A 57,671-nucleotide genomic window follows, 5' to 3' on the forward strand; every position below is an offset into this window, starting at 1 on the left:
GCTGCTCTTTTTTAACTTCAGCTTAGTTATCTTATTTTATTGACGCACGCCACTTGCTCTATTATGGCTTTCAAACTATAATCTTTTCATGGTTCGGCGTCCTGATGACGTCGCTCTTTCGCGCTCGCTTTCCAGGCACTTATTCAATATAGCGAGTTCAATTAGCTTTGTCAACTATTTTCTCAAAAATATCTTTGGGACTGTTTTTAATCGCTAAAACTGCTCACAGTGCTGGGTTTAAGCAACAATAGTTTATGCACTGTGCTGATGAAGGAAGGGTAAAGCGTGAATTTTCAGTCGGTAATAGCTGTATTGCATCAGTTTTGGAGCGATCGCGGTTGTCTCATAGCCCAGCCTTATGACATGGAAAAAGGGGCTGGAACAAAAAACCCCCATACTTTTTTGAGAGCGCTGGGACCAGAACCCTGGGCTGTTGCTTACGTTGAACCTTGCCGTCGTCCTACAGATGGTCGTTACGGTGAAAACCCTAATCGCTTCCAACACTACTATCAGTACCAAGTCCTAATTAAGCCTTCGCCAGATAATATCCAAGAGATTTATCTTGATTCGTTGAGAGCTTTAGGTATTCGTCCTGAAGATCACGATATTCGGTTTGTAGAAGATAACTGGGAAGATGCGACTGTGGGAGCTTGGGGTACTGGATGGGAAGTCTGGTTGGATGGGATGGAAATTACTCAATTTACTTACTTTCAGCAATGCGGAGGTATTGATTGCAGTCCTGTGTCGATTGAGATGACTTATGGACTGGAGCGACTGACAATGTATCTCCAGCAAGTCGAAGCAATCACTAAGATTCACTGGACAGACAATATTACTTATGGTGATGTTCACCTCCAGGGAGAGATTGAACAGTGTACATATAACTTTGAAGCGTCGAATGCTGAGTTGTTGCTGACGCTGTTTAATTTGTATGAACAGGAAGCTACGCAATTAACGGAGCGCGGACTGGTGTTACCCAGCTTGGACTATGTAATTAAATGTTCGCACACGTTTAATTTGCTGGATGCTAGAGGTGTGATTTCAGTCACGGAGCGAACTCGTTATATTGCCAGGATTAGGCATTTGGCACGGAAAGTTGCTCATTTATATGTTGAGCAAAGGGAGAAGTTAGGTTTTCCGTTGCTCAAAAAGGCCGTAGGTTCAATGGTAGAGACTAGCCTTGAATATCAATAACGCTAGACTAGATTCTCTTAACTCTCTAAAAAAAGGGGTTAAGCGTAAGTTATGAAGCAAATGTATTGATTATGTGTGAGAGATGGTGAATTGGAGTGAAGTTCTAGAACCGATCGCAGCTTGGTTTCGTTCACTTGGAGTCCCCGAACCGATTGTACATTGGGGACATCCATTGATGATGGCGATCGTTGTTTTTGTAATGGGCAGCTATGTGGCGCTAGCAGGTTGGCGAGGAAGACTGATTGAGGATAAAGATGCTGCAATTAAAAGTCGAAGTGACCATCGTCAACTAGCACCTTGGCTATTTTTATTCATGGCAGCTGGTTATACGGGTGGAGTTTTGTCTTTGGTGATGCAGCATCAGCCAATTCTGGAAAGTCCTCACTTTTGGACTGGTTCGCTGGTATTACTACTATTGCTAATCAACGGTGCAATTTCTCTAAGTGGGTTTGTGGGGAATAAAATGGCGTTACGTGCAGTTCATGCCTATGTAGGCAGCATCGCACTTTGTATTCTATTTCTCCACGCTGTACTTGGGTTTAAATTGGGCGTATCCCTATGACGTAGCTGTTTGTTGCCCAATTTGATAACCGTCGTCAGATATTGATTCATCCTAGATAAGCTACAACTACAGAAACAAAGCCCGTAGAACCGGGCTTTGTTTGTATAAACTTGATGAACTATACTTCACCACAAGCATGAAAATTTTTCTTTCCTGCTCCTCTAGTTATTTTTAAGTCAGCTACGAATTTTATTCGTAAGGTGCTTCTACAAAAAATTTTATGATTCAAACGAGTGGTGTAATTATTTGTCTTGGCTACATTCTCGGATTACTGTTTACAGCAGTTCCCTGGGGTGGTGTGTGGATTTTAGTTTTAGGGTTAGTGGGAGCCATTCTGTTTAGAAGACGCTATGCTACTCCACGACAAGTTGCTGAAAAACCAGAAAATGCTGGAGGTAAAACCAAAGTAGTGTCTAACGCTTGGCAAGCTATGCCCCATCCTAGAATATGGGTAGCTGCTGGCTTGGTAGGGCTTTTGGCAACTTTGTATTTTCAATTTCGAGTGCCACAACCAGGAGTAAAAGACATTAGTCAGTTCGTCCCGCTTGGAAATAGCAGTAATCAAGAACAACTTGTAATTGTTCGCGGCCAAGTCGCTAGTACTCCCCGCTTGACTCGCAGTCAGCGAGGACAATTTTGGTTAGAAGCGACTCAGCTAGATGAGGTCAAAAACGAAAAGGGCCCAGCAAATGTGCCGAAAGGGGTGACAGGTAAGTTGTACGTAACTGTACCTTTACTTCAAATTACTGGTTTATATCCTAGTCAACAAATCGCTGTGACTGGGGTTTTGTACAAACCGAAAGCGGCGTCAAATCCTGGCGCTTTTGATTTTCAGAAGTTTCTCAAGCAAGAAGGAACATTTGCTGGTCTGATTGGACGACAGGTAAATATTCTAGATGTAGATGCAAAACGTAAATGGGGATGGTGGCAAGTTAGAGAACGAATTGTGCGATCGCAAGTTCGTTGGTTAGGTGTCCCAGAAGGGCCACTTGTAAGTGCCATGGTTTTAGGAAGCAAAGCTGTTGATTTACCTTATGATATCCGTGACTTGTTTGTACAGGCAGGATTAGCCCATGCTTTGGCAGCTTCCGGTTTTCAAACTTCTTTAATTTTGGGTGTGATATTACAGCTAACAAAGCGTTTCCAGAAGCAAACACAATTTACTTGTGGCTTGTTAGGTTTAATTATTTTCCTGAGTTTAACAGGTTTTCAGGCTGCGGTACTAAGAGCTGTAATTATGGGTTTTGCGGCATTAGTAGGTCTGGTATTAAAGAGGAAAGTAAAACAGTTAGGTTCACTGCTGCTAGCAGCGTCGCTGTTACTACTGTTTAATCCTTTATGGATTTGGGATTTAGGTTTTCAACTAAGTTTTTTAGCAACGCTAGGGTTAATCGTCACAGTACCCCCGCTAGTTGAGCGTTTGGGTTGGTTGCCGCCTGCGATCGCTTCTTTGATTGCCGTTCCTTTTGCTGCTACTATCTGGACTTTACCTGTACAACTGTTTGTCTTTGGAGTTGTGCCATCTTACAGCCTGCTACTGAATATCGTTAGCACTCCATTGATTTCTATCATTAGTATAGGTGGAATTATTAGTGCGATCGCGGCATTAATTTGGACTGATGCAGGAAGTTTTGTGGCTGGGATATTGCATTATCCTACTGATTGGCTAATCAAGTTAGTAGAATTTTTTAGCAAACTGCCAGGAAATTCTGTTGCTGTAGGTAGTATATCCACTTGGCAAATACTGACAATTTATGCACTTATTGTATTAGTTTGGCTAGTGCGTTGGTGGCAGCAGAGATGGTGGTTTGCTAGTCTAATTGCAGTTGTTTTGGTACTTATTCCAATTTGGCATTCTGCAAACACGTTATTTAGGATAACTATTCTGGCAGCAGATACAGAACCAATTTTGGTCATTCAAGACCGAGGAAAAGTAACTCTAATTAATAGTGGAGATGAGGGTACAGGACGCTTTACAATCTTACCATTTTTGCAACAGCAGGGTGTGAATCAAATCAACTGGGCGATCGCTAACAATTTCCAGAGCAATGATAACAATGCTTGGCTGGAACTACTACAACGTTTACCCATTAAAAATTTTTATTTATATTCCTCTAAACCAGAAAATTCTATTGCTATTCAGGTTATTCAACAGGAACTACAAAAGCATCAAGGGATCTACCAAGCTTTGGCAATTGGTCAAGTTGTGAATACTGGTTCAATGGTGACGCAATTAATTAATGAACAATTGCCTATCCTACAATTACAAATTTTCGATCAAAACTGGTTATTAGTAGGTAATATCAAGCCAAAAGAAGTACAACAGCTAGTTAAGAATGGAAGTTTAACTAGGCCACAAGTACTGTGGTGTTCTCCTCAGTCTTTAAAAGATTTAGTTTTAGCTCTAAAACCAAAAGTGGCGATCGCCTCTTCTGCCAATATTGATCAAAAAACTTTGTCTGAACTTAGTCAAAGCCAAACACAACTGTTTTTTACAGGACGAGATGGAGCAATCCAATGGACACCTAATGGTCAATTTGAGACGTTTATTCAAGCAACAGAAAATAGATCCTCTGTCTTATAAATAAGTATTACGGTTATTGTTGCCTGTAATATGAGGCGATCAAAGAGCGATCGCTTTATTGCTCAAAATGCTATTATGACGAGGAGGATGCGATCGCATTTCCTTAAACCCACGAGATTTGAGCATACTGAATGCATGTCAAATCTGTAAATGAATAGCTGGAGAGGTGGCAGAGCGGTTGAATGCGACGCACTCGAAATGCGTTTTGGGGCAACTCAACGGGGGTTCGAATCCCCCCCTCTCCGTTTTAAAATATTGCAGTGATTCATATAGCAGTTATATTCTCATAGACACGCATTATATTTTTTTATACAACGCTAAAATATACACCTAGAAGAACTATTTTTGGGATAAACTAATGCCATCGTGTGAGGAGTGAACGATGGCAAATCCAAGGCTAGTACAATTACTATCGTTAAGTTTTATTAGTTGCTGTTTTTGTGTAGGCATTGGTATAGGAGTTTTCATCCGCTTTGGGCAATTGCAACCATCAGACGCCGCTACCACATCTACCGAGACTGAGCCATTTCCGTTTGCTTTCCCGGAACCCACGCCACCGCCAGGGAAAGAGCATCTAGATACTATTACCATCAAAGCAGTTGGGGATATTATTCCTGGCACAAATTTTCCTAACTACAGATTGCCACGCTTAAGCAAGCAGCTGTTGCCAAAGTCGGTAAGGGCATACTTGCAAGGATCTGATATTTTATTTGGTAACTTTGAGAGTAACTTAACTAATTATCCTTACACTACTAAAGACATCAGTAGAGGGCAAGTTTTTGCCTTTCGCTCGCCACCTGTATATGCCCAGATGTTTGCAAAGGCTGGGTTTAATGTGTTCAACATGGCTAATAATCATGCAATGGACTTCGGTAAGGTGGGGTTCAAAGATACAATGAACAATCTTGAGGCTGCGGGCATCGCAACATTAGGTCATAAAAATCAAATTCTCTATACAGAAGCTAATAATATTCCAATTGCAATGATCGGGTTTTCTCCTTACAACATGTATAATTCTATTCACGATCTAGCAGCAGCTCAAACACTCGTAATACAAGCCAAAAATAACGCCAAAATTGTAGTTATATCAATGCACGCTGGAGCCGAAGGAACAGAGGCACTACACCTGAAGAATCAAACAGAGTTTTTCTATGGTGAAAACCGAGGCAATTCAATTAAGTTTGCTCGAAAAATGGTTGACGCCGGAGCAGACTTAATTCTGGGACATGGGCCTCATGTTCCGAGAGCGATGGAAATTTATAAAGGAAAGCTCATAGCATATTCTTTAGGAAACTTTTTGGGATATCGGACTTTATCTACAAATGCCCAAACGGGTGACTCGATGATTTTAGAAGTCAAACTTAATTCAGCGGGAAATTTAGTATCGAGTAAAATTATTCCTGTTCGTATGGATAAGCAGGGAATCCCTCACATCGATCAACGTTTCCAGACTGTGAAACTTGTGCGTTATTTGAATAATCAAGCTTTTCCCAATAATCCGGTGAAGATTAATAAGAAAGGAGAAATTCTTGTGCTTAATAAAAAATAGGAAATTCATCTAAAAGATAAAGCAAGAAAGGAAAAGTCGTGATACTTGCCTAAATTAAGAGCGGTGGTTAACTCGACTAATCTTTGTCATCTAGTGGCTCTTGCTGAAACTTATCCTCCTTTTGGGGTTGAGTGTCAGTAGGCAAATTTTGCTTCTCTTCCAGTGTTGGTACTACCACACCATTCGGCTCTGACTGTTTTGATTCTTCAGGTAATGGCGCTGCTGGTAGAATCACAGGATTTGACGGACTGACAGGTTGGGGCAAGGCAGAATCCTTATTCAAAGAGGGTAAGTTATTACGTGGTGATGGTGTGGGTGAAGCATTACGAGACGATCGCAATGCTCGCAATGCCCGCTCTGCTCGTAACCTATCCACTACTGAAGGCGAGGAGGATACGCTAGGCGAAGGTGTAGATTGATTAAGATTACGGCGTTGCGATTCTTCTGTAGAACTGTTAGCGCTACTGGGAGATTCGTCTTGAGAAACACGGCGATTGCGCTGACGACGCTTAGAAGTAGAGACTGGTGCAGATTCAGCTTCGGAAGTCGTATTTGTCTCTCTACCCGAAGGTGAAGATTTACTATCTTCTGTGGCAGGCTCTTGAAACGGCTGCTCAAAAATTGGCTTTGTAGTAGACTGCGGCTGAGATTTGGGGAGCATACTAGTGATGCCAAAACCTGCTGTAGCTGCAACAAAGGCTACACTTATACCTATTAACAACACCTTAGACGATCGCAGTTTCTTAGTCAGTACAGTTCTCTTCTGTGCTGATACTTGATTAACATGATTTTGGGCAGTTTTCCTAGGCAATTTTGCTGACTGCTGAACAGATAAATCGATGGTGGGTAAAGCTTGTGGTGTCATATCTCCCCGAATTTCAGGTAGCAGTTGCAGCCACTCAGCAACAGTTGCGGGACGAAAACGAGACTCAACAGCCATCCCACGCATTACAGCCTGATTGACAGCAGCACTTAAATGTGGTTGTAGTTCACGGGGGGAAGGCATTTTTTCGCGATCGCGCAGCAGTGCTGGCATGGGAACTTGTGCTGTCAACAGTGCATACAAAGTTGCTGCCAAACCATAAACATCCGTTGCGGGTGTGCGCGGTGCTTGCGAGAGATACTGCTCAAGTGGAGAATAGCCCTCAGTGACTAAACCTGTGTGAGTCTGCCTCACCCCGCCATTAAATTCTCTAGCTATGCCAAAATCAATCAGCACTACCTCCTGAGTTTCTTGGCGGAGGATGATATTATCTGGCTTAATATCCCGGTGCAGCAAACCATTGCTGTGTACTACCTGTAACGCTGCCCCAATTTGACGGATGTAATGAATTGCTTTGACTTCTGGCAAAGGTATTCCTGGCAATACAAATGCGTCTCCCAAGGTTTCGCCAGGAATGTATTCCATCACCATGTAAGGCAGCCCAGCTTCAATAAAAAAGTCGCTGACTCGGACAATATTTGGGTGGATACAAGTGGCTAATCGTCTGGCCTCATCTTGGAATTGGCGCTCGAACTTGGCAAAATCGGGATTTAGTCGCAGCCGTTCATTGATGGTTTTCATTACCACCTCATGGCCTAAGTATTGATGAGTAGCCTTAAACGTGATACCAAAGCCACCCCGCCCTATTTCCTGAATTAAGGTATATTTTCCACCTTGCAAAATTGTGCCTGCTAACATAGAAAATTTTGAGTCGTGAGTCCTTAGTGAGCAGATAAATACTGAGTCCTAAATTTTAGGAGATTTCTAAAAAAGTCTTCCCATTTTTGGAAGCAGGAGCCTCGCCCGCTACAAACTAAGCTTGTTTGCTTATCCTACGGGATGATTTAGTTGTTGAATTACTCTAAATGAGAAAAAATGAGAAAAACCTCCCCGCGATCGCAACAGCTTTGTCTTTTTCATAGGATAGCGCGGACGTGTCGAAAACCAAAGTGAGAAACAAGCTCAGGCTGTCTATACCGGCTTACGCGATTGTCAACGAGGAGACATTGCTTGGCAGGCTACCTGTTACCCTTCGTAGAGAAAGCAGATTTAGGTGAGCTATCGCTCACCTAAATAATGTAATTGGCCTTTAAGTTTTACTTTTTAACAGAGTTTAAAAGTCAAGTTTTGACATTCCTTCGACAAAGCGATCGCTTTAAAGCTATACCACTAGAAAATTTTTTCCCGGTTAAACAATCGCCAACATAGCTAAATTACCGCTAAAACCAGTAATTTCAATAATGGCGTCATTTGTGGCTGAGAATCCATTTATAGCATCATTAATAGCCAAGAATGTCTGCTGATTATCACCTCTACCTAAGCTAAATGTTGCTGCTTTGTTAGCAATAAAAGTAGTTGTGTTTAATAAGCTTTGAATTTGTGATTCAACAAGGATATTAATATTACCAAGTTTGGCAACATCGGCGGCATTCACAGCACGTGGTGTATCTTTGCCATCGTAGGTATAAGTAGCGACAGATTCAAATGTACCGTCGTTATCAGAGTAATTACTTACAGATATCAGGTTATATCTGTAAGTGATTACTGAATCTGTAATAACGTCGTTATTGTTGTCAATACTTTCGGAAATGCGATCGCCATTGGCATCGTAAGTATAGGTGGTAGTTGATGTCATGATTTTTATCTAGGATGTTATACGTGAGCATTGTATATTCATACCCAGTTAAAATAAGACTCAGTTTTTTAATCTGTAATATTACTTAAATGAATGTAAAAAAAGATTAAAATCGCTGACCTATGCCTAAATGCACTCGGCTTTCTCCTTGGTCATTAATGCCATAGTCAGCACGGATTAAGCCCAAGGGTGAATTTAAGCGCACTCCCGCTCCATAACCAAAACCATAACCTGGTTTACCCCTTACACCTGCTGGATCTCCTAGTACAGTATCACCAGAGCCTAAGTCTGAGGCATAATCGGCAAACAGCACACCCCCTACTATGGGCAAGATGGGGAAGCGGTATTCTGCGGAAGCTAACACATAACTGCGACCACTACCTACATTTCCAGCGTCATAACCGCGCACTGAGTTGGAACCACCCAAATTAAAGGTTTCATAGGGTGGTAGATTACCGATGACAGTTCCAGCTTGGACATTTAGGGCAAATACTTGTGGTTGTTTGCTATTAAATAGCTGGACTGGCACATACTGACTGTAATTGGCTTTGAGGCGATTCAGAGAAATACTACCTTGACCGACAGGAACAGATTGTTCTGTACTCAGACTTAAGACGGAACCTTGAGTTGGATTGATGGGATTATCTCGTCGGTCTTTGATGGCAGTAAAAGATACAGTAGTCAAGTCATCAACGCCAGTTCCACTTGCAGATAAAGAATTGCTCTTAGCATCAGTTGCGGTAATATTACCTAGGCGATCGCGAATACTAGTACGGGTATAGTTAAATCCTAAAGAGGTGTCCCAATCGTCAATCGGTCTTTGGAAACTAATCCCACCACCTATTTGACCTTCGCGTACTTTGTCGCCATTAGCCAGCTTGATGTCGTCATCAAAGGTTTCGGAAATTTCTCGGTGACGAAAGCCATTCACAGTGTAACCGAAGCGATCGGGGTCAGTGGAGCGATAAGGACTGGTAAATTTGGTATCAAACTGTAAGTCTCGGCTACTTACCCCAAGATTTACAGCTAAAGTATCATTAATACCATTGACATTCTGGTCTTGATAGTTAAATGTTCCTACTAATCCTAGATCAGCATTGTAACTACCACCTAAGTTAATACCACGCGCTCCAGTTTCTTTGAGATTGTACACTAAATCAACTTTTGTCGCGTCGCCTTCGAGGGCAACATTTACAGTTTCAAATAAGCCAGTACGATATAGCTGTTGCACGTCTTGCTTAACTACATTTTCTTGGAAGATTTGACCAGGCTTCAGCTTGAGTTGCTGTTGTAAAAAGTCTGGCTTAGTACGTCCCCCTACTGGATTACCTTTGCTATCAACGGTTTTACCCTCATCGTTGATAAAACGGAACTTGATATCGCTCACCAAGCCTTCAGCAACATTTAAGGTAAGAATTCCCTGACGGGTGGGTTTAATTGATAACACCTGTGCCAAGTTATAACCATTGTCGGCGTACCACTTGTTAATTTGTGCCACAGCTTGCTGGAGTCCAGCAGGACTGATAGTAGTTCCAATTTGAAACTGGAAACGTTCTTGGACTACTTTGTAGGTGAGTATCTTAGCACCAGAAAGTTGCAGCGATCGCACGATCACTGGTTGCACTTGATAAACTACACTCAACCCAGCAGGCGTACTACGGCTATTCACATTGGCATTAGTAAATAAACCTGTATCTAAAATAGCCGCTACGTCTCTTTGTAGCTGGCTTTGACTGGTTTCTCCCCCCGCCTCTGTTTTAATCACCTTACGAATTATTTGCTGTAATTCCTGACTGGCTCCCACCACTTGCACATCTGTAGCTGTAACGACTAAATCGTTGTTAGTAGTTGGGGATGCAGGTGAAACAAAAGGAGTAGGATATGAATTTTCTTTCCTTTGTTCTTTCATTCCTTTGTCTTGTGATGTTACTACTATGGAATTCTTACTAGCACTTCTTTGCACAACCACAGTATTTTGGGAAAATTGTTGTGTAACTAGACCTTCTGGAGAAGCAACCGCCTCTACTCGTGCAGGGATGTCTTCAATTACTGGCACTACTAAGTTAGATTTTTCAGTATGAGTAACAGTAGCAGGTGCAGCTATTACCTGCTGAGTGACATTACTAGCAGCTAAAGTAGCTAAAGTAAAAATTGCTGTAGAAGAAACTCGCATAATATTTAACTTAATTAACTGGGAGTTAGTGATAGAGAGGTTATGAAATGGGGACTAGCCCTTTCAATATGGGTATAAATCCCAAAAAAATTTCCCAAAATTTGGGCTTTTTACCTTTATGTCTTAGTGGTTATAAAGTTTTTTAACCACAAAGGCACTAAGACACAAAGAAAAATACAGTACACCCGAAAGGGCTAGGAATGTTGATAATATCAACTTCCAGCGGCTTTGCCGATTTGTATTTTCATTGATCCCTTTGCCCAAACTGACAGTTAATTGTGATTTTTTGTTTCGTGTCAGTAAATGCCTGACTGTGTGACTATTTATAACATCACATTTAATATTACGGTCAGCATCATTTTGATAACTACAATACTTACTGCGAGGTTCTATGAGTGATTTATCCCAGTTATCTTCAGCTTCTCATCCCCAAGCTTCAATTTCTCGTCTACGGTTGCTTGTTTTAAGCAATGGTCATGGGGAGGATATGATTGCAGTCCGCATTTTGCAGGAACTCCAGCAACAACCAAACCCACCAGATATCTTTGCTTTACCTCTGGTGGGTGAAGGACACGCTTACCAACAGTTGAATATTCCACTTATAGGTTCAGTACGCACTATGCCTTCTGGTGGCTTTGTTTATATGGATGGACGCCAATTGATGCGAGATGTGCGTGGTGGTTTGCTGCAACTGACTTTCACCCAGATTAAAGCTATGCGCCGCTGGGTGAGTTCCCAAAAGAAATTAGGTAATAAGAGAGCTATTTTAGCTGTGGGAGACATTGTACCACTGTTATTTGCAACTTTGAGTGGCGCTAAGTACGCTTTTGTCGGTACAGCGAAATCAGAATATTACGTGCGTGATGAAGTTGGATTATTACCACGACAATCAAAAGCTGCGCGTTGGGAAAACTTTTCCGGTTCAGTTTACCATCCTTGGGAACGTTGGTTGATGAGTCGCCGCCGTTGTAAAGCGGTGTTTCCCAGAGATGCGCTGACGGCAGAAACATTAAAACAATGGCCAATTCCAGCTTTTAATTTGGGTAATCCGATGATGGATGGTTTAGAACCGACGTTTCCATCCCAACAATTTTATAGTCATGATACGCAAAAAGAAAAAGTACGACCACTAGTTGTAACTCTGCTCCCAGGTTCACGCCCGCCGGAGGCATATACTAATTGGGAGAAAATTATGATTGCGGTGTCTGCATTGATGGCAGGTTTGCGCGAGAAAGATTCAGTGTTTTATGCTTCTGGTACGGTAGTATTTTTAGGTGCGATCGCACCTGGTTTAGATTGCAATATTCTCGCCCAAGATGTTAATTCTCAAGGTTGGCAATCTGACTTGCAATCACCCATTCAACTCCCCGATTCTAATACTTTAATCTTTAAGCAAAGAAACGCATATTTGTTACTGACACAAAAAGCATATAACGATTGCTTGCATTTGGGGGATTTGGCGATCGCAATGGCAGGTACAGCTACAGAACAATTCATTGGTTTAGGAAAACCTGCGATCGCTATTCCCGGTGATGGACCTCAATACAACCCTAACTTTGCTGAAGCTCAAAGTCGCCTTTTAGGAGCATCTTTAATTTTAGTCGAGCAGCCAGAAAAAGTTGCAAAGGCGGTACATTCGTTGTTTAAAGATCCCGACATCTTGCAAACTATCGCCGAAAATGGTATTCAACGCATGGGAAAGCCGGGAGCAGCACAACGTATTGCTAATTGCTTACAGGAGCTATTGGGTTAAGCTTATTCCCCATTCAAAGTACGTGAGATTTAACTTTATGTCGCCAATACTAACACCAACATAGTATTTTTTTTATGCCCAATTCCGTAACTCCTGTCTCTTGACTCCTCTATTGGCAACCAATACAAGCTAAATACATCTCTATATTACGCCACTAATCCAGAACGCAGAGCGCGAACAGCAGCTTGGGTACGGTCATCAGCACATAGTTTATTTAGAATATTGCGAACATGGGTCTTGACTGTACCAACTGTAATGTAGAGTTTCTCAGCAATTTGTCCATTGCTACATCCAGCCACAATCAACTCAAGGATTTCTAGTTCTCGTTGAGTCAGAGGGTAGGTTTCCAAAACTTGTTCATATTCAGTCGCTAGTGCTTCAATTTTGACAGTCTTAGGCTTATCAGTTGATTGGCTTTCTCCTGGAAAACCTTGCCGCATTTTCTGCAACACCACGTTAGCAATTGCAGGATCAATCCAGGAGTTACCGCCGTGAGTTGCTTGTATTGCCTCTGTTAATTTACTGATACTTGTCTCTTTCATGTAATAAGAATCTGCTCCTGCTGCGAAAGCAGCAAGTACCGCATCTTCTGTATGATCCATTGTGAGGATGAGAATCTTTGTTGTTGATTGCCCAGTTTCAGCTTGGTAGCGCTTAAACTTCCGGGTGAGTTCAATGCCATCCATGTCGGGCAAGCCAATATCTACAACCGCCACGTCTGGCTTAGCCGTTTCTAACAGTTTTAGTCCTTGAGTGGCATTTGCTGCTTCACCAATCACCCTCAATCCACTGTGAGACTGTAATGCAGCTCGTAGTCCCATTCTTGTTAAGTCATGATCTTCAATCAAAAGAATGCTAATCTCACTCATTGCTACACTCACTCTTTCGTTATTTGCATCTTTCAAAGTATTGACCTTTTGTAAGCGCTACTTCTTATTTTCCCAAACCAAAGATAGATGATATTTTCACAAGCTTGCATCCACCGATAGAAATAATAAATATACTGTTTTTTTATATTTAGATAGAGCATAAATCTAGCTGAAGGTATATGGATACTTACACAAAAACTATGAAATATTGAGACGAACGCCAAATTTCTGCCTCTTGCTCAAAATTTAGCCATCGTTTCCAATGTTTCATTAGTTATTTTCTATTATTTTGTACAAAGCTTTGAAAAAGGCTTACAACAATGGATAAGTTAGGACAGGTCGAAGCTTTAAAAAGAATTGAGCGATGCTTTCAAGCTGTTTTTGACCATAGCTCTGGATTCATCGGACTCATGAGACCGACTTACGTCCTAATTGAAATAAATCAAACGGTATTAGAATTTAGTAGACTTAGCAGCAGTGAGACAACCCGTTCTTCCTTGGCTGAAGCTGGGTGGTGGACAATTTTAAAACAGACTCAGACGCAACTACGAAGGAAGATCGCTCATCCAGCATTGAAAGAGTTTATCTGTTGCAAAGTCAATGTCTTGGAGGACTATGATACAACCGCAACGCTCAATTTTTATGTTAAATCGATCAATAATCAAAGTGAGCAAGTAATATTTTTTGTCCTTGGAAGTTGTGATATTACTGATAACAGCCTTACTGTAAGTGATATTGTCTTATTGCAGCTAAAAAATATTGGTATTAATGTCACTTATGTGACGGGAGTATCTTTGGCTAATAAAGTTGCTAGCTACATAGCTGAACTTTATTCTAGCACACTCACAAGGAATAGAGCAGACTTAAAACTATACGTCAATAATGATACAGATAGTACTCCTGGATATTACCAAGAGGTAGTTCTAATCTTCCCAATGGTAGCTAGCGATCGCCAGAAAAACACTGGCACAAGTTAGGTGATCGTTAGGAAAATTGTTAAGACACAAGGAGGTACGATTACTTCAGATTCACAAGTAGATACAGGAAACATTTTTTATTTACCTGGTTTAAGCAATCTGAGGGCTAAAATTGCTCAAGCTTATGGTGCATGATGTTTATGTGCAACTCTCACTAATGACTGAGGACGGGCGCTTACTCACTCATTTACAATTGTGTTGAAGCTTAATAAAGTATTTTATTTTACTTTATATTAGCTCTGTCTGTCTCAACAGATAAGTCATTTTCAGTTTGTTAGTTGCTAACTATTTTAGAGCCATTGGTGATAACCATGATGTAAACACAACCTCAAGTCAGGAGCGAAATCTAGTTCAAAATTACAACTTAAATGTTGCTTAATTTATATTCAAGAATTTGATCTCTCCTAACTTTATTAAGAGTAAAACAGTGCTAAAAAAGTGTAGGATCTTTAGAAAAATACCTTAGTTAATGAAAATCCAGATTTTGGATGTCCGAAATCCGAAATTCTTTAGTTGCATAATCTAAAAAGAGAAATGTTATACATCAATCTATTTTTGGCAGCGAAAATAAAAACCGATGGAACAGATCCTGAGAATTCTGGTTGTAGACGATGACGAAGTAGACCGCATGGCAGTACGTCGTGCCCTGATGAAAGCAGGTGTTGAGATGGAACTGTCTGAGGTAGGTGATGGCAATAATGCGATCGCTGCCTTAAAAAATGCTGTCTACGACTGCGTTTTCCTCGACTATCGTTTACCAGACCAGGATGGATTAACCCTAATCCAACAGCTACGTTCTTCGGAAATTAAAGTTCCTTTAGTAGTTTTAACTGGTCAAGGAGATGAACAAATTGCTGTCCAATTGATCAAAGCTGGTGCTACAGACTATCTCTCCAAGTCCAGAATATCATCAGAAACGCTGGCACAAGTTTTACGGAATGCTATTCGAGTCTATCGTGCTGAAATGCAGACAGCTTTAGCAAACCAGCATCTTAGGGAAAGTCATGAACAACTTATTCGTAAGAACCAAGAACTAGAGAGACAACGACAACAAATTCAATTGCAAAACTTGAAGCTATTGGAGGCATCACGGCTCAAATCACAGTTCTTAGCAACCATATCTCATGAATTGAGAACTCCAATGAATGCGATCATTGGTTTTTCGCAAATATTATTGCGTCCTAAGTTTGGTCAATTGACGCACCAGCAAACAGACATGGCGGAGCGTATCTTAAATAATGGCAAGCATTTGCTGATGCTGCTCAATGAAGTTCTCGACTTTTCCAAACTGGAGGCAGGACGATTAGAATTCAAACCGGAAATATTTGATGTATTAAAGGTCATAAATACGACCGTATCTGAAATGCGTTCCCTAGCTGAGGCAAAAAAGTTGTCTTTGCTAGTGCAAACAGATCTGCAAAATCCATTGCTATTTAATGACCCAGTTCGTGTTAGACAGATTTTAATTAACCTGCTCTCCAACGCGATTAAATTTACGGATTCTGGCTGTATTTGGGTTGAGCTTAAAGAACTCGCTGGAAATAGAGTAGAAATTTCTGTTCGAGATACAGGCATAGGTATAGCTCCCAGAGATTTCACACATATTTTTGAAGCATTCCGGCAAGTCGATCAAAGTATAACGCGTAAATATCCTGGTACTGGTTTGGGTTTGGCAATTATAGATTCGCTGGTGCGAATGATGAGCGGAAAAATTTTTCTCGAAAGTCAGCTGGGGGTTGGTTCAATGTTTAGAATTGAATTGCCACGTCAAGTAGCATTATCAAGAGCGGTAGATGCTCCAACTCTAAACTTGGATAGCAACGAGATTTTTTGCTCTGCCAAAAATCCTCATCAATCACCTTCTCAATTCAGTAAAGCATCAATGGGATATCCCAACCTCAAATAATAAATTAATTACAAAAAGTTAAAAAAGTGGATAAATCATGTCTGTTGTGGAAAATTTTAAAATAGACCGTATCCTCGCTGTTGATGATACTCGCGATAATCTCATTTTGGTTCAAACAATTTTAGAGAGTGAAGGGTATGAAATTGACTTAGTTTCAGATGGTATGAAAGCTTTACAGCAAGTTGAAAAATCTCCACCTGACTTGATTCTGCTAGATGTAATGATGCCGGGAATGGATGGTTATGAAGTAACACGTCGCATTCGTAATAATCCTGCTCTTGCCTATATTCCTATTTTGCTGATTACTGCCTTTCACGAATCTAGCGTTGTTGAAGGTTTGGATGCTGGTGCTGACGATTTTATTCGGAAACCATTTGATACTGATGAACTACTGGCAAGGGTGCGATCGCTACTACGCCTCAAACATAGTCTTGACGAACAACGCAAGATGGCACGCCAGCGGGAAGACTTTGTTTCCCGTCTGACTCACGATTTGCGAACTCCCCTAGTAGCCGCTGATCGCATGTTGAATTTGTTTGAGTTGGAAACCTTCTGCAAGATTTCGCCAGAAATGAAACAGGCGATCGCAGTTATGATTCGCAGTAATCAAAACTTAATGCAAATGGTAAACACCTTGCTAGAAGTCTATCGCTTCGAGGCGGGCAAAAAAACATTAAATTACGAGAGTTGCAATCTTCGGGAAATCGCTCAAGAAGTTGTTAGCGAACTCAGTCCTCTAACTAGTGAAAAAGGTTTAACTCTGAAAATAGAGACTCGTGAATTAGAGTCACTAAACAAAAATGCTGGTGTGGTTATGGGCGATCGCTTAGAACTGCGGCGGGTTTTAAACAACTTAATCGCAAATGCCATCAAATTTACAGATACAGGAGGCATAACAATCCGCATTTCTGAATCAGCTACTCCTGAGAAACCAGATTCGGTAAAAATTGAAGTAGAAGATAGCGGATATGGAATTGCGCCAGAAGACCAAGCAACAGTTTTCGAGCGATTTCGTCAAGGCAGAAATAAACGCTCCGGTAGTGGCTTAGGACTACATCTCTCGCGCCGAATTGTGGAAGCGCATGATGGAACAATCGAAGTGACTTCTGAACTAGGTAAAGGTAGTTTATTCACCGTACAAATACCTAAGCACACTTGAGTTCTTATTCTTCATAAGTATTATCTTGGTCGGATCTATTAATCCTGGCAAAGCTCAAGAGCAGAGTGAAAATCAAATTTTCCGCAAAGCACACGGCGAATTATTGCTTCTAAATCTTCAATCATGTATGGTTTGCTGATGTAGTCATTGAAACCTGCCTTGAGAATACGCTCTCGATCTTCCTTGCTAGCTAAAGCTGTAACTGCGATTACTGGAATTTTACAAGTTAAGGGTTCTTCCTTGAGATAACGCACAACATCGATACCACTGTGACCTGGTAACAAAATATCCAACAAGATCAAGTCTGGCTGATACTCTTTAGCCACCAGTACAGTCGCTAAACTGTCTGCTTGACAAATGAATCTACAGCCAAGTGACTCAAGGGCATAACTAATCAGCAGTAGACTATCGTCATGATCTTCCACTGCCAAAATCAAAGGCTGCTGAGAGCTTTGCTTCTTTTCATCACTCATGAATGAATGTGTCAGATACATCTCTTCTCCAGAAGATTATATTGCGATTCATCGTTTTTCTTCATAGAACAGATGAAGCATCCTGCGAGCGATGGGATAGCGCTCACTCAAGATTAGTTCGTGTTTCGCTTTCACCCAGTTGATAATTCTTGCCCACGTAAGACACGTTAAGGAAAGAAAACCTTAACCTGAGAGGTTTAGCAGATACTTTTTGATTATACGCAAAATTACAGAATATTTTCTTAAGAACTTCATAATAACTTTATGGATAAAAATTAAATAATTGTGACAGTGTATCTTCGTAGAAGTTAAAAATACACAGCCATGAGTATTAAAAACTAGATAATGTTAGATTCCGTACTTTTGTGTGCGTGAACAATTAGATTCCCGACTTCTTAGAGAAGTCGGGAATCTGATTTTAAACATCAGTTGGATGCCATTTCTTGCTTAATTTACGCTTTAATATATCGGTTTTTAGAAAATTTTAGTCTGAAATTGTTGCTGTTGCAAGATTTTCTGGGAACTATAGAGTTGTAAAATCCGAAAATTGTCATGCAATTCCGAACTGTTGTTTTCAAAGTTTATGACTGTACCTCATCCACTCTATCAGCCTACAAAGTTGCAAAAGTTAACCCAATGGTGTTAAGGAACCCAGAGAACACACCTTAGAATTCAAGGACTAGAAATTTTACTACAGATAACAGATGGTAATCTAGCTGCGATCGCTGGGTGGATAGTGAATAAGCAACAGGAAATTGAATTCATCAAAATTGGTGGTATTCAAAAGTATGTGTCTTTGCTCAACTTCAAGAGGTGAATTGGTCAGTCGCTTGAGTAATTCCTTGGAAAAGGACGGAAATTAAACTGAAATTACTACATCTCATAGTCTGATTAGTGATGTAACTGTAAATAACAATGATCAGATCACTATAATTTCAAGCATTTTTAAATATGAATTATCAAATACATGAACTTTAAACAAGCAATAAAAATGTCCAATATTCCAGAAGAGAGTTTAATTTTAGTAGTGGACGATACAGCTACAAATCTAGAATTTGTTTTTGAAGTATTGAGTGATGCTGGCTTTGAAGTTGCCATAGCATCTGATGGAGAAATAGCACTCAAGCAAGTTAAGTATAGACTCCCTGATTTAATTTTGTTAGATGTAATGATGCCGAGAATAAATGGATTTGAAACTTGCAAAAAGTTAAAGAAAAATCCAGAAACTTGTGATATTCCCGTAATTTTCATGACCGCCAATTCTGATACAGATAGTAAGGTAGAGGGTCTAAGTATTGGAGCAGTTGATTACATCACAAAACCATTTCATGAGAAGGAATTACTAGCTAGAATAAAAACCCATCTTCAATTACGAAATCTCACAAAAACTTTAGAAAAACGAGTAGCAGATAGAACAGCAGCACTTTCTAAAGCATTACAAGATTTACAAGAGTCTCAACTCCAGCTTGTACAGAAAGAAAAAATGTCTGCTCTTGGTCAATTAGTGGCAGGGGTTGCTCATGAAATTAATAATCCAGTTAGTTTTATTCATGGTAATCTTGGTCACGCTTCAGCATATTTCCAAGATATGATTAACCTCATTGATCTTTATCAACAGCACTATCCTGAACCTGTTCCAGAAATTCAAGAGGAAATTACAGCGATAGATCTGAAGTATGTACGTTCCGATTTACCTAACTTAATTTCTTCTATGAAAGAGGGTGTTCAGCGTATTCGCAATATTAGCACCAGTCTACGAACATTTTCTAGGGCAGATAGCGATCGCAAAGTTTCCTGCAATATTCATGATGGTATAGATAGTACAATTATGATTCTCAAACACCGCTTAAAAGCATCTGAGGATCGCCCCGATATTCAAGTAATTAGAGATTACGATAATTTACCACAAGTCAAATGTTTCAGTGGACAACTAAATCAAGTATTTATGAATTTGTTAGCTAACGCTATTGATGCTTTAGAGGAGTCTAACTCAGAACGCAACTATATTGAAATTGAGACAAACCCTAATCAACTATTGATTCAAACTATTCTCACTAAAGACAAAAATCATGTCTTGATCCGAATCAAAGATAATGGAGTAGGGATGTCAGATGATGTCCAGCAAAAAATATTTGACCATTTATTCACCACAAAGCCTGTAGGTCAAGGTACAGGGTTAGGGCTATCAATTGCTCGTCAAATTATTGTTGAGAAACATGGAGGGACTCTGGAAGTGAATTCCGCATCTGGGCAAGGCTCAGAGTTTGTAATTACTCTTCCAATTCGTTAAGTATGGCAGCACATCCTAAATTCTACAGAAAAATTAATATTAGTTAGACATGAAGCAGTTACTTGGAAGCAATTTTGGGGAATTCTAAAACTGTAGTTCAAAAACTGCATTTTCAAAATTTATTTATGAATAACTCGCTTAAACACTCAATAGACGCTCTCAATGTCTCTTTAGAACGTGATGTATTCTTGCGTACATTAATTCGAGAATTATCTGGGACTTTGCAGGACGTAGTTGGTCTAGAAGAAGCCTCTGGATTTATTAGCGTAGTTGGTGAAAGGATGGGTAGACAGCTAAACCAAGATTACAAGTCTGCCTTGGTAGTTTCCCATCTTTCCCCTCAACAAGTTGCTGATGTCTTAGTTGATTTAAAAAGACGAATTCAAGGCGACTTTTATGTTATTGAACAGAATGATGAAAAAATTGTGTTTGGTAATCGCGTCTGCCCGTTTGGCGAGAAAGTGCTTGATCGTCCTGCTATGTGTATGATGACTTCAAACGTTTTTGGGACTATAGCAGCTGACAATTTAGGATATGCCAAAGTCGAACTGCAAGAAACCATTGCAGAGGGTGCTGCTGGATGTAAAGTTGTGATTTATCTAAAACCCACAGTTGAGTCGGAGGATGCGGAAGGTCGAGAATACTTTAGGGGACTAGAAGCGGTGTAGACTCTTCAGCACTAAGCCGACTAAAGGTTATGAGCTTAGTGCAGCTAGCTGTGTAAAGTATAGTCAAACTCTGAAATTAAAAGCCACATGACTCCCGAACAATTTCTTGAACTTGCCAGAGTTTTACCAGAACCTTTACTTCTGGTAAACAGTGAGGGTCATCTGCTGGCAACCAATCAACCATTAGCGGATATGGTGGGGTTACGCCGTCAGGAATTACGGGGCAGAATGCTTGTTGAGCTTGTAACTGAGTCTTCTGACGAGATTTTAAAGTACTTGCAAGCTTGTTCAAGTAGTAGAGCAATGGTTTTGGGCTGCTTGACTTTATGTAAGAATGACGGACAAAAGTTAATATGCCGTAGTCAAGGAGCAGTTATTCAACCCTGGTCTACTAAGTCTTCAGCTCTAATTCTCCTACGCTTAGAAAATAGAGTTATAGCCAACAATAATTTTGTTCTGCTTAATAAAAAAATAGACGAACTAGCAAAAGAAGTCCAGAAACGCAAACAGGCAGAGGAAGCACTCTGGAAAGCGAATCAAGACTTAGAAATTCGTGTTGATAAGCGGACAACTGCTTTACAAAAAACACTAAATGAACTGCAACTCACCCAATCTCAACTAATTCAAGCCGAGAAAATGTCTGGTTTGGGTCAAATGGTTGCTGGTGTCGCCCATGAAATTAATAACCCCGTAAACTTTATTTATGCTAATCTTCACCATGCACAAAAATACACTGAAGATTTAATGAATTTGATACAGATGTATCAACAGATATATCCAAATAGTCCTATGGAAATACAAGAGCAAATACAACTAATAGATTTGGATTTTCTAATCAAAGATATAATTAAACTCTTTCAGTCAATGCGAGTAGGAACAGAGCGTATTCAGAAAGTTGTTAAATCGCTGCGAAACTTCTCTAGACTTGATGAAGCATCACTTAAATCGGTCAATATTCACGAAGGAATTGACAGTACTTTAATGATTTTGGAACACCGCTTACAAGCTATCCAGGAGTATCCAATTACAATTATCAAAAAATACGGTCAGCTGCCCAATATAACTTGTTATCCTTGTCAACTCAATCAGGTATTCATGAATATTATTGCCAATGCGATCGATGCACTTGAGGAATCAGCGATAATAACCCACGAGCAAAAATTAACAACGTATAATCCCCAAATTCAAATTCACACTAATATACTTGATGACAAATGGGTAACTATTACTGTTGCTGATAATGGAGTAGGAATAAATGAAGAAATAAAATCAAAATTATTTGACCCTTTTTTCACTACTAAACCTGTAGGTAAAGGTACTGGACTAGGATTATCTGTTAGCTATCAGATTATAGTTGAAAAACACGGTGGAGAAATTAGCTACTCCTCTACTTCTGGAAAAAGTACAGAATTTGTAATTAAGATTCCTGTTAGATAAATTGACTTAAAATGAACTAATACTTTAAATATCAAAAATAGTTATAATAATCTATTTAAAGTTTAAATTTTAATTTAAAATCTTTCGGAATAGAGTTAAAAGTCGGTTATTTAAGAGTAGATAATTATTATTTGATTAAATAAGTAGAAGGGCTTAATTAAATCAAAGCTCTTAGAGAAGGGAGTTTCCACGCCACTTCCTTCAAGTCGGCAGAGCCGACGACACTTGCTTCAACACGGGAAACCCGCGCAACGCAGTGTCTCCCCATGAGCGACTAACGTTAGCGAAGCGGTAGCGACGTTAGGAGCGTTACCCGTAGAGTAAGCGGCTCTAGCCCTTGAGTACCTTAATATAGAGCGATAAATCGCTCACTACGAACAAAAGCTTGATCTTAGTATTTAATTACGTCTATCTACTTATTAAAGATGACTAATAGTTAACGATTAACTATTAGCCATCAACAAAAGTACAATCTACAACTCTTCTGGTTGCCTAATAGAAATTGTACTTACCTGAGTTCTGTCAACAATTGATGCTTGTAAGATTGGGGTATGGGAGATGGAATTGTTAGCCAATGTAAACAGCGGATTTGACAAAATCCCTGCTATGGAAGTAGCAATTAACGTTATCACTAACCCAACTTGCAAAGGTCTTAACCCAGGCAAATTCCAACGCACTTCTGGATAATTCTTCACTACGTCAGACATTTCTTGAGGTTCTTTGACCACCATCATCTTAACTACGCGAATGTAGTAGTAGATGGAGACAACACTAGTAACCAAGCCTAGTAAAACTAACCCGTACAGACCTGCTTGCCAACCAGCCCAGAACAAGTAAATCTTACCGAAAAACCCAGCTAGTGGTGGAATACCGCCCAAGGAAAGCAGGGAGATACTCAATGCCAATGTTAAGAGTGGATCTTTTTGATACAAACCTGAGTATTCGGCAATCTGGTCGGTTCCTGTTCGCAGAGAGAATAAGATTATGCAGGTAAAGCCGCACAAGTTCATGAACAGGTAAACCAGTAGATAAAATATCATACTGGCATACCCTGCTTGTGTGCCAGCAATCAAGCCGATCATCACAAACCCAGCTTGGGCAATGGATGAATAAGCTAGCATCCGTTTCATGCTGGTTTGAGCGAGGGCGACTACGTTACCCAAGATCATACTGAGAACGGCCAGAGCAGTGAAGACAAACCTCCACTCGTCTGCAACAAGGGGGAAGGCTGTTGTCAGCAAGCGGATGGCTAGGGCAAACCCAGCTGCTTTGGAGCCAACAGATAAAAAGGCAATCACCGGGGTGGGAGCGCCTTCGTAAACGTCTGGTGTCCACTGGTGGAAAGGTGCAGCAGAGATTTTGAAGCCAATACCTGCAATTACAAAAACAAGGGCAATAACTAAACCTAGGGATTGACCAAGGTTAGCTGTGGCAATGCCGTTAGCGATCGCACTCAGTTCAGTTTCTCCACCCGATAAGCCGTACAACAGTGATACGCCATACAAAAACACTGCTGTACTAGAAGCTCCAATTAACAGGTATTTCAGTGCCGCTTCATTAGAGCGGGGGTCACGCTTGGTATAACCTGTGAGTAAGTAAGAGGAAATACTCAGGGTTTCTAGAGAGATGAAAATCATCACCAACTCACTAGCCCCGGATAGAAACATGCCTCCTAGGGTAGCGGACATCAAAATAGCAATGAATTCTGCTAAGGCGGTGCCACTCTGCTCTACGTAGCGAATTGACATCAATATAGTCACAACGGCAGACAAAGCAATAACACCGCGAAAGACGATACTGAGGTCGTCACCATTAAAGCCACCGCTAAAAGAAATGGGATTGGCAGCATCCCATTGAAAATACAGGGCGACAATCGAAGTAAGTAAACCTGCGATCGCTAGATATCCAATCCAGCGTGAGGATGTACGCCCCAAAATCAAATCAACAATCAAAACCCCCAAGAGGGTGATAATTACAATCCCCTCTGGCAAAATCGTTCCAGCATTTAACTGGGATGCAAGATTAGCAAAATCCATGAGATATATAGGTTTTGGCGATTAGACATTAAGGCTAACTTTGTTTATTCTATCTATTGTTCTTCACCAAAGTTACATTTACTTTTCTATTTGTGTGTAAAGGTGTGCTCAGATAAAAGTGGCTGATGGCATGGTAGAGCATATTATCAGACCTTGATATTATCTCTACTATCTTTACTATCAGATTAAATTATGTTGAAGTTGAAATTAGCAATTTACATTTAAAGTTAATAACAGCTTTCTGTAGTTAATCAGATTCTTTATCAAACATTAATTTTCACACAAATAAGCAGTTCAGTAGATAACTGAACTGCTCATATACAAACTATACAGATTAATTATTTATTAAACTGCGGACTTTAAGATTTTGCGCTAGGCAAACCCAGCTTGTGTATTTGCCTTGCTGAATGATCTCAAGACTTAATAGCGTCGCGAGTATCCACCACCACCAGAGCGAGTACTTTTCTCCTCCCGTGGTCTGGCTTTATTAACTTTCATCACACGCCCCATCCATTCGGCGCCGTCCAAAGCCTCAATGGCAGCATCTTCTGCGGCTGCTGATTCCATTTCTACGAAACCAAAGCCCCGTGCACGACCAGTTTCCCGATCAGTAGGTAATTGAACTCGCTTCACAGTGCCGTAATCAGAAAATACTTTAGTGAGGTCGTCTTGCGTGACGGTGTAGGATAGGTTCCCTACGTAAATAGACATGAAACTCTCCAGAATCCATTGATGCAGAGATGTTTACCCGGATAACCGCTTGTAATTATTACTAAAAACAAGATCCGTATCGCCGTTAACTTCTCCAAGATTATCCTACCATAACTTTATATCTGGCCAAGTTCAAATCCGTTCATTTGTTCTGAGGTATGGTAAAATGCATCGGTTTTATCTATCCTGACTATTTTTTTAGCTTATTGTCAATAGACCTCTTGCATAAATGCTTAAATTGTCACGTTGAGCGGAGCGAAACATCTCGGAGATTCTTTCCTGCGGAACGCTACGCGAACCCTCCACTACGTTCTGGCCAGAATGACACTCATAATTTTCGGACTTTTGCAAGAGGTCTAATTAAAAAATCAGGCTTGTACATCAAAGTTCTCTGGATCTATTCTCCAATTTACCCAGAGAATCGCCTCACGTGCTGACTTAGTATTAGGGGGAACACGCAAAATATGAATAAATCCTGTACTGGGACACGTCTGTCAACTGGATTGCGGGTTCGCCTTCTGCATAGGGGCGATTTTGATTGTCGAATCGAAGGTGAAGCGGGCGATCGCATATATATTATGTAATTGTTAATTTCTCAAAACCAAAAATCCAGCCACATTCTGTAATTAATGATTAATAAGACTGATTTTTTTTACATCATACATAATCAAAATTTATAACTCCAAAATAAAAATCACATATACTAGGTTACTGTAATTTTTCTATTTGCTTTCCTATCAGTTCTGGCGGAGTCAAAAAAAAATGTTGTTTTTTTATTTGCCTCACAGATAACTTATTTAATCTACGAATAATTAGAAAATTCAAATTTCTGCTTCAATTGGCTAATTCTATCCAGAAGTATTATGCTGAAAGCAGCATACGAACTATCATAAAAAATAATCTTAGGCTCCTTAAAGCCAAATGCATTATAAGCAACTTTTACGGCTTCAGAGGCTTTTTCACGATTAATCCGTTCAGTCGAAAACGCAATCTTGCGCGACTTATCTCGATAAACTGGAATCAAAGCCTCTTGCTCAGGTGTTAGCTTTTAAATCAGCGACATACCGCTAACTTTCAAGTTCGTATTCCTGCTAAATTTTCACAATCCAATGACCTTGGGGAATAGAAATAGCATTATGCTCCTGGTGAGAAAGCAATGCCGTTTCTGAAAACACACGCAAATAGATTGTGCTATGTTTTTCGTATAATTCTGCTTTTACCTCAGTAATACAATGCTTATACACTGTAAATTCCACTTGTATCAAAGTTAAGTGCAGTATCTTTTGTCCTTCCACTTGCTGCACAGGCAGTAAAATGACATCACCTTGACGAATTGCTTGCATAGTTTTGTTTCCTTGAGATGAGTACAAACCCTACTTCGCTTTTGCTCTCAAGTTTGATTTAATTTTGTCACAACATATGTAAAAGTGAGGCAATAAAGGAGCGGAGGAGGTAAGTGAAAAACTACTCTTGTCCCTCCATCTCCTAATCTCCTCCTCCTCTTACCCCCTCCCTTCAGTTACAAAAGGGTATTCTCGTATTACACTTCAGGGGTATTTTGAAAACTGTAGTCGCCAATTCTGCGCTAGATAAGTTAAAGATTGAAGTAGCTAGATCACACTCAGCGTTCCCCTACCCTATCCTCTGGGAAGGACTACGCCCGAAGTTTAGGGAATTTTAACTCTGACAGGCAGTTTGTGTGAGGATTAAATCACGGCCCTAAGCGTGACGTTTTATCTTGACAATTCGCCGAAATTACCTCAATTTGACTGTTTAGCTTAGCAGCTATTCTTTTTTTTGAAATTTCCATGTCAACTCTCGTCATCGTCGAATCTCCAACCAAAGCTCGTACCATTCGCAACTACCTGCCAAAAGACTATCGGGTGGAAGCGTCTATGGGTCATGTGCGTGACCTACCCCAATCGGCTAGTGAAATTCCCGCCAATGTGAAAGGGGAAGCATGGGCACAGCTTGGGGTGAATGTGGACGCCGACTTTGAACCGGTATATGTTGTCCCGAAAGACAAAAAGAAAGTTGTCACCCAGCTCAAAGAAGCCCTCAAAGATGTAGATGAACTAATCCTGGCAACAGACGAAGACCGGGAAGGTGAAAGCATTAGTTGGCATTTATACCAATTGCTTAAGCCGAAAGTTCCAACAAAGCGGATGGTGTTTCACGAAATTACTCAAGATGCTATCAAAAAAGCTCTGAAAAACTGTCGTAATGTCGATGAACAGTTGGTTCGTGCCCAAGAAACACGGCGGATTTTAGATCGGCTTGTGGGTTATACTTTGTCTCCTCTGTTATGGAAAAAAATTGCCTGGGGGTTATCTGCTGGGCGGGTGCAATCCGTAGCTGTACGACTTTTAGTCATAAAAGAACGCCAACGCCGCGCTTTCCATGAAGGTACATATTGGGATTTAAAAGCTAGTTTGGTGCAAGAAAAAGCTCCTTTTAGCTCTCAGTTGATAACACTGGGAGGAACCAAAATAGCTAATGGCAGTGATTTCGATGCTGCAACTGGACAAATTGCCGCAGGTCGCAATGTTATATTGCTCAACGAAAACCAAGCAGTAGCTCTTAAGGAACGCCTGACTGGAAAAACTTGGAACGTCACTGACATCGAAGAACGTCCAGTAACGCGAAAACCTGCCCCCCCGTTTACTACCTCGACACTGCAACAAGAATCTAACCGAAAACTACGTTTATCAGCACGGGACACGATGCGGATTGCTCAGAACTTATACGAGCAAGGTTATATTACCTATATGCGGACAGATTCGGTGCATTTGTCGGATCAGGCGATCGCTGCTGCCCGTAGCTGTGTAGAAAAGCTTTACGGACAACAGTACCTCAGTCCCCAACCTCGGCAATACACCACCAAATCTAAAGGCGCACAAGAAGCACACGAAGCAATTCGCCCCGCAGGTAGTACCTTCCGTACCCCCCAAGAAACTGGTTTGGGTAGCCGGGAACTGGCTGTTTACGATTTAATTTGGAAGCGTACCGTCGCTTGCCAAATGGCTGATTCCCGCCAAACTCAAATTTCTGTGCAGTTACAAGTTGAAGACGCCGGATTCCGTTCTTCTGGCAAGCGCATTGACTTTCCAGGATACTTACGCGCCTACGTCGAAGGTTCAGACGATCCCGAAGCAGCACTGGAAGACCAAGAGATCATCTTACCTAAACTCAAGGTAGGAGATCATCCGAATTGTACAGAATTAGAAGCAGTTGGGCACGAAACTCAACCGCCAGCTAGGTACACTGAAGCTACCTTGGTGAAAACTTTAGAAAGCGAAGGCATCGGTCGTCCTAGTACGTATGCCAGTATCATTGGTACTATCATTGACAAGGGTTATACCCAGTTGGTAAGTAACGCGCTCATTCCTACCTTCACTGCCTTTGCTGTCACCGACTTGCTAGAAAAACATTTCCCGGATATTGTGGATCCCAGCTTTACCTCTAAGATGGAGCAAACTTTAGACGATATTGCCGAAGGTGAAGTTGCCTGGCTACCTTACCTGCGGGAATTCTATCTAGGAGACAAAGGTCTGGAAACCCTGGTTAGAGAACAAGAAAACCAGATTGATGCCACTAAAGCTAGGACTGTAGAACTAGAAAATTTAGATGCCAAAGTCCGCATTGGTAAATATGGGCCGTACATCGAAGTTGGAAATGGTGACACTGTGATCACCGCCTCCATTCCCAAAGATTTAACACCAGCTGATCTCGACCCTAAACAGGTAGAAGTACTGCTGCGGCAAAAAACTACCGGGCCCGACCAACTCGGTCGCCATCCAGAAACCGGTGAACCAATTTATGTGAAAATTGGTGCTTACGGCCCTTATGTCCAGTTGGGTGACAAGTCTGATGAAAACCCCAAACCTAAACAAGCTTCCCTACCCAAAGGCGTCACCCCGGAAACTGTGACTCTGGACATGGCTATTGGTCTTTTAGCACTACCGCGAACATTGGGAGTTCATCCTGCTACTGGCGGCAAGATCCAAACAAGTTTGGGACGTTTTGGGCCTTATGTCGTTCATGACCAAGGTAAGGAGGGAAAAGATTACCGCTCCCTCAAAGCTACTGACAATGTATTGACAATTTCTCTAGAACGTGCATTAGAATTATTGTCCGAACCGAAAAAAGGACGCAATTCCACCAACAGCAAGTCTAAGGCAGCCTTACGCGAATTGGGTACACATCCAGAAGATGGCGAACCAATCAACATCTACGATGGCCCCTATGGCCCTTACATTAAGTATGGCAAAACCAATGTGAGTATTCCAGAAGGTCAATCAGTGGAAGGCATATCACTGTCTGAGGCGCTGAAATTGCTGACAAATAAAGCATCAACAGCAAAATCGACTCGTAAAACGAGTAAATCAACAAGTTCTCGATCTAAATCAACTACTAAGGCGTCAACCACTACGAAAAAAACTGTTGCGAAAAAAAATAATGCAGAAGGTTAATTAAAGTCAGGAGTCAGGAGGAGCTAATACGGTCTTCTCCCAACCCGAAGGAGCGTCTTGTAAGAAGGGGAACCACTGCGTTGCGGGGCTTTACCCCGTTGTACAAAGTGGCATGAGATACCGCCTATGGCAACAGCGCCGATTCACCGTGTCTGCAAGCGTCTGGAGCAGAGCAAGTAGGTTCAGGAGTCAAGAGTTAGAAGACAGAAATTTATGGTAAGCGAGTTTTTTTACCATTGACTAAATGGCTTACGACTATGACGATTTATTACTGATTCAAAATACCTGTCCTTGATAGGTGTAGTCCGGCAGCTTGGTAATGTGATACTCTAAGAATTAAGGTAGAAGACAACACCAAATTTTAGAAGTGGCTAATGTCCCAAACGCGGGAGAGTGTGTCAGCCCGGTTGGAAGCCAGAGGTGCGAAAATACACTAGTTGTTGCGTACCTGTTAATCAAAAATTGAGGTAGTATCTCAGGAGCGGTCAGTTCAATGGACTATATAGAAAAGGTGCTGGAAAAGCTTAAGGAATTAGCACGCAAGCTAATTGAGAGCCTGCTAGGGCCGGAGGCTGAGCCGGAACCGGAACTGATTCCGATTCCTGTAAATGAACGATCGCGCCGTCGATAAGAGCATTAAGCGTGCTAAATTCGACATTACAACCCTTAAGCATTTTAGTACTGCATGGGCCAAACCTCAATTTGTTAGGACAAAGAGAACCAGGTATTTATGGCTCTTTGACTCTGCATGAAATTAGTCGCCTGTTAGAAGAAGAAGCACTAAAGTCACAGGTGAAAGTTTTTTCAGTACAATCAAATCATGAAGGGGTTTTGGTAGATACTATTCATGAAGCATTAGGACAATATCAGGGAATTTTAATTAATGCAGGAGCATACACCCATACAAGTGTAGCTTTGCGTGATGCGATCGCAGCTGTTAACCTGCCTACAGTAGAAGTACATCTAAGTAACATTTACCGCCGAGAAGATTTTCGTCATCATTCGTATATTGCTCCAGTAGCCATCGGGCAAATAAGTGGTTTTGGTGTTCACAGTTATTTATTAGGTTTACAAGCTTTAGTGCATATTTTAAGAAAGGATAAGGTGTAAAGAAGGCGTTATTTGAGATTAGAGGCTCCTGGAGATTAAGCCACTAGTATAGTGTGGCGAAAATAAATCACCTATTCACAATCGGTCAAACGCTTGCGATATGACAATTATGAATTATGTAAAGCCTTCTCTTCTCTACGATAGGCTGCGCCAACCAACATAGATATGTTTAAAGCGCAGTGAGACGTAGCCCCAGAGCGAAGTACAAATTACACAAAGTAAGGGTAGGGTAGGATAAAGTATTAAACGTTTTAACCTGCCATCCTTCAGGAATTTTATGCGCTACTCTGTTATGAGTCGATTTAGAGGCACTTTATTGGGAGCATTCCTAGGAGAAAGCTTAATCTCTGATCGCGAAACAAAGTCTGAGAATTGCTTGCATTTCGGCAAAATGGCAGTTGTGGGTACTGAAAGTTTAATAACGCTCGGCAGATTAGATGTAAATGACTGGATAGCGCGTCAACAACCAGAATCTCCTCATTTAGACGCAACTGATATCATCTCAATAAAAGTAGTTCTTGCCACATTACCAGTGGCACTTTTTTTTCACGACAATACAATTAAACTACGACAAAATTTGCTACGTGTGCTACAAATCTGGGAGGATGACCCAGTGATCAGAGATGCAACATTAGCAGTAGGATATGCGATCGCTCAATCTCTCAATGAAAAACTTGACCCACAAACTTTTATTCCACAAACAATTGCTTTTCTTGGAGAAACGCCGACATCAGTACCACAACAATTATTAAAAGTTCATACTTTGTTAGAGCAAGGAGCTGGATTAGAAAGAGCGCAAGCCGAGTTGAGTAGGGAAGAAAAGCTGAGTAACACTATTGCTATAGCATTTTACTGTTTTCTTAGTACATTAGAAGACTTTCGCCTTGCAGTTTTGCGAGCTACCCACAATAGCGGTTCCACGATGCAAGATACTACACGTTTAAAACTACAGGCTACAGGTGCAATTACTGGAGCTTTATCTGGAGCATATAACAGTACAGCAGGTATTCCTGTAAATTGGCGAGTCTTGCTCTCACAAGCAAATTTAACAGCATGGGGACTGGCCAACTTTTCTCAAATGCTAAAATTAGCTGATGCGCTTTTGGCTGTGTGGTCAGGAATGTATAATTTCGCTTTAAATCCCAGCGAGTTAAGAGAGGGCGGATGTGCCACATTTTTGGAAGTTACTCCGCTCTGCGTCTACGCAGCTCCTCGCATCATCCGGTCGCGTTAATGCTACTCTCACTAAACAACAGTGCGGTTGTGAAATGCTAAACACCACCAATGAAATCAGTAACCACCTTTTTTAGTATTTTTATATACCACAATTACTTAGCAAACCCTCAATCTTAGTGTGCAGGTAGCTATTGTGGCAAATCGGCTTCAACCAGCTCCTACCACTGAAGTTGCGATAGCGGAAGCCGCAGATCAGACTTTTCTTCGGATTGTCTTATTTTGAGCTATCAAAGTCAGCAACTGCAGGTAGAGGTAATGAAAACGCAGCAATTTTTGCAGTTCTTGACCCAGCAATTGACTTACTGGCGGCGACAGTACAAAGCACTACGTCGCAAGGTAAAGTTGTTTGGAAAAAACACAAGTCCTGACGGTCAAAGCTATAAAGAGGAATTTCACAAGACTATCTTCAGGAATGTCCGCCTATATCTCTCAAAGAATAGTGATAAAGGCGGACACCGAAAACGAGGGATAGCCTTAAGTTCAATGGCAAAATCGGTCAAAACTAATAAAAGCACGCATACAATCTTTTTAAGTTGGGTACATGAACAGCGTTCCTGTGTGATTTTGGCGATCGCAATAGTAACTTTAACAGGCATAATTGGGCATAAATTCTACAACCAGCCCCAACTCAAAGTAGGAACTCCTGCACCACAGACGATTAGAGCACCCTACACAGCTAGTATCGAAGATAAGAAAAAAACAGAAGCTCAGCGCAAAGCCGTCAGTAAAAATTCCATCTCAGTGTTGATGGTCGATGTGCAAATGAATGAACAGATCGACCAATATCTACAACAACTTTTGGATAATGGCGACGAAATTCGTGCCCTTGCTGGCTCATTTCCTTTTTTTGACACTTCAATTTTGCCTATCTCCATTCAGCGTTACCTCCGCTCTTGTCCTGAACCAGAATGGCAAGCACTGCAAGTAGCTTTAGAAAATACTAAAAATAATCAAAAGCAAGCCACAGCACAACAAACCTCTACACCTGGGAAAACTTCTGCTGTTAAGCAGACTGGTGCTTGGTGGAACGCACCTACAGGACTACCTCCAGAGGATGCAAAACCCATTGATTTTTCTAAAAACATCAACTTTACTCAAGCAGTAGCCGAACTAGCAGCTTACCGGATCACAACTTCTGAAAAAAACTTGTCCTCACTGATTGCCCACATATCCCAAGCACGTCAAGCATATACCCAAGCCACTGCTAAACTTTTACAGTTGGAGACACTTAACCTAGAAGCAATATACGAGGAAACTGTTCTTTTAGACTTATCAGATGAGGAGTGGCTAAAAACACAAACAGGAATCCATCAGAGTGCCGAGCGGATTCTCACCCAAGGTATCCCATCGGGACTGCCAAAAAATATTTTACAAGATGCAGTGAACCTGCAAGTGCAAGTGTTTGTACCTAAAGCGGCCGAATCCTTAGCAAGCAGACTGTTATTGGCCGTACTCCAGCCGAATCTAAAGAACGATCAAGAACAAACTACACAACAAGCTCAAAAGGCAGTCGATGGGGTGACACCCGTGATGGTGGAGGTGCAGTATGGTCAGGTAATTGTCAGCAAGGGAGAGCAGATTAATGCGTGGGACTTTGAAGTGCTGGAGCATTATCGCCTGATTCGTCGGGAAGTTAACTGGTCGGAGTTGACGAAGTTAGGAGGTATTATTACGGTTGCAGTTGGCATTTTTGTCTTTGTAGAACGCCATATTAAGAACCAATTGCGACAACGCGATCGCCTGTTGGTATTGCTGCTTACCCTGAGTACGCCAGGACTAGTAACGATGGGTATACCGTACACCTCTTGGAGTGCCATTGGTTTATTGTTAGGTAGCTTCTATGGCCCCACTTTAGGAGTAACAGTTGTGGGATTGCTGTTGCTGTTACTAGGAATTAGTTTAGATATCAGCAAGATTTCGCTTTTAGCTGGTGCTGCGGGTGGAATATTGGGGAGTTCCTTGGCGCAACGACTGCGATCGCGTGAAGAACTGGCATTATTGGGTATTGCCATTGCTTTAACTCAAGGCGGCATTTACCTAATTGTTAAGCTTTTAATCGGTGAAGCATTTGGTTCAACATGGTATATCGTACTCCGAGAAGCCGCGTTATTTGCTTTATCTGGCTTAGCTTGGAGTGTTGTAGCTTTGGGCTTGAGTCCTTATCTAGAAAAACTTTTTGACTTAGTCACTCCAATCCGTTTAGCAGAACTGGCAAACCCCAACCGCCCCTTACTAAAACGACTTGCTACTGAAACTCCTGGGACTTTTCAGCATACCTTGTTTGTATCTACCCTTGCCGAAGCCGCTGCTAAAAAACTGGGATGCAATGTCGAGCTGGTAAGGGCCGGAACACTATATCACGATATCGGCAAAATGCACGACCCTCTTGCTTTTATTGAAAATCAAATGGGGGGCCCAAATAAACATGATACAGAGATTAAAGACCCTTGGAAGAGTGCAGAAATTATTAAAAAGCACGTCAGTGAAGGGTTAGTAATGGCGCGTAAACACCTTTTGCCCACAGCGATTCAAGCTTTTATACCGGAGCATCAAGGGACGATGCTGATTGCTTATTTCTATCATCAAGCCCAGCAAATGGCGCAGGAAGACCCCAGTCTAACAGTAGACGAAGCAGACTTTCGTTACGATGGTCCAATTCCCCAATCACGGGAAACAGGAATTGTAATGTTGGCAGATTCCTGTGAGGCGGCGCTGCGATCGCTCAAGGACGCTTCCCCAGAACAAGCTTTAACGATGCTTAACAACATCCTCCGTGCCAGATGGCAAGATGATCAAATGATAGATTCTGGGATAACACGCAAAGAAATGTCACAAATCGCCCAAATATTCGTGGAAGTTTGGCAGCAATTCCATCACAAACGTATTGCTTATCCCAAGTTACAGGCTAGTAATACTGCGCGGAATTCGTAATTCATCTTTGATTGAGTCAGTTCGGCGTTAAACAAAATGGTTACTTTAACTATTCGTTTAACAGACGAGAAACACAACAGATTAAAAGAACTTGCTCAAGCTAAAGGCATAAGTGTTAACAAGCTGATTGAAGAACTTTCCACCATAGCTTGATCAAAATTTAATGCCAGTACTAAATTTAAAGCAATGGCTGCAACTGGCAACCTAGAAGAAGGCTTAAGAATACTGGCTAAACTTGATACTCTAACAGAATAGAAATAAGAGAGCTTATATCGCAATTACAGTTAAGTTAAGTGCAATCTAGCCAGATAATCGCTGCCAAGTAAGTTCTTTTGTAGCCTCATCCCAATGCCAGCGCAATAAATTGGCGGGTTGATTTGCGGTAATTCCTGGTAAAGCGATCGCCCTTGCCGTTGGCTTTGCTATCGCTTCTCTAGGTGCGTTGGTAGCTAGCGCGATGGCATTTTCCACATCACAAATTCCCCACTTCACCAAATTCTGCACTCCCACTAATAAAGGCAAAGTAGTTCCTGATAAAGTACCATCTGGCAATCGTGCCTTACCATTTTTTACTTCAATTTGCCGACTATCCCAAGGATACACCCCATCAGGTAATCCCAGAGGTGCGAGAGCATCACTGACAAGAAAAAGTCCTTGAGAAAAAGGAGAATAGCTAGCACGAAGTAAGATTTGTAGCATCGTAGGCGAAACGTGCTCACCATCAGCAATCAAACCACACATTACATTAGGATGGATAATTGCTGCTCCCAGTAATCCCGGTTCGCGATGATGTAATGATGGCATAGCGTTGAAAGCGTGAGTTACCATCGTCGCACCCAATTCAAACGCACGTTGCGCTTCGGCGGCTGTTGCTTGAGAATGTCCTAAACTAACGGTGATTCCTAAAGAACGCAAATAGGGAATGACTTCACCAGTTGGATCTAACTCCGGTGCGAGAGTAATGACTTTTACAACATGAGCATAATTGCCTAAAACCCGCTTGACTTCCGCAATTGTTAGGGGTAACAGGTATTCTGCTGGGTGTGCGCCGCGCTTTTGGAAATTCAAAAATGGGCCTTCTAGATGTACTCCCAGAATTTTGGCCCCTGCTTGTTGATTGGGGAGAATATCAGCAATGACAGCAAGCGATCGCTGAATATTTTCTACTGAAGTTGTCACTAACGTCGGTAAAAATCCATCTACTCCAACATCCCACAAAAATTGAGAGATTTTCTGGAGCATATAAGCATTTTCTGGATGTAAATCGGGAAATGCCAATCCTAATGCGCCATTAATCTGCAAATCGACGCCGCCTAAAGAAATCCAGTCACCAGCAACGTCCACCACTTGCAGATCGTCTGCTGGAGGACGTTTGAGAACTGTACCCATTGGTAAAATTTGCTCAATTATGCCCTCTTGACCAATTAAGAGCATCTGCAAATCTTTGTAACCGGGTACTCTAGCATTGATAATGTCTATGTTTTTCGCGTTGGGATTTAGTGTTGCTTTGGTCATCACATTAGCTAGAGAATAAGTAAATCTGACCCGATTTTAGATGCAACAATCGGCGATTAATCCAAAATCTAAAATTCTATGACTCCTCTTATCGGTATTATCATGGGCAGCGATTCCGATTTGCCCACTATGAAAGATGCGATCGCCATCTGTGAAGAGTTTGGTATCGAGAACGAAGTAGCGATCGTTTCTGCTCATCGTACCCCAGAACGCATGGTGCAATATGCCCAACAAGCTCACAAACGCGGCATTAAGGTAATTATCGCTGGTGCGGGTGGTGCTGCTCATCTCCCCGGAATGGTAGCATCTTTAACCCCACTTCCTGTAATTGGTGTTCCCATACCCACCCGTCACTTGCAAGGTGTTGATTCTTTGTACTCGATTGTACAAATGCCTGCGGGTATCCCGGTGGCAACAGTGGCAATAGGTAGTGCCAAAAATGCTGGTCTTTTAGCAATACAAATTCTCGCTACCCAACAGCCAGAATTACTAGAAAGAGTTCAACAATATCGCCAAGACTTATTTGAATCAGTAATTGCAAAGCAAACAAAACTAGAACAACTGGGCTATAAGGAATATTTACAACAAATGCTTTAAGTAAGGGTGAGTTCGATAAACCTCTTGCTGCCTTGAATTTTAGCCTCTTTAAAAGTATAAGTAAAAAGCTATGTTGTTTATAGATTTTTTGTTATCTATTAGACCTCTTGCATAAGTCAATATTTGTTAAATCGAACCATAAATGAACACAGCGGAAAGTTTGCGCGTCCTGGTTTACTGGCGCAAAACTATTAATTACGTCTACCTACTTAATAGCCTCCCAAATACTTACCTTTTAGAGGATGTTTTAAAAGGGTCTTTTGTTGTCATGCTGTAGCTTGCTTCCCGCAAGGTACACAGCGAAGCATCTGGTGTATGTACCCAAAACCTTAGATTCTTCCTTGCGCTTCTCTACGATAGGCTCCGCCCTAAGCATAGCTATGCCGCAGGCTTTACGTTCCACACCCTGCGGGAAGCCGCAGAAGCGTCTACGGAATGACAGTTTTATACCTTGTTGGACTTTTAAAACATCCTTCTTACTCATACTTACTATTTAATATTTTTCCCGAATTTACACATTCAATGCCAATATTCTTTTGCTTGAATTGGAAAGCCAGGAATCTATATAAATAGAACTTTATGATATCTATAGATTATTTTTTATTCATTAATAACTTACTAACTACTCATGGAAATAGATAAACTTTTACTTATACCTGCCATCTAATATTTATTTAACAATTAACGTTTCTAAATGAACCATTTTATCTTAAAAGCCTGTACACTAATTTGAACAAGCTTAGCAACAACTTATATTCATAACGAAACTGAGTAAGTCAATTCATCCAAGATTTGACCAAATTAGTCAAAACCAGCTTTTTTATTACAAAAGGCTGAAATCGGCAAAATGGCTAGAGCTTTAAATCCTCATTAATAACGCAGTAGACATGAGTTTTCTTTTGTCTCAATTTTCATGTTTAAAAAATAAACTTCGCCTTTAAGGAGACATTATGACAGAATTTTTTAATCAACTTTCTCGCCGTAAATTTATTTTTACAGCCGGAGTATCTATGAGTGCTGTATTCCTTAAAGGTTGTTTAGGAAATCCTCCTGAAAACCTGACTGGTGGTAGCACACAAGCACAGTCGGCGGCTGTGCCTGTTGCTCAACTTAGCCCTGAACAAACGCCAGAAACTACTACAGTCAAGTTGGGATATATTCCCATTGTGGAAGCGGCTCCTCTAATTATTGCTAAAGAAAAAGGCTTTTTTGCTAAGTATGGCATGACCAAAGTTGACCTTTCTAAACAGGCTTCTTGGGGTTCAGCACGGGACAATGTAGAAATTGGTTCGGCTGGTGGTGGCATTGATGGTGGTCAATGGCAAATGCCAATGCCACATTTAATTACAGAAGGTTTAATTACCAAGGGCAATCAAAAAATTCCCATGTATGTTTTGTGTCAATTAATTACACATGGAAATGGAATTGCGATCGCCAGCAAGCACCAAGGCAAAGGTATTAGTTTACAGCTCGCTAGCGCTAAGTCCTTATTTACACAACTCAAATCCTCCACCCCTTTCACCGCCGCCTTCACCTTCCCCCACGTCAACCAAGATCTTTGGATTCGCTATTGGTTAGCGGCTGGCGATATAGATCCAGATGCAGATGTCAAGCTACTTACAGTACCGGCGGCTCAAACTGTTGCCAACATGAAAACCGGAACAATGGATGCTTTCAGTACTGGCGACCCCTGGCCTTATCGCCTTGTTCAAGACAAAATTGGTTACGTCGCAGCATTAACCGCAGAGATTTGGAAGAATCACCCCGAAGAATACTTTGCGATGAAAGCCGATTGGGTTGACAAAAATCCCAAAGCAACAAAAGCGTTACTCAAAGGCATTATGGAGGCGCAGCAGTGGTTAGATAATTTCGATAACCGCAAAGAAGCAGCTCAAATTCTGGCTGGGCGAAATTATTTCAATCTTTCTTCACCTGAGATTTTGGCAGATCCATTCCAAGGCAAGTATGACATGGGTGATGGTCGCAAAATTGATGATAAATCAATGGCAGCTTACTACTGGAAAGATGAAAAGGGTAGTGTTTCTTATCCCTATAAGAGCCATGATTTGTGGTTCATAGTTGAAAACGTTCGCTGGGGATTTTTACCAAAAGATTATCTTGCCAATAATGCAGCTAAGGCTAAAGAACTGATCAACAAAGTCAACCGCGAAGATATTTGGAAAGAAGCTGCTAAAGAAGCAGGATTTGCCGCTGCTGATATTCCTACAAATACATCCCGTGGTGTAGAAGAGTTTTTTGATGGCACCAAGTTTGACCCAGAGAAGCCAGAAGAATACTTGAAGAGTTTGAAAATCAAGAAAGTCAGTGTTTAGTCATGATTAAAGTTCGTAGTTGATGCTTTAGCGCTACAGCGCTAACTACAAACAAAGAAATAACAAATAAAATTTGAGGAGAACATAGCAAGATGACACTCGCCCAAAAACGCCCTGCAAGCCCTAAATTTAGTAACGGCTTTATATCCGGTCTGCAAAAGCAATTTCCTAATATCATACCGCCGACGATCGCGATCGCAATTTTTCTAATTATCTGGCAACTATTCGCTTTAACTCCTGGAGCTACATTACCAGGCCCAATACAGGTTGTTCGAGAAACTTGGGTACTCATTTTCTGGCCATTTTATGACAGAGGTGGCATCGATAAGGGTCTATTTTGGCAGATTCTCGCTAGCCTCAAACGGGTTGCAATTAGTTATACCCTAGCGGCGATCGTTGGTATTGGCTTGGGAATTTTGATTGGTGTCAACCAAACAATGTCCAAGGCTTTAGATCCAATTTTTCAATTACTACGAACTGTACCACCTCTGGCTTGGGTTCCGATTTCTTTGGCAGCTTTGCGACAAAATGAACCAGCCGCCCTGTTCGTGATTTTTATTACAGCGATTTGGCCGATTTTAATTAACACTGCTGTCGGCGTCACCCAAATTCCTCAAGATTACAACAACGTCGCCAAAGTTCTGCAACTTAGCCGCAAAGAATATTTCACGAATATTCTGATTCCAGCAGCGTTACCCTACATTTTTACTGGGTTGAGAATTGCGATCGGTTTGGCTTGGTTGGCAATTATCGCCGCAGAAATTGTCATGTCCGGTATTGTCGGAATTGGCTTTTTTATCTGGGATGCCTATCAAAACAACAACGTCAGTGAAGTGATTTTGGCTCTAATTTATATCGGTGTTGTTGGTCTGGTGCTAGATAAAATGATGGGTTGGCTGCAAAACAAGATTTTGCCAGCAGAACAAAAATAGTTATTCAACTTTGTGTCTTGGTGTCTCTGTGGTTTAGAAGAGAATTTTTAACCACAAAGGCACTAAGACACAAAGAAAAATGCATCATCTCAATTTACATTTTCTAAACTGCCATGTCTATATTCGTTGCTGTTGACCAGATTGAAAAAGTTTTTGAATTAACCGGTGGTGGTAAATACATCGCCCTTAAAGGAATTGACCTCCAAATAAGAAAAGGAGAATTTGTTTCTTTGATTGGTCACTCCGGTTGTGGCAAATCCACTCTCTTAAATATGATTGCGGGTTTGGATTTGCCAACTGAAGGTCTTGTGACTCTGGAAGGACAAAAGATCAGCAAACCAGGACCAGACAGGATGGTGGTGTTCCAAAATTATTCGCTATTACCTTGGCGGACGGTGAGAGAAAATATTGCTCTGGCTGTGGACTCGGTAATGAAAGGTTTACCCGCAGGCGATCGCAAAGCCATTATCGAGAAACATATCGATATGGTGGGTTTGCGTCCCCATGCTGACAAACAGCCGGGAATGTTGTCTGGTGGACAAAAACAACGCGTTGCGATCGCCCGCGCCTTAGCGATTCGTCCTAAGTTGCTATTGCTAGATGAACCATTTGGTGCTTTGGATGCACTCACACGCGGCAATTTGCAAGAACAACTCATGCAAATTTGCGAAGAAAATCAAGTTACCGCTGTGATGGTGACTCATGATGTAGATGAAGCGGTGCTGTTATCTGACAGAATTGTCATGCTGACCAATGGCCCCGAATCTAAAATTGGCGACATTCTCGAAGTAGATATTCCCAGACCCCGTAAGCGGATGGAAGTAGTAGAACATCCCAGCTACTACAGCTTGCGGAGTGAGATGATTTACTTCCTCAATCAGCAGAAACGCATCAAGAAAATTCGGGCAAGAAAAACCGCAGACATCGCCCGTCATGGGTTGGAAAAAGTTAACCTGGAAATTGGTTTTTTACCCCTTACCGCTTGCGCCCCCTTGGCGGTTGCTAAAGAAAAAGGTTTCTTTACCAAGCATGGTTTAGATGAAGTTAACCTTGTACGGGAAAGTAGCTGGCGGGGTATAGAAGATGGCATCACTGGTGGTTATTTAGATGCTGCTCAAATGCCTTCCGGGATGCCGATGTGGTTAAGTTTGGGAGGACATAATAATCAACGCTTACCAGTTGTCACCGCCCTCACCATGACTCGCAACGGTAACGCCATCACCTTGGCAAAACACTTTTACGACCAAGGTGTACACACTTTATCAGACTTCAAAAGATACCTGCTTCACACCCGTGAGCAACGGCATACAATGGGGGTAGTCCATGCCGCATCTATGCATAACTTGCTGCTGCGTTACTGGCTAGCTGCTGGTGGGATTGACCCCGATAGCGATGTGGACATGAAGACCATTCCCCCAGCTCAGATGGTAGCTGACCTAAAAACCGGAAGCATTGATGGTTACTGCGTCGGTGAACCTTGGAACTACCGCGCTGCTGTGGAAAATGTCGGTTTTACCATCGCTACCGACTTAGAAGTTTGGTTGGGACACCCCGGTAAAGTTCTAGGAGTGCGGGAAGATTGGGCAGAAAATTATCCAAATACGCATATTGCCTTGACTAAAGCTTTGTTAGAAGCTTGCCAGTATTGTGCAAATCCTGACAATGCCCAAGAGATTCGGCAAATTTTAGCAGGGCGAGAGTATGTCAGCACAGATTTAGAGTACATCCAACTCGAAGATCCAGATAGTCTCACCTGTGACTTAAACCATCCTTTACGGGATTACGCCCATCACCAGTTTTATTCTGAGTCTGCTATCAACCGCCCCAGCCGCACCGAACAAATTTGGATCATGAGTCAATTAGCGCGTTGGGGTGACACACCTTTCCCCAGAAATTGGGTAGAAATTGTTGAACGAGTGTGTCAAGTGCGTGTATTCAGCACTGCTGCACGAGAATTAGGTTTAGATATTAGCTACACTCGCCAACCCATCAAGTTATTCGATGGTACTCCTTTTAACGCCGATGACCCAATTTCCTATCTCAACAGTTTGCAGATTAAACGCGATTTTTCAATAGCAGAAGTTGTTCTTGATGCACCCAGAAGAAAAGTCGCATAACGAAAGAGGAGTGGAGGAAGAAGCCAATACAGTCCAGTTAAGGCTAAAACTTGAAACTCGCGTAGGTTGGTTGAGGAACGTAGCTTGCTTCCCGCAGGGTAACCCAATGTTCTCAAGCCTTTGTTGAGTAGAGCGACAGCAAAACCCAACCTACTATTCTCGCTCACGAGTCTTTGATATTTTCGCGCGAGTCTTTGATATTCTCGCGCGAGTCTTTGATATTCGCTCGCGAGTCTTTGATATTCGCTCGCGAGTCTTTGATATTCGCTCACAAACCTTGGAACTTTAACATTAAGCTTTTGAATTCCTAAATCGCTATGCAAAACAACAATTTTAGAACAACTAACATCGCTACAGAACAAATGGGAAGACAATTTGCAACTTCAACCAGCAGCCGCCAACCTTTCCTAGAAATTAAAGACGTTACCAAAGTCTATCCGACAAAGAAAGGCCCTTTCACTGTACTTGATGGTGTTAACCTCAACGTTGAAAAGGGCGAGTTTATTTGTGTCATCGGTCACTCTGGTTGTGGCAAATCGACGCTGCTAAATATGGTATCCGGTTTTAACTTTCCCACATCAGGTCAAGTATTACTGGAAGGAGAGCCAATTACTAAGCCAGGGCCAGACAGGATGGTAGTCTTCCAAAACTATGCTCTGCTACCTTGGCGGACTGCTTTTGAAAATATTTACCTAGCTGTTAACGCTGTTTATCCCAAAAAGCCGGAAGCTGAGAAAAGGGCGATCGTCCGGGATCATTTAGCAATGGTGGGACTAGGTGACGCGATGGAAAAGAAACCAATGCAAATGTCCGGCGGTATGAGACAACGGGTTTCTATCGCTCGTGCTTTGGCGATTCGTCCCAAAGTCTTAATTTTAGACGAACCTTTTGGAGCGCTGGATGCGATTACTAAAGAAGAGTTACAGGAAGAATTGCTAAAAATTTGGGGTGATAACCGCTGTACAGTGTTGATGATTACCCACGATATCGATGAGGCGCTATTTTTAGCAGATAAATTGGTGATGATGACCAATGGCCCTCACGCCAAGATTGGTGAAGTCATGGAAATTCCTTTTTCACGTCCCCGCGATCGCGCCCGCATCATGGAAGATCCACAATATTATCAACTGCGTAACTATGCCTTAGATTTCCTCTTTAACCGCTTTGCTCATGATGATGTTGGGTAGCTACTTTTGTAAGATTCCCAACTTGTTAAAGGATATAGCTGGCTATTAGGGGGTTTTACCCCCTATTTTTCATTTATATCGTCAAAGAAGTTGGGGATCTTTGAATGCAAGTTCTATGCATTAATAATAATTAGCTGCAATAAAGAATAATGTTGGTTCTAGGGGAGGAAGGTTATGAAGCGTCGCGAGTTTGTCTATTTAGTGGGACTAGCAACTGTTAGTGGTGGATTAGCGCTCGCTTGTAATGCTAATCAAACTTCCACAAATACTGCCGAATCGCCTTCATCACAGACTACACCCGTTGGTACGACTGCTAGTAATGAAATAGAAAAAGAGCTAGTCGTTTACTCAGGACGCAACGAAAAACTAGTCGGGGAGCTAATTAAGCAGTTTGAGCAACAAACTGGCGCTAAGATACAAGTCCGCTATGGCGATACCGCTGAGTTAGCATCAGCAATTTTAGAAGAGGGAGCAAACAGTCCCGCAGATGTCTTCTTTGCCCAAGATGCAGGCGCACTCGGAGCTATTCAAAAAGCGGGTAGAGCAGTACAATTACCAACACCTCTTCTCAATCAGGTAGATACTACTTACCGTTCACCAAATGGAAACTGGGTAGGCATTACTGGCAGAGTGCGTACAGTAGACTACAACACTAAATTAGTAAAGCCAGGGGAATTGCCAGCATCTATCTTTGGCTTTACTGAACCCAAATGGAAAGGAAGAATCGGCTGGGCGCCAACAAATGGTTCGTTTCAATCCTTTGTCACAGCCTTGCGAGTTGCAGAAGGAGATGACAGAGCTAAGCAGTGGTTACAAGGTATTAAAGCTAACAATGCTAAGGTTTATTCTAATAACACATCAATAGTAGAAGCTCTATCTCGTGGCGAAATTGCTGTAGGATTTGTTAATCACTACTATCTAGAACAATTCAAACAAAAAAATCCCCAAGTTCCAGTGGCACATCATTTTACAGATGATCTTGGTTCGTTGGTAAATGTAGCAGGTGTAGCGATTTTAAACAGTGCCAAACATCCTAATCTTGCTCAAAAGTTTGTGGAATTCATGCTCAATGAAAATGCTCAAAACTATTTTGCAAGTAAAACTTATGAATATCCTCTAACTTCAAAAGTTGCCCCTAAAGGTCAATTAAAATCTCTCCAACAAATTCAAAAACAAGGTCAAAAAATTGACTTGAGTAACCTTAGCGATTTAGACGCAACACTTAAACTTTTGCAGCAAACACAAGTCATATAAGCTACGGCTCGCCTGAAATATTGTCTAGCAGGAAAAGGAAAAATATAAATTTTTTGAGAAATTTTCTTGCTTGATAATACAAGTTAATGGTAAGAGTTGAAAATATCACAATTGTTGCAAAAACTTCCTGGTAATAACTAAGGTGGGGGACTGGAGATTGAAAACTTTACCGTTGATGAAAGTTTCAGCTGGAGCTTTAGCTTTCATGCTCAGCTGGGGAGTGGGGCTGACTGTAGACGCACAAACAAAAACACTCGTCATTTATTCAGGCAGAGAGCAAAAGCTAGTTGGGCCATTAATCGAGAAAGCTAAAAAAGACTTGAATCTAGATATTCAAGTGCGTTACGGCGATACTGCCGAATTAGCGATCGCACTATTGGAAGAAGGTAAAAACAGTCGTGCAGATTTATTTTTTGCTCAAGACGCTGGTGCTTTAGGCACTTTAGAAAAACAACAGCGGACACTGCCAATTTCATCTAATTTGCTGAACAAAGTTGATACTCGCTTTCGTTCTGCCAAAGGACATTGGCTAGGAATTTCTGGGCGTGCCCGTGTAATTGACTACAATACCAAGCTAGTTAAGCAAAATGAACTGCCGACATCAATTTGGCAGTTAACAGAACCAAAATGGCGGGGTAAGGTTGGCTGGGCCCCTACCAACGGCTCATTTCAGTCATTTATCACCGCCATGCGCGTATTAGAAGGAGACGAGAAAACTCTCCAATGGCTGAAAGCAATGAAAGCTAATGGTGTTAAAGATTACGCTAAAAATTCACCAATCGTGGAAGCTTTAGGACGCGGAGAAATTCATCTCGGTTTAGTGAATAACTACTATTTGTATCGCTTTAAAAAAGATGATCCTAACTTTCCTGTTACCCACCACTACACAAGCAAAGATGCAGGCTCAATGATTAACGTAGCAGGAGTAGCAATTACAAATTCTACTGATCAAAAAACTGATGCAGAAAAATTGATTAACTACTTACTTTCACAAAATTCACAAAATTACTTTGCCCAAGAAACTAATGAATATCCTCTAGTAACAGGAGTACAAGCGCCATCAAAACAAGTACCAATCAGTAAGCTAAATCCTCCCAATGTTAACCTGACAGACTTAGATGATTTGCCAGCAACCTTGAATCTACTACAGCAGGCAGGAGTTTTGTAGCAGTTGAAATCGGTTCGCCCTCCATTATTTCTCACATTAGCGGCAGCAGTAGTAGCAGTTGCCATTACTCTGCCATTACTATACTTAGTCATCCGCACAATGGGTATTGGCGGGGAAGAGTTTTGGGAATTGATTTCTCGTCCCCGCAACATCATGATTTTTTTCAATAGTGCGATGATGGCGACAACAGTGACGTTATTTTCAGCACTAATTGCCTTACCGTTGGCATTTTTAACCGTGCGGACAGACTTACCAGGACGACGCTTTTGGTTAGTGGCGACAACATTGCCCTTAGCAGTTCCTAGCTATGTAGGCAGTTTTGCTCTGATTGCGACTTTAGCACCACGGGGTAGCTTTTTGCAGTTGTTGCTTCAACCGTTGGGGGTAGAAGAACTACCTTCCATTTATGGTTTTCCTGGGACAGTTTTGGCAATCACTTTGTTTACCTATCCTTATATGCTGTTGAGTGTACGCTCTGGCTTGCAAGGTATAGACCCATCCTTAGAAGAAGCTGCTCTCAGTTTGGGTTACAGCAGTAGAGAAACCTTTTTTCGGGTGGTTTTGCCACAGTTGCAACCATCGATGATTGCAGGTGGATTATTGGTAGCTTTGTACGCTTTGCGCGACTTTGGTACACCCTCGTTGATGCGGTTTGATGCTTTTACAAGGGCAATTTTTTTGCAATACAAAGCTAGTTTTAACCGTAACTCGGCCGCAGCTTTATCTTTAATGTTGGTGACATTGGTGCTGCTCATTTTATGGCTAGAGTATCGAATGCGATCGCGTGCTGCTTATTATAGTCGTGGTTCTGCCTCCCTACGTCCGCCGAAAATCGTGAAGTTGGGAATTTGGAAATGGCCAGCTCTGGGATTTTGTCTAAGCATCACTAGCTTGGGTGTAGTGTTACCAGTGGGCATTACCTTATTTTGGCTGATTCGCGGACTCAATAGTGGCTACAACTTTCCTAATTTGCTACCCACTATCCTCAACTCAGTTGGGGCAGCTGGACTAGCGGCTTTAGCTATCACTATTTTTGCCCTACCAGTCGCAATTTTATCAGTACGTTTTCCAAGTAAAATTACTGCGATTATTGAACGCTGCTCTTATATCGGTTTTGGTGTACCAGGAATTGTTGTTGCCTTATCCTTAGTATTTTTTGGGGCAAATTATCTGCTAGCACTGTACCAAACTCTACCAATGCTGATATTTGCATATTTAGTTTTATTTTTACCGCAATCCGTGGGAACAGTGCGTAGTTGTCTTTTACAAGTAAATCCCCAACTAGAAGAATCCGCACGCAGCTTAGGTAGGAATGCTTGGCAAACTTTAAGAGAAATTACCTTACCTCTAGTACAACCTGGTGTATTGAGTGGTGCGGTGCTGGTGTTTCTAACAGCAATTAAAGAACTACCTGCAACTATGCTGTTAGCGCCCATAGGCTTTAGCACCTTAGCAGTGCAAATTTGGCAAGCCACAGAAAATGTTGATTTTGCTGATGCTGCGGCTGCTTCACTAGCTATGTTATTGGTTTCTATGGGTTCAACTTTATTGGTGCTATCCCAAGAGAACGTCAAAAAAGAGAAAGTAATAAGTAAAGCGCAAGCAAAAACAAAGTTTTAAGCCGCCCCCTTTTATCTACTTATGCAACAAGCAATTCTACAGTTACAAAATGTCAGCAAGCGGTTTTTAGAAAATGCCTCTCCCGCTGTAGATAACGTATCTTTGACGTTGCAACAAGGAGATGTATTGGGATTACTTGGCCCATCTGGTTGCGGTAAAACTACACTGTTGCGATTGATTGCTGGTTTTGAGAGACCGCAAACAGGAGAAATTAAAATTGGTGGACAGATAGTTTGTGATTACTCTACTTATATCCCTACAGAGCAGCGCGACATCGGCATTGTTTTTCAAGATTATGCACTGTTTCCCCATTTAAATGTGTCAGAAAATATTGCTTTTGGGTTGAAACATTTCAGTAAACAGCAAATACAAAAACGTGTGGCTGAAGCCATTGCGCTGGTGAGACTTGAAGGTTTAGAGAAACGTTACCCTTACGAACTTTCTGGTGGACAGCAACAGCGGGTTGCTCTCGCTCGCGCCTTAGCACCCCAACCTCAACTTATGCTTTTGGATGAACCTTTAAGCAATCTTGATATCCAAGTTAGGTTGCAGTTACGCGAAGAAGTCCGAGACATTCTCAAAGCAGCAGGTACTTCAGCAATTTTTGTTACCCACGATCAAGAAGAAGCACTAGCTATTTCAGATCTGGTGGGTGTAATGCGGCAGGGACACTTAGAACAAATAGGCACACCAGAAGAAATTTATACTCACCCAGCATCAAGATTCGTGGCGGAATTTGTGACTCAAGCTAATTTCCTCTCTGCTCACCGTCAAGGGAATTTATGGGAAACGGAAGTTGGGAGTTTTGAGCTAACAGCTAACCACACCCACGATACAGGCGAAATCATGATCCGCCAAGAAGACTTTATTTTAAAGCCATCCACAGATGCGCCCGTAGTCGTCCGCACCCGACGGTTTTTAGGACGCGAGTACCAATATTGTTTGAAAACTCCCTCTGGTAAAGAACTCCATGCGCGGACGACGACTGATGTAGCATTACCTGTGGGCACACGAGTGCAGATATCCATAGCAGGTAATGCTGTCCACATTTTTCCATGATGAGAGCAATCTACAATATCTTTTACCAAATAATTATTGACGCGATGATTCCTAATGCTCTTGAACTGAACCAAAGCTTATGTAAAAATTGTAGTCTTTCGCTTCACAGCCTACATTTAAGGAATTGACCAATGGCGCGTCTAGCACTGCTGAGTGTATCTAACAAAACTGGTTTAATTGACCTAGCCCGTAGCTTGGTTGAAGAATTTGAATTTGATTTAATCAGCAGTGGGGGAACAGCCCAAGCTCTCAAAGATGCGGGACTACCAGTTACAAAAGTTGCTGACTATACGGGTTCTCCTGAAATTTTAGGTGGTCGTGTGAAAACACTACATCCCCGCATTCATGGCGGGATTTTGGCGCGGCGGGATGTGGCACAAGATGTTACAGATTTAGAAAATAACCAAATTCGTCCGATTGATTTAGTGGTAGTGAATCTCTATCCTTTTGAGGAAACTATTGCTAAGCTAGGGGTGACATTAGCTGAAGCTGTTGAGCAGATTGATATCGGTGGCCCAGCAATGCTGAGGGCATCATCAAAAAATTTTGCCCATCTTACGGTATTATGCGATCCGGCTCAGTATAACGAGTATTTGCAAGAATTGCGGCAAAATAATGGCGCAGCATCCTTAGAGTTTCGTCAAAAGTCGGCATTGAAAGGATTTTTGCATACTGCTAGCTACGACCAAGCGATCGCATCTTACCTCGCAAAAACACAGCAATACACCCTTAGCGGTACACAATTGCAATCTCTGCGCTACGGCGAAAATCCCCACCAACCCGCCGCTTGGTATCAAACTGGCACTACCCCAACAGGATGGGTAGCCGCTACAAAACTGCAGGGCAAAGAACTCAGTTACAATAACTTAGTTGATTTGGAAGCTGCACGCCAGATTATTGCTGAGTTCACCGATACCCCAGCAGCTACAATTATCAAACACACAAATCCTTGTGGTACGGCACTAGGCAACACAATTGTGGAAGCGTACCAAAAAGCTTTCAACGCTGATTCTGTTTCTGCCTTTGGTGGCATTGTCGCTCTCAACCGTCCGATTGATAATGATACAGCAAGCGAGTTAACCAAAACATTTTTAGAATGTGTGGTTGCACCGAGTTGTGAAGCGGATGCTCAAGAAATTCTGGCTGCGAAATCGAAAGTACGGGTTTTGACTCTAGCAGATTTAAGCACTGGCCCCAAAGAAACAGTAAAAACGATCGCCGGTGGCTTCTTGATCCAAGCTGCTGATGATGCAATAGCTGATACTAGTCAATGGCAAGTTGTCACCGAACGTCAACCCACCCCTGACGAGTTAGCAGAATTGCTATTTGCTTGGAAAGTATGCAAACATGTTAAATCGAATGCAATTGTTGTAACGAGCGATCGCACTACTATAGGGGTGGGTGCTGGTCAAATGAACCGCGTCGGCTCAGTGAAAATTGCCTTAGAACAAGCTGGAGACAAAGCCAAAAGCGCAACTCTAGCCAGCGATGGATTCTTTCCCTTTGATGATTCAGTCAAAACAGCAGCAGCAGCGGGAATTACCGCTATTGTTCAACCAGGGGGAAGTTTGCGCGATAAAGATTCTATCAAAGCTGCTAACGACCTAGGTTTAGTAATGGTATTCACGTCTATACGTCACTTTTTACACTAAATTATTGGCTGTAAGATGTGCAGTTGGCAAAGTGTCACTCAATATACTTGCTCTTTAGATAAATCAGTGATATCTTACAATTGTGTGTGAGGAGCAAGTTAAGAATAAAAAGCGTTTGGGGTGGAAACACGGCAACACTCCCAGACGCTTTTTAATTTGCTACCAAAAATAAGATTATTTATACAGTTTTGAAAGTGTCACTCAATATACTTGCTCTTTAAATAAATCGGTGATATTCTACAGTTGTGTGTGAGGAGCAAGTTAAGAATAAAAAGCGCCTGGGGTGGAAACACGGCAACACTCCCAAGCGCTTTTTAATTTATTACTAGAAATTAGATTATTTGTATGTACACTTTTGAAAGTGTCACTCATATATACTCGCTTTTGAGTGAACAAGTGTTATTTTCTATTTGTGTGAGGAGCAAGTTGAGAACAAAAAGCGTCTGGGGTGGAAACACGGCAACACTCCCAGGCGCTTTTTGATTTGATGTAGAAAACTGCCTTGCAGATTCGCTAAGATTGTTTGGATAATTACCTGCGGTTCAAAATCAAAAATTCAGGTGCAAATCAACCGACTGACTCAACAAATTCAGTTCATCATCGAAATTGACCAGCTCAAACAGGTGATGCGCCAAACTCTGCTCACTGATAGTTCACGCCGAGAAAATAGTGCAGAACATTCTTGGCATTTGGCTATGATGGCGATCGCATTGATAGAATATGCTCAAGAGGGATGAAACCCACAATTTGGATTGCTTCAAGCTATTTCTGTAACTGACCATACGCTGTTAAAAATTTAAGCGGCATCAAGAGTAAGCGCAAAGACAGACGCTCGCGCGATCATTTTCCTTACCATTTCTGTGTCAATTCCCAAGATTTCTAAACAGCTTAACTGGTCTATTACGTTCAACATACTATGCTCTACGACGCAGAAATCTTGCTCATCAGCGAACTGCCGTGCTTGGTCAAGTGTGGCAAAATTATTATCTATTAAAGATCTGCCTGTAATGTTAGTACCTGTTTGCAATAGCTTCTGCAAATCAGGATTATCTTGTAGTGATTGCATGAGACTAGCTGTGTCAATGAAGTCAGGGGTAATCCAAACGCCGCCATAAAATTCAAGCATCTCGCGGACATTGGCACACACAAGTTGTTTTTCTGCCACATTGAGATGTGTTAGTAACCCTTCACACAAAATCATAACTGGTTGTCCGGCTTTTAGTTGTTTAGCACTTTTCAAAAACTGACTGGGACGGCTAGTAGCATCAATTTCTAAAAAATGCAGATTGGGACGTTCCCCAATGATTTGCTCAACCAATCGCTGTTTGCAATGAATCATCGTAGGCAAGTCACTTTCAATAAATGTGATATTTGGATTACTAGATATGAACAGACCACGAGGCAGCAACCCAGATGCTAGTTCTAGAATTTGCGTTATTTGATATTGAGCCATAACTTGGTTGATAGCTTTATAACGAGCTTCCACGCGTGCAGTCAGCAAAACATTTGTGCCTTTGTTTTGTTGTTGAGGTAGCTCTACTAATCTTTGCGTTTCTATCAACTGTGCTAACTCTTTGGCATAAGGAATATCTGTAAACTGTCTGGCTAAACTCACCATGAAAGCTGTGAGAACGATTTTATCAAAATCGCTAAATAGCATTTTTTTACGTGTCTTTGAACTACTATCAAGTAGTTTAAAGATAAATTGGATTAATAAAATAATTACTATGTTAGAAATTTATTTTATAGTTCATAACTTTAACTTAATTGTCTGGATGACAAAGCCAAAATCGCCTCCCATTCTGACTGCGAGAGTGGTTGTATTTCTATTTGCATATCAAAACAATTACAAGCAGTGGTAATTAAAGCTGTAATAATCTTTTCTACACTCAGACTTTGAGGCAGTTGTACGGTGGTAAAAGATTCTGTACCAAATACTTGAGCAAATAGTTCCGCGTCCGGTTGCAAACGGATGGAACCATGTTGCAAAATGGCTTCTCTACGTCGCAGTTGAGCGCTACCAATGAGCTTAGCGCCATCTGGCAAAACTAAATCTGCACCAGTTGCAGTACCAAAACAGTTAGGGTTGTGGATATAGCCTCGCCCAGCCGTACCATAATGTAATTCTACGCCGAGCGATCGCCACCCTTGAATCAAAAACTCACAAATTTTTTCGTATACTTGGAGGCGACTACCTATCAGTCCAGATGTAATGACAGCGTAAGTTAAATCACCTTGGTGCAGTACTGCTCGTCCCCCCGTAGGACGCCGCACTAAATCTAGTTTTTTGCCTTGCCAAGTTAGATTTTGCCAATGTTCAGGATATTGGCGTTGATGATAGCCGAGAGAAATGGCGGGTGGCGACCAAGTATAAAAGCGCAGAGTTGGGGGATACTTTCCCGAGTGGTGCTGTTCTAGTAGCCAACGGTCAATCCCCATCTGCACATTGCCAGTGGCTTCTAGCAAAGGAATTAGTCGCCAAACCTGCTTGCTATGCATTAGATGCAGCAGACTCCTATTTAAAAAATCCGTCTTGAAAAGTTGAGCTAGTCGCGTTGCTTAAGCTGCACCAAACTCAGATTGTAAAGCTTCATCGTTATCATCAGCGATCGTTGCCACAATGGTAATCAGCCGAGAGACTTCACCAGGAGACAACTCAGCTAAGGTACGTGTCGAGATGACAACTATCCGATTTTCAATAATCCCAAATCGGGCTTCAAGGGTGCTAGAGCAGTTCAACTCCAACAAATATCGCAGCAACCTGGGTTCATCTTTAGCAGGTAACTGAAGCACCACCGACCAAACTGTTATAGTGTCTTCATCGCTTTTCCCAGTAAGTTGTACAAATACTTCTACACTGCCGTACTTAAACTTCCAAAGATAACCACCCTCTGGGGTATGACTAACCATTGCACTGTCATCTTGTTCTAGAGAGTCAATGACATTTTCAATTACTTCCACATGGTTCATGCTCGTCGTCTCAGCAATTAGCTGATTAACCAACTCGTTGTTATTTTGGGTTTCTGGGTAGCTTGTCATACAGATTTTTGGCTCAAAATACTCGCTGTTTTATCTACACATACTTTATAGCTTGTAGGCACGCTTAGTTTTAGCTTCCTTAAGTGATAGTCTGATCATCAGTTATACAGATCGAGCGCAGAGAAAATTATGGTTAAAAATATTACCACCATTCAAGCGATAAATTATTTATGAGATATCTTTGACTGCACCTAACGTACAGACAAAGAACAGCATATTTAAAGTTTAACGCCGAAAAGGATGCGCGATATGTCCTCTCTCTCACAAGCCGTGCAAAATAGTGATGTCCGCCAGTTGGGCATTAACCCGAATCATTGGTATGTGGTTGCATTAAGCAGTCAGGTTACAAATAAGCCTGTGGGTGTGACAATTTGGCAGCAAGCGATCGCACTTTACCGAGATAGTACAGGAAAAATCCACGCTTTAGAAGACCGCTGTCCCCATCGTCAAGTTAAACTGAGTCATGGACAAGTTATGGGCAATGAATTGGAATGTGCCTACCACGGTTGGCGCTTCAATTCAGCCGGTGAATGTGCAGCGGTTCCCTACTTAGCAGAAAATCAAAAACTCCCAAATTGTAAAATTCGCCGTTACCAAGTCAAAGAACAAGACGGTTTTATCTGGCTATTTCCTGGAGATGTAGAACCATCTGTAAAACCTTTAGGATTACCAGAGTGGGAACATCTAAATTATATTGCGACAGTTTCAGTTATTAATTGTAATGCTCATTATTCTTATTTAATTGAAAATCTGATGGATATGTATCACGGACACTTACATCAGGATTTACAAGCTTGGGCAGAAGCTTCACTACAAGATATTGACGAAGATAATAACCGTGTAGATGCTCATTATATAGCACAAAGTTATTACAAAATAGATAAAATCTGGTCGATATCCCAGTTATTTATTCCAGCTTTGCGACGGTTGCATCTTGAACCATTGGATGTAAGTTATATTTATCCGCACTGGGTTTCTACATTGGGTAAAGATTTTAAAATCTACTGTTTATTATGTCCGGTGAATGAGACACAGACCAAGGCTTATTTGATTCATTTCACATCATTAAATGCCTTTTGGCGATTGCATAAATTACCCGTGTGGTTTCGGCGATTTGTGAAAAATAGTTTATTTGGTGCAGCACAAAAGTTACTTGATGGTTTGGTGGTTCAAGATGTGCAGATGATTGAGGAAGAACAGCAGGCGTATTTGCAGAATCACCAAAGGCGGAATTATGAATTGAATCGGGTTTTAGTGAGCGTGCAAAGGTTGATGAAGAGTCAAGTTGATTTGGAATGATTTGGTATAAGCGTTTACGCGATCGCTAAAATATAGTCAAATGGATGAGCAAAATGGAATTAATCTGACGCCGGGTGGTCTGAAGAAACTTGGCAATCTTGTTAATCTAAAAGATAACATCATTAGTGATGCCATTCGAGAGCGTGGGGGAGGGCAAGGTCAGGTTAGTCAGTTACGCAGTGACTATCAAAATCTTAGAGTCGGTGAGCTAGCAAATCTAGCAGCAGAAGGAGACGGAGACGAAGACGCAGAAACCGCAATAAAAATTCTTAAACAAGCAAGAAAAAAACGTGAAAAACATGGAAACTGATGAATTTCCTATTGGACAAATTCTGACAGCAGTATCTATTGTTGAAGATAAGGAATTTGGTGGCAATGAACTCTGTATTGAGCAAATTAAGCTTTTTTTCCAAGATACAGCTATAACGCTGCAACCATTTGCTGATACAGATGAGATAGAAATCGTACAGCAAGCTACTACTACTCATTCTCCAGTAAATACTCCATCTTGGTGTAGACATTTTATTAGTAAAAAATTGATGGCAGTATGGGTATGTGATAACAACCAAGGCTATCGAGATCAAGTAATTTTAGCATTTGAATCTCTGCATCCCAGCATTGCTTTTGTTGCAGAAGGTTCAGTCATTAAAGCATTTCATCAGGAGCAAATTCATAAAGTAAAAGCATCTGATACTGACTTGCAACACAGCCAGGTATCTTGAAAGGTTAGGTTAGCAAAGCCGTTGAAAGCGTTGTGTAATATTTGTATTAGGGACTTCCAAAAAATAAAATCACCAGTAAATAGGAATAGTAATCATTGTTAGAGGTGAAGAATGATTTCTTCTTTCATGGGGTGGTAAGTATCGTTGATGGTTTACTAAGGGCTATGTCAGCATATTTGCAAAAGCTAAACCACTTCTGCTCAACTGATTCCTGTATTGCAGAGTGTATTATACGTAAAACTTCACTTTATGAAGGTATATTTAAATATACTTAAGTATATTTAACGAGAAATTTATAATTTTACTAGTTGTAATATGCCAGTATTACAACTAGCAAATGCATTGATCTATAAAACCACAAAGCATACATTATGTCCATTATTGTTGGTACTGCTAACGATGATTTTTTGTCGGGCACTGATAATGACGATCAGATTTTTGGCCGTGGAGGCAATGATAATATCTCTGGTGGTCTTGGAAATGACCTAATTGATGGTGGATTAGGTAGCGATACATTGGCTGGTAATGGCGGCGATGACACATTCAAGGGCAGTCGGGGTGACGACAGCATCGATGGCGGAGATGGCTTTGATACCGCAGACTACAGTAGCTTGAGTAGAAGCATTACCCTGTCAGGTGTAGGGACAATTACCAAGGCTGGCGGGTTTGGAAAAGACCAACTCTTTAAAGTAGAAAGGATTATTGCTAATGCTGGTGTTGCCAACAACACTATAGATGCCTCTCAATCTGTTTCTGGCGTATTTGTCACCGTTGACCTGCAAAACCAAAGTTTGGTTGCCAATAACGTTCCCGATTTAGGGACATTGCCATTTACGGTAGTCAACTTTGTTAATGTCAAAGGTACAAATGCAAGTGATACCATTGCTGGCGACGACCAAAGAAACCAATTATTCGGCAATGATGGCGATGACAGTATTGATGGTAGAGGTGGCAATGACTTGATTGACGGTGGACGCGGTAGTGACAAGTTAGCCGGTGGTGCAGGCGATGACGCCTTCAAGGGCAGTCGGGGTAATGACAGCATTGATGGTGGCGATGGTATTGATACCGCAGACTACAGCAAACTAGGTAAAACCATCACTCTCTCAGGTGTAGGGACAATTACGAAAGCTGGTGGATTTGGGAAAGACACAGTTTTTAAGGTAGAAACGGTTATTGCTGATGCTAGTGTTGCTAATAACACTATAGATTCCTCCGAATCTCTTGCTGGCGTATCTGTCACCGCTAACTTACAGACGCAAATTATCTCTGCCCTTAACGTGCCCCAACTTGGCACAATAACATTTAATGTACTCAACTTTGATAATCTTATCGGTACAAATGAAAGTGACAGCATTACTGGCGACAGCCAAAATAACCGATTAGAAGGTAGAGATGGTAGTGACGCTATCTCCGGTGGCTTCGGTAATGACTTCATCGCTGGTGGAAAAGGTGACGATATACTCACTGGTGGCTTTGGTGCAGATAAGTTTTTCTTTAATAATGTTAAGGAAGGTCTGGACACCATCAAAGATTACAACTTTGCTCAAAACGACGTAATCCAAGTTTCTAAAGTAGGGTTTGGCACGACTAACGTTAGCGACTTTTCTTACGACGCCTCTAGCGGTAACTTGTCTTTCTTGGGAAATCAATTCGCCTTTGTTGAAAATCTCTCCTCTAATTTGAGTATTAAATTGGTCTAAAAGGACTAAGAGTCATAAATCCATAATAAGTTAGAGCTTTTTGCAGTTTATTGTGGAAGCACTGACTAGTATACCAATAACAAATTGAGCATGGTACAGACATAAGAAATTGTGTTTATAACCCAGGCTAAACTTGTGTTGCAAAAAATGGCGTTTAACTGGTAAAAGTATGAATTGCGTCAATTTTGACCAGCTAGACATCAAAAAGTTTTTGCAACACAATTATTGAACACAATAGTTGTTTCAAATTTAGGAAAAAAATAACATAATGTCTAATTATGGGTGTTGAATTATTCCATTTTGATGATATTTTTTACGAAATTAAAGAGTAAAACTTATGGGATTTACGATAAATCACTTATTTAAGTCATCTGTCAAATATTTACTAGCAACTACAGCTATAGTAACGGTTATCCCATTACCAGCTAAAGCAGCTACATTTTTAGTAACTGAACGCGCTGTTTTAGGAGGCAATGATGAAATTGATTGGGTAAGTTTAGGTAAAGTATTCAATCCTTCCGCTCCTGACTTTTCTGCTTTTTTACCTAATTCTTTTTTAGCAACATCGCAAGGTGGTTTAGGGTTGGATATAAATATAGTTCCAACTAATAATTCTCAGATTACTTCACCGTTTGTCTTTCAAACTTTACCTCCACCTGGCATTCGGACTAACTTCGCCCAAGGAGATTTTATTCTCTTCGGAGGTATAGACCCAACAGGTTTTCAACCTCTTCCTCCTGGTGCTCCTGATCCTCGGACTCAGGGG

At 41.4% G+C, this 57,671-nt stretch carries 44 protein-coding genes, 1 tRNA gene and 1 pseudogene (1 of these 46 running past the window's edge); 34 read left to right on the forward strand and 12 right to left on the reverse strand.

The window, feature by feature from the left end; genetic code table 11:
- Window positions 1-285: 285 nt before the first annotated feature.
- From glyQ to HCR01_RS22845, 5 genes are all read left to right on the forward strand, one after another.
- Window positions 286-1,194, forward strand: coding sequence for a glycine--tRNA ligase subunit alpha (gene glyQ / locus HCR01_RS22825; protein ID WP_193198396.1), 909 nt, complete (start codon window positions 286-288; stop codon window positions 1,192-1,194).
- Between the two features lie 82 nt (window positions 1,195-1,276).
- Window positions 1,277-1,756, forward strand: coding sequence for a DUF4079 domain-containing protein (locus tag HCR01_RS22830; protein WP_193198397.1), 480 nt, complete (start codon window positions 1,277-1,279; stop codon window positions 1,754-1,756).
- A gap of 220 nt (window positions 1,757-1,976) precedes the next feature.
- Entirely contained in the window at window positions 1,977-4,340 is a 2,364-nt protein-coding gene (locus HCR01_RS22835) for a ComEC/Rec2 family competence protein (protein WP_193198398.1), read from the forward strand.
- Window positions 4,341-4,500: 160 nt separating this feature from the next.
- Window positions 4,501-4,585 (forward strand) — tRNA-Ser (locus tag HCR01_RS22840).
- A 137-nt stretch (window positions 4,586-4,722) separates the two neighbouring features.
- On the forward strand, window positions 4,723-5,889 hold the full coding sequence (locus HCR01_RS22845) for a CapA family protein (RefSeq protein ID WP_193198399.1): 1,167 nt from the start codon (window positions 4,723-4,725) through the stop codon (window positions 5,887-5,889).
- Window positions 5,890-5,965: 76 nt separating this feature from the next.
- Here the strand turns inward: HCR01_RS22845 and HCR01_RS22850 are convergent, their stop codons facing one another.
- From HCR01_RS22850 to HCR01_RS22860, 3 genes are all read right to left on the reverse strand, one after another.
- Window positions 5,966-7,570: a serine/threonine protein kinase gene (locus HCR01_RS22850; protein ID WP_193198400.1), complete on the reverse strand. Its 1,605-nt coding sequence runs from the start codon at window positions 7,568-7,570 to the stop codon at window positions 5,966-5,968.
- A 490-nt stretch (window positions 7,571-8,060) separates the two neighbouring features.
- Complete coding sequence (locus tag HCR01_RS22855) at window positions 8,061-8,507, reverse strand: bluetail domain-containing putative surface protein (RefSeq protein ID WP_193198401.1); 447 nt, start codon at window positions 8,505-8,507, stop codon at window positions 8,061-8,063.
- 106 nt (window positions 8,508-8,613) lie between these two features.
- Window positions 8,614-10,680 carry an outer membrane protein assembly factor gene (locus HCR01_RS22860; protein ID WP_193198402.1) on the reverse strand — a complete coding sequence of 689 codons (2,067 nt, stop codon included), beginning with the start codon at window positions 10,678-10,680 and terminating at the stop codon, window positions 8,614-8,616.
- 391 nt (window positions 10,681-11,071) lie between these two features.
- Between HCR01_RS22860 and HCR01_RS22865 the strand changes: the two genes are divergently transcribed.
- Complete coding sequence (locus HCR01_RS22865) at window positions 11,072-12,433, forward strand: lipid-A-disaccharide synthase-related protein (RefSeq protein ID WP_193198403.1); 1,362 nt, start codon at window positions 11,072-11,074, stop codon at window positions 12,431-12,433.
- A 146-nt stretch (window positions 12,434-12,579) separates the two neighbouring features.
- Here HCR01_RS22865 and HCR01_RS22870 read toward each other — a convergent pair whose 3' ends face one another.
- Window positions 12,580-13,302 carry a response regulator transcription factor gene (locus HCR01_RS22870; RefSeq protein WP_193198404.1) on the reverse strand — a complete coding sequence of 241 codons (723 nt, stop codon included), beginning with the start codon at window positions 13,300-13,302 and terminating at the stop codon, window positions 12,580-12,582.
- A 320-nt stretch (window positions 13,303-13,622) separates the two neighbouring features.
- Here HCR01_RS22870 and HCR01_RS22875 point away from each other — a divergent pair, with 320 nt between their 5' ends.
- From HCR01_RS22875 to HCR01_RS22885, 3 genes are all read left to right on the forward strand, one after another.
- Complete coding sequence (locus HCR01_RS22875; protein ID WP_193198405.1) at window positions 13,623-14,279, forward strand: hypothetical protein; 657 nt, start codon at window positions 13,623-13,625, stop codon at window positions 14,277-14,279.
- Between the two features lie 577 nt (window positions 14,280-14,856).
- A complete protein-coding gene (locus HCR01_RS22880) occupies window positions 14,857-16,185 on the forward strand; it encodes a hybrid sensor histidine kinase/response regulator (RefSeq protein ID WP_193198406.1) in 1,329 nt (442 codons plus the stop codon).
- Window positions 16,186-16,222: 37 nt separating this feature from the next.
- A complete protein-coding gene (locus tag HCR01_RS22885) occupies window positions 16,223-17,344 on the forward strand; it encodes a hybrid sensor histidine kinase/response regulator (protein WP_193198407.1) in 1,122 nt (373 codons plus the stop codon).
- A gap of 38 nt (window positions 17,345-17,382) precedes the next feature.
- Here the strand turns inward: HCR01_RS22885 and HCR01_RS22890 are convergent, their stop codons facing one another.
- Window positions 17,383-17,838: a response regulator gene (locus tag HCR01_RS22890; RefSeq protein ID WP_193198408.1), complete on the reverse strand. Its 456-nt coding sequence runs from the start codon at window positions 17,836-17,838 to the stop codon at window positions 17,383-17,385.
- Between the two features lie 970 nt (window positions 17,839-18,808).
- Here HCR01_RS22890 and HCR01_RS22895 point away from each other — a divergent pair.
- The 3 genes from HCR01_RS22895 to HCR01_RS22905 all read left to right on the forward strand — a co-directional run bounded on the left by HCR01_RS22895 (window position 18,809) and on the right by HCR01_RS22905 (window position 22,212).
- Entirely contained in the window at window positions 18,809-20,107 is a 1,299-nt protein-coding gene (locus HCR01_RS22895; RefSeq protein ID WP_193198409.1) for a response regulator, read from the forward strand.
- A 125-nt stretch (window positions 20,108-20,232) separates the two neighbouring features.
- Window positions 20,233-20,775 (forward strand): methanogen output domain 1-containing protein, encoded by a 543-nt coding sequence (locus HCR01_RS22900; protein WP_193198410.1) that lies wholly within the window; start codon window positions 20,233-20,235, stop codon window positions 20,773-20,775.
- An 87-nt stretch (window positions 20,776-20,862) separates the two neighbouring features.
- Window positions 20,863-22,212, forward strand: coding sequence for an ATP-binding protein (locus tag HCR01_RS22905; protein ID WP_193198411.1), 1,350 nt, complete (start codon window positions 20,863-20,865; stop codon window positions 22,210-22,212).
- 473 nt (window positions 22,213-22,685) lie between these two features.
- Here the strand turns inward: HCR01_RS22905 and HCR01_RS22910 are convergent, their stop codons facing one another.
- The 3 genes from HCR01_RS22910 to HCR01_RS22920 all read right to left on the reverse strand — a co-directional run bounded on the left by HCR01_RS22910 (window position 22,686) and on the right by HCR01_RS22920 (window position 26,302).
- Window positions 22,686-24,248 carry an NAD(P)H-quinone oxidoreductase subunit N gene (locus HCR01_RS22910; RefSeq protein ID WP_193198412.1) on the reverse strand — a complete coding sequence of 521 codons (1,563 nt, stop codon included), beginning with the start codon at window positions 24,246-24,248 and terminating at the stop codon, window positions 22,686-22,688.
- Between the two features lie 420 nt (window positions 24,249-24,668).
- Window positions 24,669-24,959 (reverse strand): RNA recognition motif domain-containing protein, encoded by a 291-nt coding sequence (locus HCR01_RS22915; protein WP_193198413.1) that lies wholly within the window; start codon window positions 24,957-24,959, stop codon window positions 24,669-24,671.
- A gap of 1,091 nt (window positions 24,960-26,050) precedes the next feature.
- Window positions 26,051-26,302 carry a hypothetical protein gene (locus HCR01_RS22920; protein WP_193198414.1) on the reverse strand — a complete coding sequence of 84 codons (252 nt, stop codon included), beginning with the start codon at window positions 26,300-26,302 and terminating at the stop codon, window positions 26,051-26,053.
- 465 nt (window positions 26,303-26,767) lie between these two features.
- Here HCR01_RS22920 and topA point away from each other — a divergent pair, with 465 nt between their 5' ends.
- The 6 genes and pseudogenes from topA to HCR01_RS22950 all read left to right on the forward strand — a co-directional run bounded on the left by topA (window position 26,768) and on the right by HCR01_RS22950 (window position 34,963).
- A complete protein-coding gene (topA, locus tag HCR01_RS22925; RefSeq protein WP_193198415.1) occupies window positions 26,768-29,431 on the forward strand; it encodes a type I DNA topoisomerase in 2,664 nt (887 codons plus the stop codon).
- A gap of 493 nt (window positions 29,432-29,924) precedes the next feature.
- Window positions 29,925-30,062, forward strand: a complete 138-nt coding sequence (locus HCR01_RS22930; protein WP_193198416.1) for a hypothetical protein — start codon at window positions 29,925-29,927, stop codon at window positions 30,060-30,062.
- An 11-nt stretch (window positions 30,063-30,073) separates the two neighbouring features.
- Window positions 30,074-30,541: a type II 3-dehydroquinate dehydratase gene (aroQ, locus tag HCR01_RS22935; protein WP_193198417.1), complete on the forward strand. Its 468-nt coding sequence runs from the start codon at window positions 30,074-30,076 to the stop codon at window positions 30,539-30,541.
- A 277-nt stretch (window positions 30,542-30,818) separates the two neighbouring features.
- The gene (locus HCR01_RS22940) at window positions 30,819-31,775 is read left to right on the forward strand and encodes an ADP-ribosylglycohydrolase family protein (protein WP_193198418.1); all 957 of its coding nucleotides are present in this window, start codon (window positions 30,819-30,821) and stop codon (window positions 31,773-31,775) included.
- Between the two features lie 257 nt (window positions 31,776-32,032).
- Complete coding sequence (locus tag HCR01_RS22945) at window positions 32,033-34,708, forward strand: HD family phosphohydrolase (RefSeq protein WP_193198419.1); 2,676 nt, start codon at window positions 32,033-32,035, stop codon at window positions 34,706-34,708.
- Window positions 34,709-34,744: 36 nt separating this feature from the next.
- A pseudogene (locus HCR01_RS22950) lies at window positions 34,745-34,963 on the forward strand (toxin-antitoxin system HicB family antitoxin).
- Window positions 34,964-35,008: 45 nt separating this feature from the next.
- On the opposite strand, the gene nagA reads toward HCR01_RS22950, so the two are convergent.
- The gene (nagA, locus tag HCR01_RS22955; protein ID WP_193198420.1) at window positions 35,009-36,223 is read right to left on the reverse strand and encodes an N-acetylglucosamine-6-phosphate deacetylase; all 1,215 of its coding nucleotides are present in this window, start codon (window positions 36,221-36,223) and stop codon (window positions 35,009-35,011) included.
- A gap of 78 nt (window positions 36,224-36,301) precedes the next feature.
- On the opposite strand from nagA, the gene purE reads away from it, so the two are divergent.
- From purE to HCR01_RS23010, 11 genes are all read left to right on the forward strand, one after another.
- Window positions 36,302-36,820, forward strand: a complete 519-nt coding sequence (gene purE / locus HCR01_RS22960; protein WP_193198421.1) for a 5-(carboxyamino)imidazole ribonucleotide mutase — start codon at window positions 36,302-36,304, stop codon at window positions 36,818-36,820.
- 950 nt (window positions 36,821-37,770) lie between these two features.
- Window positions 37,771-39,153, forward strand: coding sequence for a CmpA/NrtA family ABC transporter substrate-binding protein (locus HCR01_RS22965; protein ID WP_193198422.1), 1,383 nt, complete (start codon window positions 37,771-37,773; stop codon window positions 39,151-39,153).
- A gap of 92 nt (window positions 39,154-39,245) precedes the next feature.
- Complete coding sequence (gene ntrB / locus HCR01_RS22970) at window positions 39,246-40,085, forward strand: nitrate ABC transporter permease (protein ID WP_193198423.1); 840 nt, start codon at window positions 39,246-39,248, stop codon at window positions 40,083-40,085.
- A gap of 113 nt (window positions 40,086-40,198) precedes the next feature.
- Window positions 40,199-42,202 carry a nitrate ABC transporter ATP-binding protein gene (locus HCR01_RS22975; protein ID WP_193198424.1) on the forward strand — a complete coding sequence of 668 codons (2,004 nt, stop codon included), beginning with the start codon at window positions 40,199-40,201 and terminating at the stop codon, window positions 42,200-42,202.
- A 317-nt stretch (window positions 42,203-42,519) separates the two neighbouring features.
- Window positions 42,520-43,389 (forward strand): nitrate ABC transporter ATP-binding protein, encoded by an 870-nt coding sequence (locus HCR01_RS22980; protein WP_193198425.1) that lies wholly within the window; start codon window positions 42,520-42,522, stop codon window positions 43,387-43,389.
- A 174-nt stretch (window positions 43,390-43,563) separates the two neighbouring features.
- On the forward strand, window positions 43,564-44,643 hold the full coding sequence (locus HCR01_RS22985; protein ID WP_193198426.1) for an iron ABC transporter substrate-binding protein: 1,080 nt from the start codon (window positions 43,564-43,566) through the stop codon (window positions 44,641-44,643).
- A gap of 175 nt (window positions 44,644-44,818) precedes the next feature.
- The gene (locus tag HCR01_RS22990) at window positions 44,819-45,811 is read left to right on the forward strand and encodes an iron ABC transporter substrate-binding protein (RefSeq protein ID WP_193198427.1); all 993 of its coding nucleotides are present in this window, start codon (window positions 44,819-44,821) and stop codon (window positions 45,809-45,811) included.
- A 3-nt stretch (window positions 45,812-45,814) separates the two neighbouring features.
- On the forward strand, window positions 45,815-47,431 hold the full coding sequence (locus HCR01_RS22995; protein WP_193198428.1) for an ABC transporter permease: 1,617 nt from the start codon (window positions 45,815-45,817) through the stop codon (window positions 47,429-47,431).
- Window positions 47,432-47,452: 21 nt separating this feature from the next.
- Window positions 47,453-48,490 (forward strand): ABC transporter ATP-binding protein, encoded by a 1,038-nt coding sequence (locus HCR01_RS23000; protein WP_193198429.1) that lies wholly within the window; start codon window positions 47,453-47,455, stop codon window positions 48,488-48,490.
- A gap of 131 nt (window positions 48,491-48,621) precedes the next feature.
- Entirely contained in the window at window positions 48,622-50,142 is a 1,521-nt protein-coding gene (gene purH / locus HCR01_RS23005) for a bifunctional phosphoribosylaminoimidazolecarboxamide formyltransferase/IMP cyclohydrolase (RefSeq protein WP_193198430.1), read from the forward strand.
- 560 nt (window positions 50,143-50,702) lie between these two features.
- Window positions 50,703-50,879, forward strand: coding sequence for an HD domain-containing protein (locus HCR01_RS23010; RefSeq protein ID WP_320073159.1), 177 nt, complete (start codon window positions 50,703-50,705; stop codon window positions 50,877-50,879).
- A 59-nt stretch (window positions 50,880-50,938) separates the two neighbouring features.
- Here HCR01_RS23010 and HCR01_RS23015 read toward each other — a convergent pair whose 3' ends face one another.
- The 3 genes from HCR01_RS23015 to HCR01_RS23025 form a co-directional block, all read right to left on the reverse strand.
- Window positions 50,939-51,802, reverse strand: a complete 864-nt coding sequence (locus HCR01_RS23015) for a class I SAM-dependent methyltransferase (RefSeq protein WP_193198431.1) — start codon at window positions 51,800-51,802, stop codon at window positions 50,939-50,941.
- Between the two features lie 98 nt (window positions 51,803-51,900).
- Window positions 51,901-52,641 (reverse strand): biotin/lipoate A/B protein ligase family protein, encoded by a 741-nt coding sequence (locus HCR01_RS23020; RefSeq protein WP_193198432.1) that lies wholly within the window; start codon window positions 52,639-52,641, stop codon window positions 51,901-51,903.
- A gap of 60 nt (window positions 52,642-52,701) precedes the next feature.
- Window positions 52,702-53,181, reverse strand: coding sequence for a YbjN domain-containing protein (locus HCR01_RS23025; protein ID WP_193198433.1), 480 nt, complete (start codon window positions 53,179-53,181; stop codon window positions 52,702-52,704).
- A 249-nt stretch (window positions 53,182-53,430) separates the two neighbouring features.
- On the opposite strand from HCR01_RS23025, the gene HCR01_RS23030 reads away from it, so the two are divergent.
- From HCR01_RS23030 to HCR01_RS23050, 5 genes are all read left to right on the forward strand, one after another.
- On the forward strand, window positions 53,431-54,480 hold the full coding sequence (locus HCR01_RS23030) for an aromatic ring-hydroxylating oxygenase subunit alpha (RefSeq protein WP_193198434.1): 1,050 nt from the start codon (window positions 53,431-53,433) through the stop codon (window positions 54,478-54,480).
- A 40-nt stretch (window positions 54,481-54,520) separates the two neighbouring features.
- A complete protein-coding gene (locus HCR01_RS23035; protein WP_193198435.1) occupies window positions 54,521-54,790 on the forward strand; it encodes a hypothetical protein in 270 nt (89 codons plus the stop codon).
- Complete coding sequence (locus HCR01_RS23040) at window positions 54,780-55,202, forward strand: DUF6334 family protein (protein ID WP_226889565.1); 423 nt, start codon at window positions 54,780-54,782, stop codon at window positions 55,200-55,202. The genes HCR01_RS23035 and HCR01_RS23040 overlap by 11 nt, the downstream gene beginning before the upstream one ends.
- 371 nt (window positions 55,203-55,573) lie before the next feature.
- Window positions 55,574-56,905 (forward strand): calcium-binding protein, encoded by a 1,332-nt coding sequence (locus HCR01_RS23045; RefSeq protein ID WP_193198437.1) that lies wholly within the window; start codon window positions 55,574-55,576, stop codon window positions 56,903-56,905.
- Window positions 56,906-57,242: 337 nt separating this feature from the next.
- Window positions 57,243-57,671 carry the 5' portion of a hypothetical protein gene (locus HCR01_RS23050; protein ID WP_193198438.1) on the forward strand. Its footprint extends 366 nt past the window's final position, so the window shows 429 of its 795 coding nt (coding positions 1-429); its start codon is at window positions 57,243-57,245; the stop codon falls past the right edge of the window.

The organism is Nostoc sp. MG11, from assembly GCF_014904695.1.
Classification (GTDB): domain Bacteria; phylum Cyanobacteriota; class Cyanobacteriia; order Cyanobacteriales; family Nostocaceae; genus Komarekiella.

Coding starts and splice junctions, on each gene's coding strand:
- HCR01_RS23015 (WP_193198431.1), bottom strand. CDS start 51,802: ATGCTATTTAGCGATTTTGATAAAATCGTTCTCACAGCTTTCATGGTG.
- HCR01_RS23035 (WP_193198435.1), top strand. CDS start 54,521: ATGGATGAGCAAAATGGAATTAATCTGACGCCGGGTGGTCTGAAGAAA.
- HCR01_RS23045 (WP_193198437.1), top strand. CDS start 55,574: ATGTCCATTATTGTTGGTACTGCTAACGATGATTTTTTGTCGGGCACT.
- HCR01_RS22980 (WP_193198425.1), top strand. CDS start 42,520: ATGCAAAACAACAATTTTAGAACAACTAACATCGCTACAGAACAAATG.
- HCR01_RS23025 (WP_193198433.1), bottom strand. CDS start 53,181: ATGACAAGCTACCCAGAAACCCAAAATAACAACGAGTTGGTTAATCAG.
- HCR01_RS22905 (WP_193198411.1), top strand. CDS start 20,863: ATGACTCCCGAACAATTTCTTGAACTTGCCAGAGTTTTACCAGAACCT.
- HCR01_RS22915 (WP_193198413.1), bottom strand. CDS start 24,959: ATGTCTATTTACGTAGGGAACCTATCCTACACCGTCACGCAAGACGAC.
- HCR01_RS22885 (WP_193198407.1), top strand. CDS start 16,223: ATGTCTGTTGTGGAAAATTTTAAAATAGACCGTATCCTCGCTGTTGAT.
- HCR01_RS22985 (WP_193198426.1), top strand. CDS start 43,564: ATGAAGCGTCGCGAGTTTGTCTATTTAGTGGGACTAGCAACTGTTAGT.
- HCR01_RS22890 (WP_193198408.1), bottom strand. CDS start 17,838: ATGTATCTGACACATTCATTCATGAGTGATGAAAAGAAGCAAAGCTCT.
- HCR01_RS23000 (WP_193198429.1), top strand. CDS start 47,453: ATGCAACAAGCAATTCTACAGTTACAAAATGTCAGCAAGCGGTTTTTA.
- purH (WP_193198430.1), top strand. CDS start 48,622: ATGGCGCGTCTAGCACTGCTGAGTGTATCTAACAAAACTGGTTTAATT.
- HCR01_RS22900 (WP_193198410.1), top strand. CDS start 20,233: ATGAATAACTCGCTTAAACACTCAATAGACGCTCTCAATGTCTCTTTA.
- HCR01_RS22875 (WP_193198405.1), top strand. CDS start 13,623: ATGGATAAGTTAGGACAGGTCGAAGCTTTAAAAAGAATTGAGCGATGC.
- ntrB (WP_193198423.1), top strand. CDS start 39,246: ATGACACTCGCCCAAAAACGCCCTGCAAGCCCTAAATTTAGTAACGGC.
- HCR01_RS22850 (WP_193198400.1), bottom strand. CDS start 7,570: ATGTTAGCAGGCACAATTTTGCAAGGTGGAAAATATACCTTAATTCAG.
- HCR01_RS22895 (WP_193198409.1), top strand. CDS start 18,809: ATGTCCAATATTCCAGAAGAGAGTTTAATTTTAGTAGTGGACGATACA.
- nagA (WP_193198420.1), bottom strand. CDS start 36,223: ATGACCAAAGCAACACTAAATCCCAACGCGAAAAACATAGACATTATC.
- HCR01_RS22910 (WP_193198412.1), bottom strand. CDS start 24,248: ATGGATTTTGCTAATCTTGCATCCCAGTTAAATGCTGGAACGATTTTG.
- purE (WP_193198421.1), top strand. CDS start 36,302: ATGACTCCTCTTATCGGTATTATCATGGGCAGCGATTCCGATTTGCCC.
- HCR01_RS22870 (WP_193198404.1), bottom strand. CDS start 13,302: ATGAGTGAGATTAGCATTCTTTTGATTGAAGATCATGACTTAACAAGA.
- HCR01_RS22975 (WP_193198424.1), top strand. CDS start 40,199: ATGTCTATATTCGTTGCTGTTGACCAGATTGAAAAAGTTTTTGAATTA.
- HCR01_RS22835 (WP_193198398.1), top strand. CDS start 1,977: ATGATTCAAACGAGTGGTGTAATTATTTGTCTTGGCTACATTCTCGGA.
- HCR01_RS22855 (WP_193198401.1), bottom strand. CDS start 8,507: ATGACATCAACTACCACCTATACTTACGATGCCAATGGCGATCGCATT.
- HCR01_RS23040 (WP_226889565.1), top strand. CDS start 54,780: ATGGAAACTGATGAATTTCCTATTGGACAAATTCTGACAGCAGTATCT.
- topA (WP_193198415.1), top strand. CDS start 26,768: ATGTCAACTCTCGTCATCGTCGAATCTCCAACCAAAGCTCGTACCATT.
- HCR01_RS23020 (WP_193198432.1), bottom strand. CDS start 52,641: ATGCATAGCAAGCAGGTTTGGCGACTAATTCCTTTGCTAGAAGCCACT.
- HCR01_RS22965 (WP_193198422.1), top strand. CDS start 37,771: ATGACAGAATTTTTTAATCAACTTTCTCGCCGTAAATTTATTTTTACA.
- HCR01_RS22865 (WP_193198403.1), top strand. CDS start 11,072: ATGAGTGATTTATCCCAGTTATCTTCAGCTTCTCATCCCCAAGCTTCA.
- HCR01_RS22990 (WP_193198427.1), top strand. CDS start 44,819: ATGAAAGTTTCAGCTGGAGCTTTAGCTTTCATGCTCAGCTGGGGAGTG.
- HCR01_RS22860 (WP_193198402.1), bottom strand. CDS start 10,680: ATGCGAGTTTCTTCTACAGCAATTTTTACTTTAGCTACTTTAGCTGCT.
- HCR01_RS22920 (WP_193198414.1), bottom strand. CDS start 26,302: ATGCAAGCAATTCGTCAAGGTGATGTCATTTTACTGCCTGTGCAGCAA.
- HCR01_RS22880 (WP_193198406.1), top strand. CDS start 14,857: ATGGAACAGATCCTGAGAATTCTGGTTGTAGACGATGACGAAGTAGAC.
- HCR01_RS23030 (WP_193198434.1), top strand. CDS start 53,431: ATGTCCTCTCTCTCACAAGCCGTGCAAAATAGTGATGTCCGCCAGTTG.
- HCR01_RS22940 (WP_193198418.1), top strand. CDS start 30,819: ATGCGCTACTCTGTTATGAGTCGATTTAGAGGCACTTTATTGGGAGCA.
- HCR01_RS22830 (WP_193198397.1), top strand. CDS start 1,277: ATGGTGAATTGGAGTGAAGTTCTAGAACCGATCGCAGCTTGGTTTCGT.
- HCR01_RS22845 (WP_193198399.1), top strand. CDS start 4,723: ATGGCAAATCCAAGGCTAGTACAATTACTATCGTTAAGTTTTATTAGT.
- HCR01_RS22930 (WP_193198416.1), top strand. CDS start 29,925: ATGGACTATATAGAAAAGGTGCTGGAAAAGCTTAAGGAATTAGCACGC.
- HCR01_RS22945 (WP_193198419.1), top strand. CDS start 32,033: ATGAAAACGCAGCAATTTTTGCAGTTCTTGACCCAGCAATTGACTTAC.